The sequence below is a fragment of the Campylobacter concisus genome, from assembly GCF_050447485.1.
Lineage (GTDB): Bacteria > Campylobacterota > Campylobacteria > Campylobacterales > Campylobacteraceae > Campylobacter_A > Campylobacter_A concisus_BQ.
On record NZ_JALMFY010000001.1, the window covers coordinates 1,263,468 to 1,321,138 of the forward strand.

The 57,671-nt window shown below is 40.7% G+C and carries 50 protein-coding genes and 1 pseudogene (2 of these 51 cut by a window edge); 9 read left to right on the forward strand and 42 right to left on the reverse strand.

What is annotated here, in order from left to right:
* From MTT29_RS06415 to MTT29_RS06455, 9 genes are all read right to left on the reverse strand, one after another.
* On the reverse strand, nucleotides 1-218 hold the 5' portion of the coding sequence (locus tag MTT29_RS06415; protein WP_429800095.1) for a hydroxymethylpyrimidine/phosphomethylpyrimidine kinase. 517 nt of this gene lie to the left of the window's left edge; the window shows 218 of its 735 coding nt (coding positions 1-218); the start codon lies at nucleotides 216-218; its stop codon lies beyond the left edge, outside the window.
* An 85-nt stretch (nucleotides 219-303) separates the two neighbouring features.
* Nucleotides 304-840, reverse strand: a complete 537-nt coding sequence (locus tag MTT29_RS06420; protein ID WP_103557750.1) for a hypothetical protein — start codon at nucleotides 838-840, stop codon at nucleotides 304-306.
* Nucleotides 841-990: 150 nt separating this feature from the next.
* Nucleotides 991-5,148 (reverse strand): hypothetical protein, encoded by a 4,158-nt coding sequence (locus MTT29_RS06425; RefSeq protein WP_429800096.1) that lies wholly within the window; start codon nucleotides 5,146-5,148, stop codon nucleotides 991-993.
* Between the two features lie 130 nt (nucleotides 5,149-5,278).
* Nucleotides 5,279-8,188 carry a retention module-containing protein gene (locus MTT29_RS06430; RefSeq protein ID WP_429800097.1) on the reverse strand — a complete coding sequence of 970 codons (2,910 nt, stop codon included), beginning with the start codon at nucleotides 8,186-8,188 and terminating at the stop codon, nucleotides 5,279-5,281.
* 271 nt (nucleotides 8,189-8,459) lie between these two features.
* Nucleotides 8,460-8,642: a hypothetical protein gene (locus MTT29_RS06435; RefSeq protein WP_429800098.1), complete on the reverse strand. Its 183-nt coding sequence runs from the start codon at nucleotides 8,640-8,642 to the stop codon at nucleotides 8,460-8,462.
* A 60-nt stretch (nucleotides 8,643-8,702) separates the two neighbouring features.
* Entirely contained in the window at nucleotides 8,703-9,392 is a 690-nt protein-coding gene (locus tag MTT29_RS06440) for a response regulator transcription factor (protein WP_103575861.1), read from the reverse strand.
* 3 nt (nucleotides 9,393-9,395) lie between these two features.
* Nucleotides 9,396-11,045: an ATP-binding protein gene (locus MTT29_RS06445; RefSeq protein WP_429800099.1), complete on the reverse strand. Its 1,650-nt coding sequence runs from the start codon at nucleotides 11,043-11,045 to the stop codon at nucleotides 9,396-9,398.
* Between the two features lie 48 nt (nucleotides 11,046-11,093).
* Nucleotides 11,094-11,714, reverse strand: a complete 621-nt coding sequence (dsbI, locus tag MTT29_RS06450; protein WP_103617459.1) for a protein-disulfide oxidoreductase DsbI — start codon at nucleotides 11,712-11,714, stop codon at nucleotides 11,094-11,096.
* Between the two features lie 8 nt (nucleotides 11,715-11,722).
* Nucleotides 11,723-12,379: a thiol:disulfide interchange protein DsbA/DsbL gene (locus MTT29_RS06455; protein ID WP_103597744.1), complete on the reverse strand. Its 657-nt coding sequence runs from the start codon at nucleotides 12,377-12,379 to the stop codon at nucleotides 11,723-11,725.
* Between the two features lie 231 nt (nucleotides 12,380-12,610).
* On the opposite strand from MTT29_RS06455, the gene MTT29_RS06460 reads away from it, so the two are divergent.
* Nucleotides 12,611-13,255 (forward strand): ferritin family protein, encoded by a 645-nt coding sequence (locus tag MTT29_RS06460; protein WP_002940712.1) that lies wholly within the window; start codon nucleotides 12,611-12,613, stop codon nucleotides 13,253-13,255.
* A 111-nt stretch (nucleotides 13,256-13,366) separates the two neighbouring features.
* Nucleotides 13,367-13,657, forward strand: a complete 291-nt coding sequence (locus MTT29_RS06465; protein WP_002940734.1) for a DUF5339 domain-containing protein — start codon at nucleotides 13,367-13,369, stop codon at nucleotides 13,655-13,657.
* A 38-nt stretch (nucleotides 13,658-13,695) separates the two neighbouring features.
* On the opposite strand, the gene MTT29_RS06470 is transcribed toward MTT29_RS06465, so the two are convergent.
* The 11 genes and pseudogenes from MTT29_RS06470 to MTT29_RS06520 form a co-directional block, all read right to left on the reverse strand.
* The gene (locus MTT29_RS06470; protein WP_103642132.1) at nucleotides 13,696-13,926 is read right to left on the reverse strand and encodes a DUF2798 domain-containing protein; all 231 of its coding nucleotides are present in this window, start codon (nucleotides 13,924-13,926) and stop codon (nucleotides 13,696-13,698) included.
* Nucleotides 13,923-14,483 carry an NAD(P)H-dependent oxidoreductase gene (locus MTT29_RS06475; protein WP_429800100.1) on the reverse strand — a complete coding sequence of 187 codons (561 nt, stop codon included), beginning with the start codon at nucleotides 14,481-14,483 and terminating at the stop codon, nucleotides 13,923-13,925. Before MTT29_RS06475 ends, MTT29_RS06470 begins: the two co-directional genes overlap by 4 nt.
* A gap of 199 nt (nucleotides 14,484-14,682) precedes the next feature.
* On the reverse strand, nucleotides 14,683-15,363 hold the full coding sequence (locus MTT29_RS06480) for a putative quinol monooxygenase (RefSeq protein WP_429800101.1): 681 nt from the start codon (nucleotides 15,361-15,363) through the stop codon (nucleotides 14,683-14,685).
* Nucleotides 15,364-15,375: 12 nt separating this feature from the next.
* Nucleotides 15,376-15,888, reverse strand: coding sequence for a hypothetical protein (locus tag MTT29_RS06485; RefSeq protein WP_429800102.1), 513 nt, complete (start codon nucleotides 15,886-15,888; stop codon nucleotides 15,376-15,378).
* A gap of 50 nt (nucleotides 15,889-15,938) precedes the next feature.
* On the reverse strand, nucleotides 15,939-17,375 hold the full coding sequence (locus tag MTT29_RS06490; protein ID WP_429800103.1) for a subtype B tannase: 1,437 nt from the start codon (nucleotides 17,373-17,375) through the stop codon (nucleotides 15,939-15,941).
* A gap of 21 nt (nucleotides 17,376-17,396) precedes the next feature.
* Nucleotides 17,397-18,155 (reverse strand): SDR family NAD(P)-dependent oxidoreductase, encoded by a 759-nt coding sequence (locus MTT29_RS06495; protein WP_429800104.1) that lies wholly within the window; start codon nucleotides 18,153-18,155, stop codon nucleotides 17,397-17,399.
* Nucleotides 18,152-18,793 (reverse strand): NAD(P)H-binding protein, encoded by a 642-nt coding sequence (locus MTT29_RS06500; RefSeq protein ID WP_429800105.1) that lies wholly within the window; start codon nucleotides 18,791-18,793, stop codon nucleotides 18,152-18,154. Before MTT29_RS06500 ends, MTT29_RS06495 begins: the two co-directional genes overlap by 4 nt.
* A gap of 29 nt (nucleotides 18,794-18,822) precedes the next feature.
* Nucleotides 18,823-19,968, reverse strand: a complete 1,146-nt coding sequence (locus MTT29_RS06505; protein WP_429800106.1) for an iron-containing alcohol dehydrogenase — start codon at nucleotides 19,966-19,968, stop codon at nucleotides 18,823-18,825.
* 84 nt (nucleotides 19,969-20,052) lie between these two features.
* Nucleotides 20,053-20,727 (reverse strand): anaerobic ribonucleoside-triphosphate reductase activating protein, encoded by a 675-nt coding sequence (locus MTT29_RS06510; RefSeq protein WP_103637937.1) that lies wholly within the window; start codon nucleotides 20,725-20,727, stop codon nucleotides 20,053-20,055.
* Nucleotides 20,728-20,827: 100 nt separating this feature from the next.
* Nucleotides 20,828-23,110, reverse strand: a pseudogene (locus MTT29_RS06515) (ribonucleoside triphosphate reductase).
* 325 nt (nucleotides 23,111-23,435) lie between these two features.
* Nucleotides 23,436-23,663: a hypothetical protein gene (locus MTT29_RS06520; RefSeq protein ID WP_148802255.1), complete on the reverse strand. Its 228-nt coding sequence runs from the start codon at nucleotides 23,661-23,663 to the stop codon at nucleotides 23,436-23,438.
* Nucleotides 23,664-23,934: 271 nt separating this feature from the next.
* Between MTT29_RS06520 and MTT29_RS06525 the strand changes: the two genes are divergently transcribed.
* Entirely contained in the window at nucleotides 23,935-24,186 is a 252-nt protein-coding gene (locus MTT29_RS06525; RefSeq protein ID WP_002940731.1) for a helix-turn-helix domain-containing protein, read from the forward strand.
* 29 nt (nucleotides 24,187-24,215) lie between these two features.
* Here MTT29_RS06525 and MTT29_RS06530 read toward each other — a convergent pair whose 3' ends face one another.
* Together MTT29_RS06530 and purB are read right to left on the reverse strand one after the other, a co-directional pair.
* A complete protein-coding gene (locus tag MTT29_RS06530; protein ID WP_107850048.1) occupies nucleotides 24,216-26,591 on the reverse strand; it encodes a ribonucleoside-diphosphate reductase subunit alpha in 2,376 nt (791 codons plus the stop codon).
* Between the two features lie 341 nt (nucleotides 26,592-26,932).
* Nucleotides 26,933-28,264: an adenylosuccinate lyase gene (gene purB / locus MTT29_RS06535; RefSeq protein WP_107850049.1), complete on the reverse strand. Its 1,332-nt coding sequence runs from the start codon at nucleotides 28,262-28,264 to the stop codon at nucleotides 26,933-26,935.
* Between the two features lie 187 nt (nucleotides 28,265-28,451).
* Here purB and MTT29_RS06540 point away from each other — a divergent pair, with 187 nt between their 5' ends.
* A complete protein-coding gene (locus MTT29_RS06540) occupies nucleotides 28,452-29,375 on the forward strand; it encodes a pseudouridine synthase family protein (protein WP_429800107.1) in 924 nt (307 codons plus the stop codon).
* 293 nt (nucleotides 29,376-29,668) lie between these two features.
* Here MTT29_RS06540 and rlmN read toward each other — a convergent pair whose 3' ends face one another.
* Genes rlmN through MTT29_RS06560 form a run of 4 tightly spaced genes read right to left on the reverse strand, consistent with a single transcriptional unit; the run spans nucleotide 29,669 to nucleotide 35,488 of the window.
* The gene (gene rlmN / locus MTT29_RS06545; RefSeq protein WP_429800108.1) at nucleotides 29,669-30,814 is read right to left on the reverse strand and encodes a 23S rRNA (adenine(2503)-C(2))-methyltransferase RlmN; all 1,146 of its coding nucleotides are present in this window, start codon (nucleotides 30,812-30,814) and stop codon (nucleotides 29,669-29,671) included.
* Nucleotides 30,811-31,452 (reverse strand): purine-nucleoside phosphorylase, encoded by a 642-nt coding sequence (locus MTT29_RS06550; RefSeq protein ID WP_429800109.1) that lies wholly within the window; start codon nucleotides 31,450-31,452, stop codon nucleotides 30,811-30,813. Before MTT29_RS06550 ends, rlmN begins: the two co-directional genes overlap by 4 nt.
* Nucleotides 31,452-32,207: an imidazole glycerol phosphate synthase subunit HisF gene (hisF, locus tag MTT29_RS06555; protein WP_429800110.1), complete on the reverse strand. Its 756-nt coding sequence runs from the start codon at nucleotides 32,205-32,207 to the stop codon at nucleotides 31,452-31,454. The genes MTT29_RS06550 and hisF overlap by 1 nt, the downstream gene beginning before the upstream one ends.
* A 2-nt stretch (nucleotides 32,208-32,209) precedes the next feature.
* Nucleotides 32,210-35,488 (reverse strand): DEAD/DEAH box helicase, encoded by a 3,279-nt coding sequence (locus tag MTT29_RS06560; protein ID WP_429800111.1) that lies wholly within the window; start codon nucleotides 35,486-35,488, stop codon nucleotides 32,210-32,212.
* Nucleotides 35,489-35,594: 106 nt separating this feature from the next.
* Here MTT29_RS06560 and rsmA point away from each other — a divergent pair, with 106 nt between their 5' ends.
* The 5 genes from rsmA to MTT29_RS06585 all read left to right on the forward strand — a co-directional run bounded on the left by rsmA (nucleotide 35,595) and on the right by MTT29_RS06585 (nucleotide 41,197).
* Entirely contained in the window at nucleotides 35,595-36,437 is an 843-nt protein-coding gene (gene rsmA, locus MTT29_RS06565) for a 16S rRNA (adenine(1518)-N(6)/adenine(1519)-N(6))-dimethyltransferase RsmA (RefSeq protein WP_429800465.1), read from the forward strand.
* Nucleotides 36,403-38,556, forward strand: coding sequence for a ribonuclease J (locus MTT29_RS06570; RefSeq protein ID WP_429800112.1), 2,154 nt, complete (start codon nucleotides 36,403-36,405; stop codon nucleotides 38,554-38,556). The genes rsmA and MTT29_RS06570 overlap by 35 nt, the downstream gene beginning before the upstream one ends.
* A 9-nt stretch (nucleotides 38,557-38,565) precedes the next feature.
* On the forward strand, nucleotides 38,566-39,519 hold the full coding sequence (locus MTT29_RS06575; RefSeq protein WP_103610425.1) for a KpsF/GutQ family sugar-phosphate isomerase: 954 nt from the start codon (nucleotides 38,566-38,568) through the stop codon (nucleotides 39,517-39,519).
* Between the two features lies 1 nt (nucleotide 39,520).
* On the forward strand, nucleotides 39,521-40,294 hold the full coding sequence (locus MTT29_RS06580; RefSeq protein WP_002940595.1) for a pseudouridine synthase: 774 nt from the start codon (nucleotides 39,521-39,523) through the stop codon (nucleotides 40,292-40,294).
* Nucleotides 40,295-40,366: 72 nt separating this feature from the next.
* Nucleotides 40,367-41,197, forward strand: coding sequence for a tetratricopeptide repeat protein (locus MTT29_RS06585; RefSeq protein ID WP_429800113.1), 831 nt, complete (start codon nucleotides 40,367-40,369; stop codon nucleotides 41,195-41,197).
* Nucleotides 41,198-41,254: 57 nt separating this feature from the next.
* On the opposite strand, the gene MTT29_RS06590 is transcribed toward MTT29_RS06585, so the two are convergent.
* The 16 genes from MTT29_RS06590 to MTT29_RS06665 all read right to left on the reverse strand — a co-directional run.
* The gene (locus MTT29_RS06590) at nucleotides 41,255-41,764 is read right to left on the reverse strand and encodes a hypothetical protein (RefSeq protein ID WP_103599235.1); all 510 of its coding nucleotides are present in this window, start codon (nucleotides 41,762-41,764) and stop codon (nucleotides 41,255-41,257) included.
* The gene (locus MTT29_RS06595) at nucleotides 41,761-42,714 is read right to left on the reverse strand and encodes a hypothetical protein (RefSeq protein ID WP_429800114.1); all 954 of its coding nucleotides are present in this window, start codon (nucleotides 42,712-42,714) and stop codon (nucleotides 41,761-41,763) included. Before MTT29_RS06595 ends, MTT29_RS06590 begins: the two co-directional genes overlap by 4 nt.
* Nucleotides 42,711-43,379, reverse strand: coding sequence for an ABC transporter ATP-binding protein (locus tag MTT29_RS06600; protein WP_429800115.1), 669 nt, complete (start codon nucleotides 43,377-43,379; stop codon nucleotides 42,711-42,713). Before MTT29_RS06600 ends, MTT29_RS06595 begins: the two co-directional genes overlap by 4 nt.
* The gene (locus MTT29_RS06605) at nucleotides 43,376-44,485 is read right to left on the reverse strand and encodes an ABC transporter permease (protein ID WP_429800116.1); all 1,110 of its coding nucleotides are present in this window, start codon (nucleotides 44,483-44,485) and stop codon (nucleotides 43,376-43,378) included. Before MTT29_RS06605 ends, MTT29_RS06600 begins: the two co-directional genes overlap by 4 nt.
* Nucleotides 44,475-44,660, reverse strand: a complete 186-nt coding sequence (locus MTT29_RS06610) for a hypothetical protein (protein ID WP_103570764.1) — start codon at nucleotides 44,658-44,660, stop codon at nucleotides 44,475-44,477. Before MTT29_RS06610 ends, MTT29_RS06605 begins: the two co-directional genes overlap by 11 nt.
* Before the next feature lies 1 nt (nucleotide 44,661).
* A complete protein-coding gene (locus MTT29_RS06615) occupies nucleotides 44,662-45,120 on the reverse strand; it encodes a nitrous oxide reductase accessory protein NosL (protein ID WP_429800117.1) in 459 nt (152 codons plus the stop codon).
* On the reverse strand, nucleotides 45,117-45,656 hold the full coding sequence (locus MTT29_RS06620) for a hypothetical protein (protein WP_429800118.1): 540 nt from the start codon (nucleotides 45,654-45,656) through the stop codon (nucleotides 45,117-45,119). The genes MTT29_RS06615 and MTT29_RS06620 overlap by 4 nt, the downstream gene beginning before the upstream one ends.
* A complete protein-coding gene (locus tag MTT29_RS06625) occupies nucleotides 45,656-46,477 on the reverse strand; it encodes an SEL1-like repeat protein (protein WP_429800119.1) in 822 nt (273 codons plus the stop codon). The genes MTT29_RS06620 and MTT29_RS06625 overlap by 1 nt, the downstream gene beginning before the upstream one ends.
* A gap of 8 nt (nucleotides 46,478-46,485) precedes the next feature.
* Nucleotides 46,486-49,104 (reverse strand): cytochrome c biogenesis protein CcsA, encoded by a 2,619-nt coding sequence (ccsA, locus tag MTT29_RS06630; RefSeq protein WP_429800120.1) that lies wholly within the window; start codon nucleotides 49,102-49,104, stop codon nucleotides 46,486-46,488.
* Between the two features lie 16 nt (nucleotides 49,105-49,120).
* Nucleotides 49,121-50,050, reverse strand: coding sequence for an NrfD/PsrC family molybdoenzyme membrane anchor subunit (gene nrfD, locus MTT29_RS06635; protein ID WP_429800121.1), 930 nt, complete (start codon nucleotides 50,048-50,050; stop codon nucleotides 49,121-49,123).
* A 1-nt stretch (nucleotide 50,051) separates the two neighbouring features.
* On the reverse strand, nucleotides 50,052-50,723 hold the full coding sequence (locus MTT29_RS06640; RefSeq protein ID WP_035143353.1) for a 4Fe-4S dicluster domain-containing protein: 672 nt from the start codon (nucleotides 50,721-50,723) through the stop codon (nucleotides 50,052-50,054).
* A gap of 19 nt (nucleotides 50,724-50,742) precedes the next feature.
* A complete protein-coding gene (locus MTT29_RS06645; protein ID WP_429800122.1) occupies nucleotides 50,743-51,501 on the reverse strand; it encodes an FKBP-type peptidyl-prolyl cis-trans isomerase in 759 nt (252 codons plus the stop codon).
* Nucleotides 51,502-51,545: 44 nt separating this feature from the next.
* The gene (locus MTT29_RS06650; RefSeq protein WP_107848016.1) at nucleotides 51,546-53,612 is read right to left on the reverse strand and encodes a cytochrome C; all 2,067 of its coding nucleotides are present in this window, start codon (nucleotides 53,610-53,612) and stop codon (nucleotides 51,546-51,548) included.
* Nucleotides 53,613-53,707: 95 nt separating this feature from the next.
* Nucleotides 53,708-55,135 (reverse strand): c-type heme family protein, encoded by a 1,428-nt coding sequence (locus tag MTT29_RS06655; RefSeq protein WP_429800123.1) that lies wholly within the window; start codon nucleotides 55,133-55,135, stop codon nucleotides 53,708-53,710.
* Nucleotides 55,125-55,814, reverse strand: a complete 690-nt coding sequence (locus MTT29_RS06660; RefSeq protein WP_429800124.1) for a response regulator transcription factor — start codon at nucleotides 55,812-55,814, stop codon at nucleotides 55,125-55,127. Before MTT29_RS06660 ends, MTT29_RS06655 begins: the two co-directional genes overlap by 11 nt.
* 168 nt (nucleotides 55,815-55,982) lie before the next feature.
* Nucleotides 55,983-57,671, reverse strand: partial view of a methyl-accepting chemotaxis protein gene (locus MTT29_RS06665; protein WP_429800125.1) — the 3' portion only. It continues 24 nt past the right edge of the window; the window shows 1,689 of its 1,713 coding nt (coding positions 25-1,713); its start codon lies off the right edge, out of view — the gene reads right to left on this strand; the stop codon is at nucleotides 55,983-55,985.

Below are 57,671 nucleotides of genomic sequence, written 5' to 3' on the forward strand. Positions count from 1 at the left end.
GCATCAAAGCTAAATTCCTCCGCAAGCGTGCAAAGTTCATCTTTAACAAAGCTAGATTCAAGACAAACTACGCTTTTTATCGCGTCTGTGGTCTCAGCAACAAGCGAAGTGACCGCCGTTGCGCTATAGCAGTTTAGCCTAGCGCATGTCTTTATATCAGCCTGAAGTCCCGCTGTGCCGCTATTGCATGAGCCTGCGATGATTAAAATTTTCTTCATCGTTTTCCTTTTGTAAATTTTGGCTTATTATAAGGGATATTAGTTAATTTTTAGGATAAGAAATTTGAGCCAAAAGGCTCAAATTTTATGAAAGTTTATTTAGATCGTTATCAATCTCGATATATATCGTAGTTGCGTCAAAATTTGCATGCTCGTAAGAGTTATCTACTTTTAGCTCATTTGAGTCAGATAAAATCTCATCATTTGCGCTATGTTTGTCTGCTAAATTTTCACTGCTCTCAAGGCTATTTGAGCTATTTTCAGCCTCATTTGGCTGCGTTTTTGCAAACATATCTTCTACTTTTTCATTCATCTGATCAAGTATCTCAGCGTAGTTTTCTCCAAGAAGCGCTCTAAAAAGTGCGTCAGTATCGATGCTATTTTCAGCGCTTGTATCAGCACTTACCACACTACTATCAAGCCATATCGTGTCATATCCATTTAGCGATATATCGCTGCCATCTGTTGCAGTGATAGTCACGCTCGCACTTTGGCTTTCGCCCTTTATACTCTCTCCGATATAAACCTCATCATCTACGTTTAGAACTCTTACACGGTCGTTTTTATCTATCGCTATAACATCAGATGTGACGCTTTTTACCTTGCCGGCTACAGCTGCCATCTTTATTCCTTACTTTTATTTTTTGATTTATTCTAGTGTTTTTTATTAAATTTGTATATTGTACTTTGGTACAAAGATGATTTTAAGAGCGTTTTTTAGGAGTAAAAAGAGAAATTTAAAAGAAGAAATTTGGGCTAAAAAGCCCAAATTTTATACAAGTTGTTTGTTTATATCGTTATCGACATCTATATAGATAGTTGTTGGAGTAGCTGAGCTTGTTTGACCCTCATATCTTGTATATCCAGCTTCGACACCATTTTGATTTGCAGCCTCAGTAAATCCTTTTAATGAAACGCTATCTTTGTTGTCGCCACTTATTTTTAAGATAGTATTTACATCATCAGTGATGCTAAATACATTATCCGCTTTTAAATTTAGTAGCTTAACATCTTGGTTGTCGTTGCCATGCTCATCCATGCCAAGTTGGATCTCTTCAAAACTCTTGATCGCATTAGTTAAAGATTTGTTGTCTATCTTATCAAAGTCGATAGTACCATCCTTTGCCACTGGACGCATGATAAGCGTATCTGTACCAGTGCCACCATCTAGGCTTTGAGATAGAGCTGCTCTTGGATTATCAAAGGTAAATACAACCTTATCATCGCCAGCGCCAGCATTTACTAGATCGCCTTTGTTTATGCCAGTATAACCACTTCTGCCAGCGTCTATGTAGTCGTTGCCACTTCCTGTGGTTATGACGTCATTGTTGTCGCCAGTGATGATTACATTGTTGCCATTGCCTGTGCGAATTTCATTTTCACCGCGTCCTGCGTTGATCGTGTTGTTTCCATCTCCAACGGTTATGATATCGTTGCCCTCAGTCGTTGTGATAACGTTATCGTTGTTGTTTTCTGCAACTACTCTTGTATTTTTAGCGATATCAGAAATTTGCAAGTAGACGTCGCTCTCTTTTACTTCGCCGTTAAATACCGCTTCGAAATTTCCATTTTCATGAAGCGTTACAGAATCTGCAACGATAGTGTTGCCAGCAGCGTCTTTTAAAGTGATGCTATCTTTTAAAGCTATGCCTTTTACCGCTTCTTCAAAGTGTTGTTTTAGCGTATAGCTTGCGCCAACTCCATTTTCACTTAAATTTCCACTCCATGTGGTTTTATTTGTAGCTGCATCGTAGCGTAAATTTGAGTCATTTATCGTTGCAGCTGTTGCGTCGATCGTAAATTTAATAGAGTTGTGAAGTAGCTCATCACCGCCTTGATACTTACCATCGATAGAAATTTTATAAACGCCATCAGCCATCTTGCCATAGCCGTCAAGTCTGTTGTTATAGCCTGTAAGTCTATTGTAGTGATCAGGCGTTACATTGCCTATTGGTTTTTCTATCGATTGAGATAATAGCTCTTTTGAAATACCTGTATCAACGTTAGTTGCTACAAATCTAACATCACCAGTGCCCCATGCTATGCCTCTGCCGCTATTTAAAAACTCACTTACAGTTTGATTGTCGCTAGCATTGCCTGCAGTTGCATCTTCTGGGATCACAGCTCTTAGGTATGGTACAGCGTCATTTGAAACGATCCTTGAGCCATCAGCTCTAAGGCCATCTTCGCTCATCTCCATAGTGCCCCACAACTTCTCAGCTGAGCGATTATTTGCATTTGTAGTTGTGTCGTTGCCGTTTTCAAACTGCGTCATAGTTGGAACTAAAATTTCATTTACGTGAGTATATTTTGTACCAGCCTTATCAGTCATCTCAACTTCGATCTTATCGCCTAGCTTTATCTTGTGATCGTAATAAAAGCTTAGCACGCCATTAGTTGGCTTAGTAGTGCCAACAGAGATTACGTTAGTAGTTCCGTCAGCAGTTACGATTTTTATACTCTCGATCTTATCGCCATCCTCATAGTTTTTGAGGTTAAATTTAAGCGTATGGTGTAGTCCCTCGCCATCATTTTCGATGATCTTGATGTTTTCTATAGTAACTGGAGTCTTATCAACTACAAATTCGCTAACTATCGTGCTCTTGTCGCCATTTGAAAAGACAGCAGTTGCTTTGATGTTATATTTGCCGTCATTTAGTTCATTAGATGTGACTTCAAATTTACCATTTGCAAATTCGCTTTGGCTAAGCTCTTTTGTAAAGACTTCATGTCTATTTTTATCAAGAACAGTGATGATAGCTTTAGTTGCGCTGCTATCTATGCTGCCCGTAAATGTCGGAGTCTTATCGCTTAGTACTGGTAGTGGTGCATTAGTTGAAAATTTATCAGTTTGAGCGATGTCGTCAGTTGTATATTTATAATATTTAGTTGCGTCGTTTATACCTGTATTTGTATTTGCACTTACACTGCTTGCATCATCATCGGTCGCATCTATTAGGTCTGTAGCGACATTATTTAGTTTAGTTGATTCTGCCTCTGCCTCGTTGCCTACAAGGTCGCTAACCTTAGCTGTGTATGTTGCTTTTGGATCGCTAGTTTTAAACTCAACTTCGTATTTACCGTCTTTTACAACTGCTGTATGGCTCTCGCCGGTGCTTGATGTGACAGTTACGATCTGTCCATCTTCTACATTATCCACAGTTCCTGTGATCTTTTGAGTTACTTTATAGACATTTCTTGTTACTGTATCTACGTAACTGTCAAAGTCGGTTGAATTTAATTTTATGCCACTTGCCTCTGAGCCAAGTATGCTCTCAGGTCCGCCATCTTTTGAAACTGTTAGTTTTAGCTTGCCCCAATAGATGTAGTTTGCATAGCTCATATCAAAGTCGTAGTATCCTGCTTTATCAACGTGTAAAGTTGTAACTGTGGCTCTATTTTCTGAGTGGATAGTGTCATAATCGACCATAGTAACGCCATCAACCTTAAATCTCACGCTATCGTCAGTGCCTTTTGCGTCAAATTTATAGTCCCCTGGCTCAAGATACATAGTGCCTTTTAAATTTACCATCGCACCAGCTGTTGTGTTTTTGCCCTTAGGAGCATCTCTTAGGGGATGAATATCGCTACCTTTTGCATTGTCGATAAAATACTCAAGTGCTTTTAAATTTGGAGCTACCCACTCGCCATTTGGAGTTACTTTGTTACCGTCAAGATCGATCTTGCCTATCATATTGTGAGCGCCGTCAAGTCCTGAGACTGTTCCTGCGTCGTTATCAGTGTTATCCCTATCTCCACCTTTACCTTGTTGGAAATTTAACTCTTTTGCTTTAAAGCTTGCCCAAGGTTTGGTGTTATTCATATAGTATTCGATAAAGTCATTTTGCTTCATACCTTTATGAGCATATTCTGTATTTTCAAAACCGCCAGGTATTTTATTTTTAAAGTCTCTTAGCTCAGTACCTCTTACGCCTTCTTCTTCATAGATGTGGTTAAACCAGAAATTTCCTTTTAGTCCGCTACTCATCTCAGACTCTTTTACAAGGCTCATCTCTGTTTCAACGTTTATAGTTATTTTTGCAAGTGTATCAAGTACAAAGCTACCACTATCAGTTGCAGTCTTGCCATCTCTTCCTGTAGCTGTTATCTCTACTTTATAATCGCCATCATGGCTACCATTTACACTTAACTCATTAGTTGTGAATTTAAATTTACCATCAGCATAATCGCTTGGATTTAGAGTTTTTGTAAAGACTTCGTGTCCGTTCTTATCAAGCACGCTAACAACAGCTCTTACAGCAGTAGGCTCAACTGTGCCACTTATGGTTGGAGTAGCGTCATTTGTGCGAGGTACGCTTGGCGCGTCTAAGCTATAATCACCAGTTATAGTGCCAAGATCATCAGTTAAAGTTTTGATATCAACGCTGATTGGAGGTATGACTGGTGCAACAGGAGTTACATCACCTGCGTCATTGCCGTCATTGTAGCCGCCAATTGAGTTTTCTGGAGTTTGAAAAGCCCTGCTTGAATCAGGTAAATTTCTATAATCATCAGTAATGTTTGAGTAGTGACCACCCTCTTCAAAGCTTGCAGCACCTAAGCTTACACCATCTCCACCAGCTCCAGCTGCTGCGTTACCACCAGCTGCTGTCTCTTCAAGATCAGTGATGTTTGCACCATCAAGAAGTGCTTTTTGTATAGCGCTTACATCAGCTACGCTATCGTCGCCAAAGCTATCGTTATGAGCTACGCTCTTGTCTAAATTTAGGGTATCTTTTCCGATGATCGCGATATCTTTACCATCGTTTGCAGTTATGACTACTTTTGAGTCAATATCAGTTGTTTGTATAGTCTCACCAAGAAAAATTTCATCGCCTACTTTTAACACTCTTTGTGTGCCATCCTTTGCAGTTGCGATTACATTTGCTCCTTGTGAGATGCTTTTGATTACGCCTATCCTTGTTGCCATTTTACTTCCTTATCTAAAAATTTTGAACGTATTTTAATATTTTGAGAAAGCTTTGTAAATTGTACTATGGTACTAAATTTTGAAATTTTGTAAGAATTTGCCCTAGTTTTGGGATACTAGGGCATGAAATTTAAGAGTGTAAGACTATTTCGTCTTTTATCTCGATGGTAAATGTCGTACCATTAGACGTAGCTGAGTACTCTGTATACCCTTCAGAATTTACCCCACCTTTGCTAAAGGCTGACATATCTACTTGATCACCCGCCTCGCCATCTATCCTTAGAGTGCGGTTAGTGCCGTTGCTATTTGTGATATTTAGCACATCATCTAGTGTTAAATTTAGCGTTACTTTGTTTGCGTTTCCACCAAGGGTAATTTTCTCAAAGCCAGCTACCTTGCTAAAGTCGATATTTCCAGCAATATCTAGCGTATCAGTGCCTGCTCCACCTTGAATGATAATGCCGCCATGCTCCAACTTGCCAAGGCCACCCTGAAAAGTCATAGCATCATCATTAACCACCGCATCTTTGCCGATATGTATGATGTCATCGCCACTACCTAGGTTAATAGCACTTACGCCAGGGCTATACATACCGCCCCCTGCTTTTTCTAGACCGCCATTTAAATTTACAACGTCATTACCATCACCCATTTCTATACCAGCATTTTTAAGCACAGCACCCTTGTCGATATTTAGCGTATCGTCTCCTGCGCCCATTCTTACACCAACATAGTGGCTAACTAGGTTATTATCGCTACTCGTATAAGTACCACCAAGTGTAGTGCCTGCACCAAATGTTATAGTATCGTTGCCATCAGCAGTATCTATGCTTAAGCCACCAGATTTGTTTTCGCCATTAAAATTTATAGTGTCATTGCCCTTTCCGGTATCTATATCGGCATAGCTTGAAGAGTCAGCCTTGCTTAGGTTGTTACCACCATTTAAATTTATCGTATCGTCGCCATCTCCATATCTTAGACCAACCCTATTTGTTGCAACTAAATTTGATATATTTGCGACCGATGAGACGTCGCTAAATGCACCTATGCTAGCTTGATCAACAGTGATATTGTCTATGATGAGATCTTTAGATGAAAAGTAGTTAGCCCCACCGGTGTATGATCCACCTTTTACTTCAAGATGATCTTGTGCTTTAGCTGTGACGTGATCTCCTATGATATTAGTAAGTTTGACATTTTGCACACCAAGATTGACGTCTGCGGCGGTATTTACACCAAAATTTATCTCTACATTTGTAAAGTTAGAATTTGAAAAATCAATATTGCTAGTTTCGCCAGCTTTTGTGTAGCTAGTTGCTGTATCTAAGCGAACGTTTTCTAGGGTTATGCCATTCCCTTTAGCGGTGTTTTCTCCAGCGTTCATATTGATAAATACATTTTCTACTTTGACACCATCTTTGAAATTTAGAGTATCTTCGCCATCGCCCATAGATACAGTGTTATCATTTCTCCAGTCGTTAGCATGACCGATAATATTTGCATTGATATTTAGCTCATTAGTACCTGAGGCATCATGTGCGTTGTAGTTTGGATCATTTGTTGTTGCTCCAAGATTAATTGAAGCTTTGTTCATGGTTAGATCAGCATTGATATTTACTACGTCATCGCCACTATAAAGATCTATACTTGTACTATTAGCATTTGAGCCGCTATTTGCTGTGCCGCTAATAGTAACCTCTTTATCAAAATTTACCACGTCGTTACCAGAGCCGGTATTTAAGTGTAAATTCTCTAAATTTGCCTTTATGCTGACCGTATCATCGCCATCATTTGTATTTAAATTGGTATGGTTTGCGATATTGCCTTTGATATCTTTATTTAGCTCGATGTTGTCGTCGTTGTCTATGATCTTGCCTTCAGCCATATTTGCATTAGTTGTTGGTAGCAGGTAGCTACTGCTTGGTGTGACACTTAATTTCACACCCTCTTTAAATACAGCAAAGTTATCAACCATATCAGTTTTTTGTACATTGTCGATAGTCATGCCTTGAGGGCCAGTATTGTCACCTTCGTTTTGATTGTGATGTAATGGGCCTTTTGTAGTATCTTGTCCGTCGTCGTCAAGTACTTTTATCCTTACCTGCACTTTTGAGATATCTTCTATATTTACGCCAGTTATCGTGTAGCCTGTTAGTGGCTGAAATGTCGCTCCATTGTCAGTTGAGTACTCAACTACGCTTGAATAATCCTCTCCTCTAGTGCCACCTATGAAATTTAGAGCAAGGTCTGTGGTCTCGCCACTTGGACTTACTGGAGTGCCTGATAGACCTAGTTTATAAACAAGATAGTGTCCGCCCTCGCCGTTTGCTCCAGCGCCACTCTCTCTTACCTCGCTAGTAGCAGGATCGATGCTAGTAGTGATCTCTACTGCACCAGGGCGAGGAGTGATGACTGGAGGATTAGCAGGTGAAGGGGTGCCTGGAGTTACGGTGACGCCAGGAGTGCTTGGCGTACTCGGAGTTGGTGGCGTTACTGGAGTGCTTGGTGTGCTTGGAGTGACAGGTGTAGCTGGTGAGATAGGAGTTGTCGTATTTGCATCTGTGCCTGCATCGTTATAGCCACCTATTGAGTTTTCTGGAGTTTGAAAAGCTCTATTTGCGTCGGTTAAATTTCTATAGTTTTCATTGATATTTGAGTAGTGGCCGCCCTCAGCAAAGCTAGCAGCTCCCAAACTCACGCCATCTCCAGTAGCATTGCCACCGCCTTGGTTGCCACCAGCTGCAGTCTCTTCAAGGTCTGTGATGTTTGCACCGTTTAGCAAGGCTTTTTGGATAGAGGCTATCTCTGGGTTGTCACTAAGTGCGTTTGCCTCTTTATCTAGGCTCAGGCTTTCGCCATTTTGCAAGCTAACCTCTTTACCGTCATTTGCTGCGATCACTGCTTTTGCAGAGCCATTAGCCTTTATAGTTTCGCCTTCAAAAATGCTATCGCCCACCTTTAGGACTCTTTCGTTGCCACTTTTATCAACAGCTACGATTTCACCGCCTAGGATATTTTTGATAACGCCTAACTTTTGCATCTTAGTGCCTCCCTTTTGATTTTATTGATCTATATCAAGATTTTAGCTAAGAAAAAAATTTAGTTATATTGTACTTTGGTACAATACCCTTAAGAAAAGCCTAAGTTTAGGGGTTAATAATGTGTAATTTTTTTATAAATATATGAAATTTTTTATGTTTATCTATTATAAATTTTAAATTTTTAAGCTTTTGTTCATCAAAATAGCATAGTAGTTGATAAAATAACCCAAAAATGTCACATAACAATTTTCATTTTAAGCGTATAAATTCTTAACCAAAAAAGCCTTTATCTAGCCTTATTACCACTAAATTTAGCCTTTTTATATCAAAATGTTTTTTATTTATAACTATCATAAATTTATACCCACTTGTGACATAAATTTTCTTAAGTTTATCTATCAAATTTTGCAAATTTTTATCTCTTTTTCTATAAATTTTAGCCCATAGTAACATAAATTTATCACTACTTTTAAGATATTCTTAGATAAATATATTAATTTTGCTATTTTGAATTTATGCTTTTTCGCTCTTGGCGACTAAGATATACCCACTCTCGCTGATGTTTTTAAATTTCACGCCAAGCTCGCGTTTTAGGCGCAAAACGACATTTTGTATAGCAGCCTTGCTCACCTCGGTGCTCTCATAGACAAATTCCTCTATCATCTCGTAGGTGACAAGCTTGTTTAGGTTGTAGGCAAATAGCCAAAATATCTTATTTTGCAAAAAGCTAAGGTATAGCTCGTTGCCATTTTTATAAATTTTCTCTCTTTTTAAATTTATACTCACCTCATCACTTAGGCGCACTAGCTTCTCATCTCGCTCGAAGCTTAGGCTTATTAACATCGATCTAAGGTCTTTTATATCGATAGGCTTTTTCAAAAACAAGGTCGCGCCCTGCTCATAGCTCTTGATCAAATTTTCATCGCTGTCGTATGAAGTAAAGACGATAAATTTCTGATGAGGCTTTAGCTTTTTTATCTCGTTCATCATCTCAAAGCCATTTAACACTGGCATGTGAATGTCGCTCATCACGATGTCAAAGCCCTGTTTTTTAAATTTCTCCAGCCCATCTTGCCCATCTTTTGCGCCAACTACCTGACCACAGTATGGCTTAAGCCCAGTGATGATGAGCTCCCTTGCCATCTCGTCATCTTCGGCTACTAAGATAGATACTTTTTTTAAAATTTCTAACGCCTCTTGCATCTTTTAACCCTTTAAATTCTTATCAAAGCTTAGCTCAAAAATCGTTGGCTTTAGGTTGTGCGCAAGCGTGATATCGCCATTTAGCTTCTCGCGCGCGAGCTTTTTAGCGAAGTAAAGTCCTATGCCATTTCCTTGCTTTTTAGTCGTGTTTAGCCAGGTAAAAATTTTCTTACTCATCTCGTAGCTCACGCCGCCACCATTATCATAAACGCCGATGTAGCACTTATCTTCAAAGCTTCTAAATTTAAGCTCTATCACGCGTTTTAGCGGCTCATCTTTGTAGCTTTCAACGAGTGAGTCCTTTGCGTTGTGGATTAGGATTAGTAAAATTTGCTGGATGATGTTTTCTATCTGGCGAACCTTCATCTCTTCAAATCCGCTAAATTTCACGCTCACATTTGCACGGCTAAGCTCTGTGTGCATAAGTGTTATTAAATTTCTAACACTTGTTTGGATGTCAAATTCGCTAACATTTTCAGCGCTTTTGTAAAAATTTCTAAAAATTTCGATTGTTTTTGAAAGTAGCTCGATCGAGCTTTGCCCTTTTTTTAATAAATTTAAAAGCTCCTCATCACTTAGCTTGCCCTCTTTTTTTAGCATTATTGCCGAGCTTAGCATCAGTTTTAGCGAATTTACTGGCTGGATGAACTGATGACTTATGCCACTTATGAGCTCTCCAGCCTCGCTCATCTTGGCTCTGTGCGCTAGCAAGGTCTCGTACTCATCTTGCACTTTTTTTATCTTGTTATACATGAAGTTGTGCAGGCTGTTTGCCAAAAATGCAAGTGCGACGAAGGCAAAGAGTAAATTTAGGGCGTTTTTTAGCGCCTCTCTTGTCATGGCTAAAATTTCTTCTTCGTTGTTTGTGCCAGCTCCGATAAACCAGTTCATTGTCGGTATCTCGGCTACTTGGATCAAATTTTGCCCTATCTTTAGGCTGGTGATGTCCTCATCTTTTAAAAATATCTCTTTAAATTTCTCCTCGATCTCTCTTTTAAGCGTCGCATCAGCCATCGATGTGAGGATCTCGCCGCTGTGAGTTACCAAAAATGAGTAAGAATTTGGCGCAAGACTAAAGTTTTTGATGCTATCAAAGATAGTGCCTATTCGCACGACGCCACAAAGTGCCGCCTCAAATTTATCATCCTTTTCAACTGGCACGCATAAATTTAAAGTTGAGTCTTTTAAAATTTTGTGATTTTGCATGAAATTTACGCTTGGGGCATTTGTGTTTTTTGTCTCGACATACCAGATAAGCCCTGCTCGCTCGCGCTTTGACATCACCTCTTCTGAGATCTTTTGCCCATCTACAAAGATCTCGCCATCCTCTCTTAGAAGCTGCATGAGATCAAATTCTTTCGCATTTTCTTTAAAGAGCTTTATGAAATTTGCCACCCTAGTATCGTCATCAATGATGCCAGAGTTTTGGATAAATTTTGACGCACGGATGAGTGAATTTAAGCGCTCATCAAGCCAAATTTGAAAGTTGCTAACGATGTTTTTACTAACTGCGATGTTGTTTTTATCAGATAGCTCGATGATCTTTTCTTTTGCTTTGTTGTAGCTGTTTAGCCCAAGAAGCACGACAAAGAGGCTCGCTAGCAAGATGATCGCATAAATTTTAATATTTTGTGATTTTAAATTAATACCCATGCGCGCAGTATATCCTAAGTTAGCCCAAAAATAGGGCTAACTAAAAATTTATTTCGTAAAAGATAAGAGCTTTGAAACAAGCATAAGTGCAAGCACAACAAAGCAAATACCAAATCCAAGCAGCGTGCAATCCGCCATCGACATAAATTTAGACGACGGCACAAGATACCAGCCGTCTGCGTAAAGATCAACTATGCTCTTTTGAAGATCACTTAGCACCGCGCCATCAGGCACCATAGGACTATCATATCCGCAGTCGCCTGTTGGCATAAACCAGTCAGGCGCCCACTTCTCAAGTGGCAAGCCAAATGGATAGTGCGGCTCAGTCGAGCAGCCCTGCACGCCAAAAGGATCATCGCCATGCACCGCATCGTGGATTTTGGCTAGCTTCACGCTATACATTATGCCCTGCACCGCTCCCCAAAAGGCAAAGACGTAGCCAACTAGGGCAAATAGCAAATTTTTAGGATTTATGATAGCGATCACGCCGCCAAGCGCCATACATAAAAAGGCAAAACGTATATAGACGCACTGCTCGCAAGGCGGCATATAGGCGTAGTTTTGAAAGAGCGAGTGCGCGATAACGACAAGCGCGACGCTTACAAAGACTAAGATCGCCCAAGAGATGCGTGAGTCTTGAAATTTAGCCATTTTTTTAAAAAAGCTCATGTGGCGCCTTATTTTTTAAGAAGCTCTTCGATGAGTGCTGCCATGCCGTCAAGCGAGCTGATCGATTTTGTCATGATGAGATATTTGCCATTTACGACAAATGCTGGCACGCCTTGAATTTTAGCCACGTCATAGCTCTCATCCCACTTTTTAAGTAGCTCAGTCACTTTTGGATTAGCTAGCTCTTTTTCGTAGTCTGCTTTGCTAACGCCAGCTGCATCAAGCCCAGTCTTTAAAAAGCCTTCAGCGTCTTTGCCATCGCTCCAGCGCTCTTTTTTGTCATGATAAGCTTTGTAGTAGGCAAATTTAGCCTTTTTAAATAGCGAATTTTCATCAAACAAGCTAACACCCTTTGCCTCGTCCATAACGATAAGCACGGCAAAGACCTTGCTCGCAACCTCGCCGTAATCGCCCTTTGTCTTTAGGTGAAATGGCTCATATTTTAGGCCAGGAATTTTCTCAACTACCTTTGGAGTGACGCTCTTGTCGTATTTGTAGCAAAATGGGCAAGCGTAGCTAAAAATTTTAACTAGCGTATTTTGTCCCACACTTAGTGGCTTTTCAAGCTTGACGTAGTCCTCGCCCTCGCTAAATGCACTAGCACTGATCGCACCAGCTACCGCAACTGCAAAGATAGCCTTACTAAATTTAGATAGAAAACTCATGATGATCTCCTTTGGATGATTTATTTTGAGTTATTCTACAACCAAGCTCAACCGCACTTTTAACGCTAGAATAAATTTTGGCTGAAATTTATCTATTTTAAATTTATGATGATGGATTTTGTTTTTTGTTAAATTTATAAAAATAATATACGTTATCAATAAAAATTATTATTTACATATTTTAATTATTTGGTTATAATCCGCTCAAATTTTATCAAAATAGGAGTCAAAATGAGACAGTACGAAACATACAAATGCGAGAAATGCGGCAACGAGATCGAGGTTCAAAAAGTTGGAGGCGGCACACTAACCTGTTGCGGCGAAGAGATGAAATGCGTGACTGAGAATTTAACAGCAGTAAATTTGATGAAGGCATTTGCTGGCGAGTCACAAGCTAGAAACAAGTACGAGCTTTACGGCGACCTAGCTAAAGAAGCAGGCTATCACGCGATAGCTAGACACTTTTACGAGGCAGCTGAAAACGAGAAATGGCACGCAAGGGCTGAATTTAAGAAGTACCACGAGATGATGAACGATCCGATCGATAAGATGGATAAAAATTTACTTGACGCTGCAGCTGGCGAAAACTACGAGCATACAACGATGTATCCAGACTTTGCAAAGATCGCAAAAGAAGAAGAGCTAAGAGATGTTGAAAGGCTATTTAACGCGATTGGCAAGGTTGAAGTAGAGCATGAAAGAGAGTATCTAGAGCTTAAAAAAATGCTTGATGAAGAGGGCTTTTTTGAGAGCGACGAAGAGGATATCTGGGTTTGTGAGGTCTGCGGACACGTTCACAGAGGTAAAAAAGCTCCAGGCGCTTGCCCACTTTGCAAAGCTCCAAAAGAGTATTTTAAGCGCGAATTCTTAGGCTAAAAAGCCAAAAAATTTAGCCAAGGCGCCAGTCTTGGCTAAATTTAATAAATTTAAATCTATTTAAAATAAAAAAGTTATATAATCTCCTTAAATTTTCACAAGGAGAAAGAGATGAAAAAATCACTTTTAGTTTTAGCTACTCTTGGCTTTGCACTAAGCCTAAACGCTGCAGATCTTACAGATACTTGCAAGTCTTACTTCTCAGACATCGACAAAATGGTCGAAGCTTACAAACAAGCTGGTCAAGAGCAACAAGTAAAAATGTATGAAGATCAAAAGAAACAATCAATGGATCAACTAGCTTCTTTACCAAAAGAGCAACAAGACGCTACTTGCAAACAAGCTAAAGAGATGTTTGCTCAAGTAATGGACCAAATGAAAAAACAAGGTCTTTTAAAATAAAACTCCATGTGGCTAGGCTCTCTAGCCACACTTCAAATTTACCCCTCTTTTTTACATAAATTTTGCGCGATCTTTGCAACAGACGGCGAAACTAGCAAAAGCACAGGATACGCCACTACAAAGGCTTTTACATAAGCGATTAGCCAAATTTTCACAAAGCCATCAACAAAACCAAGGTTTAGATATGTCAGCACAAATGACATAAAAAACGCCATAAATGCTGACATTATAAACGCAAAAACATATCTATAAAATTTCGCTGGTATCATGAAATTTTACCTATCAGCTCCTCTAGCCTCTTTGCATGATCAAGCGCCTTTTGCCTCATCAAAGCAAGCTTTGCCTCATCGTGCCTACTCTGATACGATAGCCCTCCGCTATAAACATAGCCTGCAAACTCCATGCCACACATATTTGCTAACGCCTTAAGTGGCGGTAAAAACTCCTCTATCTCATAGCGCTGAAGCGCCTCTTTTTTATAAAGCTCCTCAGGCGCGCCAGAGGTAAATGAAAGCACCAGCTTTTTGCCATGTAGCTTATCTCCCTTGCTGCCGTGAGAGAAACCATGAACTAGCACATCTTCAAACCACTTTTGCAAAAGTGACGGCACGCCGTACCAGAAAAATGGATAAACAAGCACGATCACATCAGCTTTTACTAGCTTTTCTTGCTCTGCTTTTACATCGATAGTGTAGTTTTTATAAAGCTCGCTTAGTATGTCAAATTTAGCCTCTGGCAAGTGCTTTTTTAGCTCGCCCAAGATGATCTTATTCGCGAAAGAATTTTCAAGGTCGGTGTGACCTGATACGACTAAAATTTCACTCATTTTCGCCCCTTAAATTTACTTGCAAACAAAGCTACTTGCCTTGCTCGCGTTGCCACTCTCATTCCACACCGCATCTATCATCTCGTTGTTTAAAATTTTCACATCTTTTAAACTCTCGCATCCTGCCTTATCAAGGGCAAAAGCCGTGCTGCCAAAAAGCGCTAAGGCGCAAAAAAGTGAAATTTTTTCATAAATATCATTAGAATTTTACCTTGCTAAATGAGGTCTCGTTTTTGAGAGCAAAGCCGTCAAATTCATCTATTAGCCCCGCTCGCTCTTTGGCGTAAGCCTTGTAGTTTGCGCTGTGGCGGTAGCTCTCAAAGCTAGCTTCGTCTTTGTAAATTTCAACCAGCACCCACTTGTTAGGCGCGTCTTTTTGACTAAAGGCAAACTGCGCGTAAGCTCCCTCATCTACGCTTTTTTGCATATATTTTTTCACTAGCTTTTCAAATTTCGCATCGCTCTTTGCCAAAAGGCTTAAATTTGTGATGTGAAAGTAGGCATCTTTTAGGCGCTCTGGGGTTAAATTTTTAGAAAAAGTAGCCCTTTTTTTCAAGCTTATAGCCTTTTTGCTAGCCAAAATTTCAGCGCTCGCACTTGCAAATTTCTTATAGTGCGCCGAGCTTATATGCTTTTTATAAGCCGCCTCGTCCTTGTAAAACTCGATCAGATAAAATAGCTCTGGCTTGCTCTTTGCGCTCGCAAAAAAGATCGCCTGTGTGTCTGGCTCGCTCTTTGAGCTTAGTATATTTTCCCTACCAAGCTGCTTTAACAAACTCTTGTTATTTGGCGTTACAAGTAGCTCGTGCAAGCTCACTTTAGCCTCCGCCCCAAAGGCAAAAGCTGCCAAAACCGCTAGTAAAAATAGTTTTTTAAACATCAAATTTCCTTATCATTTTGCCTTTTTCATATCAGCCTTAGCTTTTATCTCTTCTGCAGCCTCTAGGTCAAGCTGTGCTTTTTTAAAGGCTTTGCGAGCTTTTTCTAAGCGGTTAGAGTTTTTGATACTTGGGTTATCAGCATAGGCTTTTTCTGCCTCTTCAAGTTCAAATTCCTTTTTGCCATAGTTCTTTTGTGCCTTTTCAAGGTTGTTTGTAGCTTTATTACCACCTAGTAGTTCAGCCTTTGATGTGACCTTACCAGTGACTGGGTTTCTACCTATAGTCAAGTCTAGATCACGTTTAGCTCTAGCAGCAGTTCCGCGATTAACATCACACTCTTCTTTGCCGCCGATCATAAAACCACCAGCATATCTAGGTAAATTTTTTGGATCATCACAATCAACCACTTCTTTTTTAGCTTCTCCTCTTAAATGTTTATTAAAAACATCAGATCCATCGGCATTTAAATTTATGCAACCAATAAATCCTACAACAACTGCTGTAATTAATGCTTTATTTCTCATCTTTACTCTCCTTGAAAATTTTAAAATTTCTCATACTTTCTCCTTTAAATTTATCTCTCAACCACTCTTTTTATCCAAGCAAAAAGCTCGTCTAGGTCGTAGTCGCCGCCATGTCCTTGTCCCCAGACCGCTTCGAAATCAACCTCTTTGCCAGCATTTTTAAGCGAGAGTGAGAGCATAGCAGGCACGGCAAGCGCTAAGTCGGTGTCGTTTGTGCCCTGTCTTATGCGGTAAAATTTCGCCGCCTCTTTGTTTTTAGCGTAGTTCATTGCATTCATCATCTTTATGATATTTTCATCAGCCATCTCGCCCACGCTTCGCTCTTTGGCAAATTTAGTAAAGTGCTTTGCAGGGGTTTTGCTATCGCCAAAAAGGTCGTTTTCAGCATTTTCAAGAGCTAGACCGTCAAAGGCAACTGGTGCTTTGGCACGTTTTAGCGAGGCGATAAAGTCTTCAAATTTAAATGTATATCCAAGCTCGCAGCCCTGCGTGTCAAGAGTTATAAATTTAGGCGTGAGCGTGCTTTTATCGCTGTTTTTTGTAGCGGTAAATGCCTTTGAGATGAGGGCGTTTATATACTCTTTGAAGCTGCCCTCGCCATTTTCATCAAGGCTTAGTGCGTGGCCTTTGGCGTCTTTTAAATTTAGCGAGTTTAGATAGGCTGGGAATTTACTCTTTAGCCCACGTGAGAGCTCTTTTTGTGTGGCGTTTAGCTCGCCTGTGATCATCTTTGGCTTTTTGCTCCTGTCGTTAAAAGTGCTCGCATCAAGACTTGAAAAATCAATCCTTTCAAATTTATCCAAATCCCCAAACATCCACTCATACGCCTCGTCCTCATGCTCTAAATTTGTAACAGGGCAGTAGGCTGAGACGGCATAAATTTGATCGTCCGCCTTTGCAGCGCCTAGCTCGCTAAGATATAGCTCATACTCTTTTGCGTTTGCGCTAGTGCCTAGAAGTGCTGACATCGCGCCGCCTGCGCTCGTGCCATTTGAGATGATTTTATTTGCGTCGCCTGGCATAAATTTATCGTTAAATTTAAGATATCTAACGGCCGCTTTTAGATCGACTATCGCAGCTGGGGCTTTGCCGATGAAGCGCTCGCCATCTTTTAGCGTCCTGCCTCTAGCGCCAACACTTGCCACGACATATCCTCTAAGAAGCGCTTCGAGAGTGGCATTTGGCTTTTCGTTTTTGGTTTCTGGCTTTTGAGGTTTGGCTGGCATGTAGCCACCGATAGCGTTTGGCATAAAGATAGCCCCTTTTTGGTCGCTAAATTTACCCTCTGGCACGTAGAAATTTAAGACCTCATAGTCGCTCGTTGGCTTTGCCACATAGACTATGCCCTCGTAGGCTCTAAATTTAAGCGTCCTCTCGCCAACTTGCACGCTTTTTAGCTCAAATTTACTCTCATCAAATTTAAGCTCACCACCAAAGCAAGCACCTACTAAACAAACCCCTAAAATAGCAACTCTAACGCCTTTCATGATCTGCCTTTTTATTTTGTCCTACTTTTGCTTTAGCGCATAGTCAAATTTTGGCTTACTTAGGCTAAACTCAAAGCTATCTCTATCGACCGAGCCAACGCAGCAGTGGCTATCATAAAGACGAAGCAAAAACTCCGCCATCTGCTCGCTCGTGTGGTACTTTTTAAACGCCTTGTCGTAGTCGTAGCTCTCTTTACTAGTTGCCACCATGCCAAATTCTGTCTTTGTGGCAGCTGGGGCCAGCACTTTTGCCTGCATCTTTGCCTGCTTGTCTTGTGCTAGCTCGTGGTAAAGCCCCTCGCTAAAGGCGCTGACGAAAAATTTGCTAGCGCAGTATGTGACGGCGTTTGGCACGATCTTGTAGCCTCCTATCGAAGAGATGTTTATAAGCTGTGTATCTTTGTCTTTATATTTTTTAGTAAAGAGCGTTGAGAGCGTCACAAGAGAGATGACGTTTAAATTTATCATCTGCGTGATTTTTTCTAAATTTTGCTCGCCGACCTTGTTATAGTCGCCAAAGCCAGCATTGTTTATAAGCGCTTTTAGCTCAAATTTTTCTAAATTTCGCCAAAGAGCTAGGACATTTTCTTGCTTTGAGAGATCGCAAAGCTCTATCACGACCTCTACGTCTGCAAATTTAGCTATCTCGCTTTTTAAATTTTCTAAAAGCTCCCTGCGTCTTGCAACAAGGATCAAATTCTCCCCACGCCTTGCAAATGCCTTTGCCGCTGCCGCTCCTATGCCTGAGCTTGCCCCAGTGATCACTATATATTTTTTCATTTTGTAAATTCCACCGGACTATAAATTTTGACACCTTCGCTGTGGTCATCTTGCGCTACTTGCACGATCACTTTAGCGATGTCAGCTGCCCTCATCGGACGATACTCATCAAAAAAGCCTTTTGGGATAAATTTAAACGCCTTTATCGCCAGATACTCGCCAAGTCTAAATTCCTTTCTCTCAGCCTCGATAAGTGGCAGCCTAGCGATATGAAATGAGCTATATCCAAGCTCTTTTATCTTTGCTTCTGCTTGACCTTTTGCCTTTAGGTAAAACGAGCCTGACTTTCTGTTTGCGCCTGCAGCCGAGAGCAAGACAAAGCGTTTTGCACCGCACTCCAAGCCAAATTTGGCGAAATTTATCGGATAGGTCACATCGACTTTATAAAACTGCTCTTTGTGCTTTGCCGCCTTCATCGTCGTGCCAAGCGCGCAAAATACGTCATCAGCGATAAATGGCACCTCATCTTTAAAATCATCAAAATTTACTATCTTTACTTCAAGCTTTTCATGAGTAAATTCTAGCTCATGCCTAACAAGGGCGACCACCTTGCTGTAGTGCTCACTCTGGCAAAGATCTTTTAAAATTTCACTTCCCACAGCGCCGCTGGCTCCTGCTATAAGGGCGACTTTTTTCATGTTTATCCTTTGTAAATTTTGGATAAATTCTATCTCGCTAAGGCAAAAATTTCGCTTATGGCCTCTTTTGTATAAATTTGCTCCAAGCCCCTGCCCTTGGCGTAGTCATAAACTAGCGCCATGATCTCGTCTAAATTTGACTCATCAACGCCGATTTCTATGAGGCTTGTTGGTGTGCCGATCTTACTAAACCACTCTTTTAGCTTCTCTATGCCTGCGTCTGCGTCATCTACGCCAAAAATTTCTTTGCTAAAGCGCTTAAACGCCTTTAAATTTCTACTCTTATACCACTTCATCCAAGCTGGCATAACCACACTTAGCCCAGCTCCATGCGCGCAATCAACCACCGCACCTATGGCGTGCTCGATCATGTGATTTGGATATGAGTAGCCAGCCGTGCCGACGTAAGTTAGGCCATTTAGCGCCATCGTAGCAGCCCAGGCAAACTCGCTTCTAGCATCGTAGTTTTCAGGCTCTTTTAGTAAAATTTCAGTCGTTTTCATGACCGTTTTGATGTTTGCTTCGATGTATAAATTTATGATCTCAGGCTGAATGCTCGCCGTAAAGTAGCCCTCGATGCTGTGAGCGATGATGTCTGAGGCTGAATAGACCAAGTACTCCTTGCTAACGCTTGCTTGAAGAAGTGGGTTTATCACCGACACTTTTGGGTAAAGACAAGCGCCGTGCATGGCAAATTTCTCTTTTGTGGCTTCGTTTGTGACGACTGCGCCGCCGTTCATCTCTGAGCCAGTTGCAGCTAGTGTTATGATGTCAAAGATCATAAGCGCTTCTTTTGGGCATTTGCCAGTAAAAAAGTCCCAAACATCGCCGTTATATCTAACTCCAGCAGCCACGGCTTTGGCACTATCAAGCACCGAGCCACCGCCTATGGCTAGCACGCTATCGACGCCCTCTTTTTTAGCTAAATTTATAGCCTCATTTACCTTGCTTAGCACTGGGTTTGACTTCACGCCACCTATCTTGCAAAACTCGATGCCATTTGCGACTAGGCTCTTTGTCGCCACGTCAAAAAGGCCATTTTGCTTGATCCTCTCGCTGCCGTAGACGATGAGTGTCTTTTTTACGCCAAATTCTTTCATATATTTGCCGATGTTTTGCTCTTTGTCTTTGCCAAATTCTATTTTAGTAGGGTTTAAAAAGCTGAAATTTTGCATATTTTTCTCCTTATTTGATTTTATGATTTGGGGTAAATTTTAGTTAAATTTTCTTATTTTTAGCTATTTTTATCAGCGCTAAATTTAGAAATTTCTTAGTCTTATAGGTAGTTTTGATGTGATCTTATCTGGATCGAAGCTATTTTTTGGATCGCCTAAGCCTCCAAAATTTTCGCCAGTGTTAAAGAATTTTTGTAAAAAGTAGTCGCCTCTGTATCCAAGTTCGTAAAGTAGCTCAGACATTTCGCTGATATCCTTTTCGCTTAGCAAGTCCGCATGCACGGTCGTTCTAACTTCAAATTTAAAATTTATCTCAAGCAAGTATCTAAGCGTGGCGGCAAATTTCTCATATAAATTTGAGCCAGTGATGCCGATAAATTTCTCTTTTGGAGCTTTAAAATCAAGCGCGATGTAATCAATCAGCCCCTCATCTATCGCCTCTTTTAAGACGTCACAATACGAGCCGTTAGTATCTACCTTTAAGCTAAAACCGCGCGCCTTTACCTCACGTGCTAGCCTTAAAAAAAGAGGGTTTGCTGTGCATTCGCCGCCGCTAAAGACTATGCCATTTAGCTTGCCGACCCTGCGGTCTAAAAAGTCGCAAACTTCACTAAAGCTTATAGTGCCATTTGACTTTACGACCTCGATGTTGTAGCAGTATCCACAGCGCATATTGCACCCAGCAAACCAAATGACAGCTGCCACTTTGTCTGGATAGTCAAGCGTCGTAAATGGCGTTATACTAAAGACTCTTTGCAAGTTTTTGACCCTTTTTTAAATTCAAAGGCACAAGGGGCGTGCCTTTGGCTTGCATTTTAGTTTATTTTTTTAAATTTATTCTTGTTTTTTGGCAAGAAATTTATCTCTTGCAACAACTTGCGTATTCGTCAAATTTTATTCGCTCTTTGTGTTCGCCTTTTTTGCCGAGGTTAAAGCTCTCAACTGGTCTGTGATAGCCCATAACACGAGTATAGACCACGCATCTTGTGCGTTTGTCTTGCACTTTTTCTAAGATTTCTTTTTCTGTCATCTTCTCTCCTTATTTGGATTTTTTCTTCTCATTTTCTATTAGCTCGGCATCACAAAGTGGGCAAAACTCATGCTCGCCAGCTATGTAGCCATGTTTTGCGCAGACGCTAAAGACCGGCGTTATCGTGATGTATGGGAGTTTGTAGTTTGAGATTATACTCTTTACAAGCTCTTTGCAAGCTTTAGCCGAGCTGATGCGCTCTTTCATATATAGGTGAAAGACGGTGCCGCCAGTGTAGGCGCTTTGTAGTTCATCTTGCAGATCAAGCGCTTCGTAAGCGTCGTCTGTGAAATTTGCAGGTAGCTGGGTTGAGTTTGTGTAGTAGATATTATCCCCCTCGCCTGCTTGGATGATGTCTGGGTAGCGCTTCTTATCCTCTTTGGCAAAGCGGTATGTAGTGCCCTCAGCTGGAGTTGCTTCGAGGTTATATAAATTTCCGCTCTCTTCTTGAAATGTCCTTATCTTATCACGTAAAAAGCCAACCATCTCAAGGGCAAATTCACGTCCAAATTTAGTTGAGATGTTCTCTTTGTCGCCAGTAAAATTTCTAAGTAGCTCATTCATGCCATTTATACCGATCGTGCTAAAGTGGTTGTTAAAGTGCTTTAGATATCTAGCCGTGTAAGGATAAAGCCCTCTGTCATACATCTCTTGGATAAATTTACGCTTCTTCTCTAGGGTTGATCTGGCTAGGTCTAAAAGGTAGCTTAGTCTGTTGTAAAGTGCGACCTTATCGCCTTTGAAGTTATAGCCAAGGCGGGCTAAATTTATAGTGACGACTCCGATCGAGCCAGTCATCTCAGCACTTCCAAAAAGACCGCCGCCACGCTTCAAAAGCTCTCTTAGATCAAGCTGCAAGCGGCAGCACATAGAGCGGACGTGGCCTGGTTTGTAGGCGTTTTCGTTTTCTATCTTGTTGCCATTTTCGTCGTAAGTGTATTGTGAGCCGATGAAATTTTGAAAGTAGCTTGAGCCCATTTTTGCGGTATTTTCAAAGAGCACGTCTGCTACTTCGCTATCCCAGTTAAAGTCCTCTGTGATATTTACAGTTGGTATAGGAAATGTAAAAGGCTGCGAGCACTTGTCGCCAGCTGTCAAAACCTCGTAAAAAGCCTTATCTATGCGTGCCATCTCAGGCTCGAAGTCCTTGTAGGTCATATCGACTAAATTTTTCCTGCCACGCTCGTTTGCTTTTTTCAAAATTTTCTCATCTTTTACATTTGTAAAAAGGTGTATATCATCGCTCGTTGGTATCTGATCCCTTAGGTCGCTTGGGCAAGTGATGTCTATGGTTACGTTTGTAAATGGGCTTTGTCCCCAGCGCGCGGGCACGTTTAGGTTGAAAATAAAGCTAGTTATCGCCTTTTTGATCTCGGCGTCGCTTAGATCGTCTTTGAAAACGTAAGGCGCAAGGTAGGTATCAAAGCTAGAAAACGCCTGAGCGCCCGCCCACTCGCTTTGCAAAATTCCTAAGAAATTTGCCATCTGATAAAGCGCCTCTCTAAAGTGCTTTGGCGCCTTGCTCTCGACCCTGCCACGAACGCCGTTAAAGCCCTCATTTAGCAAAGCTCGCAAACTCCAGCCAGCGCAGTATCCTGTAAGGCAGTCAAGGTCGTGGATGTGGTAGTCGCCATTTCTGTGAGCAAGACCCTCTTCTTTGCTATAAACAGCGTCTAGCCAGTAGTTTGCTATGACTTTGCCAGCGGTGTTGTTGATAAGGCCTGCGTTTGAGTAGCTCGTGTTTGAATTTGCAGAAATTCTCCAGTCAGTGCCGTTTATATATTCGTTTATTGTTTGGGTTGAGTTTATATAGGTCGTATCTTCGTTTAGGCCTAAAATTTGCTCGCGTTGGAGCTTGTGGGTGTGGCGGTAGAGCATGAAGCTCTTTAAAACTTCAAAATGTCCGCCGTCAAATAGCTCTTTTTCTATCGCATCTTGGATGTCCTCGACCGTTATCGCGCTTGATTTTTGAAAGATGTCTTGGACTACGTTTGTAAAAACTTGCTCGTCATAAGTCACATTTTCGCTTGCAAATGCCTTTTTTATCGCATCTACTATCTTATATGCTACAAATTCTTGCCTTGTGCCATCTCGTTTTAAAATTTCACGCATCGCTCGCTCTTTTCTGATTGTTTTTTGATATGGAGTTTAAAAGTATAGGACAAGAAAGCTTAAAAGATAGATAACTATTTTCTTTTGTTTAATAATATTTATCAAAAAATATAAAATTTTAAGATAAATTTTTAAGGATTATTTATCTATTTTTTCGTGATTTTAAATATAAATTTTATTATTTAGCTTAAATTTTTTTTTAATTTTTAATTTTTATTTTTTATTTTTTATTTAATGCATATAAAAATAGACTACGTAAAAATGTAAAATTTAAAACTGTATTTAAAAAAATAAAGTATTCAAGGCTACTTATATAGCCTTGAAATTAAGCATCTTGGTTTTCATCTCTCTTTCTTAAAATGGTTTTAGCCATATCTTTATCTATGCCGCTACCATATTTAGCAATTTTTTTTAATTCATCGTCATCAAGTTGTCTTAACTCAGCATGCCTATTTTTAACTTTTACCCCTTCGCTAAATGCAAATTTACCAATTTCAACTAATCCTTTTCCTATGCCTACAATAATATCTTTTGCAATTTCACCTACACCCATAACTATCCTTTTAGGACAATGGCGAAAGAGCAATCTTTACACTTCTGCATTTAGGACAATAATTAGGTGTTCCGCTCCCTGCCCTACTCGTCCATTCGTATTTACAATCTAGACACTTAGCTCTATACACAATTATTTTTGAAGATGCATTTTTATCAGCTGCGTTAGCCATAAAACCTCCTTTTTACTCTATTTATTATCCTATAGGATATAGATAAAGGAATGCTATCAATATATAGTTTAAAATTTTATTAATCCTATAGGATAAGGTATGTATGAAAGCATAAATTCTTTTAGCGAAGATGAAATTTTAAAATTTTACGAAAACATATCAAAAAGAGTAAGAGAGTTAAGAGAAAGTCATAAAATTTCTCAACTAGATATGGCGCTAAGTATAGACATTAAATCAGCTGCTTTTTACTCCAACTGCGAGAATAATAAATATGGAAAGCACTTTAATTTAGAGCATCTTTATAAAATTTCAAAGATCCTAAACATAAGTTTAAATGAATTTTTTATTTAAGAGAGAAAAATCTCTCTTAAATTTGATTATTACTGACATCCCTCGCATTCGATCGAGCGGTCTGCTACGTCGTTTAGCTTTTCGCTGTCTGGTGACTCAGAGCGTAGATAGTAGGTTGATTTTAGTCCAAGCTCCCATGCAAGCGTGTAAATTTCGCTTAGATATCCACCACTTGCTTTGTCTAAGCTCATAAAGATATTTAGACTTTGACCTTGATCGATCCATTTTTGGCGGATGGCGCCTGCTTTTATAAGAATTCTCTGATCAAGCTCATAAGCTGGCGTGTAAAACTGCCAAGTGTCAGGGCTTAAATTTGGCACGACATTTGGGATCATACCGCTTAGGTTGTGCTCGAACCACTTGCGTTTATAGACTGGCTCGATGGTCTGAGTAGTGCCAACAAGGATCGAGATCGAGCTAGTTGGAGCGATCGCCATTAGGTAGCCATTTCTCATGCCGTCGCGTTTAACCTTCTCTCTTAGCTTGTCCCAGTCGCAGACATTTTCGTCAAATAGCCCGCCTTTGTCATTTAAAAGCGCTTTTGCGTTTTCGTTTGCAGTGTCTATCGGCATGATACCTTTGCTCCATTTTGAGCCTTCAAATTTTGGATAAATGCCCTTTTCTACGGCTAAATTTGAGCTAGCGTAGATCGCGTTGAAGCTTATGTTTTCCATTATGGTATCAATTAGCGCCAAATGCTCATAGCTGCCCCATTTTACGTTTTTCTCAGCTAGCATTTGCGCTTCGCCCATGACGCCAAGGCCGATCGAGCGAGATGATAGGTTTGTGTGTTTTACCTTTTTGTGTGGGTAGAAATTTAGGTCTATAACGTTATCAAGCATCCTGATAGCTATCGGCACGACACGCTCGATGTCCTCTTTGCTGTTTATCTTGCTTAAATTTATACTAGCAAGGTTGCAAACTGCCGTTTTGCCCTCGATGCTCTCTTTTTCTACGATGAAAATTTGCTTGCCTTTTAGGCTATCAAGCGCGCTAAGCTTTTTGGCCTTTTTAGTTATGCCACTATCAACGGTGACGTCTTCTTCTTCGTCAAATAGCTCCTCACCGCCGTCTTCATAAGTGATCTTGATCTTATAGTAGTTTGGCGCTGTGTTTTGGAAAATTTCGGTGCATAAATTTGAGCTTCTGATGATGCCCTCATGGTCGTTTGGATTTGCCTTGTTGGCATTGTCTTTAAAGCATAAAAATGGCATGCCCGTTTCAAAATAGCTAGTTAAAATTTTCTTCCAAAGCTCTTTTGCAAGGATGGTGTTTTTCTGGATATTTTCGTCGTTTTCATACTCCAAATATCTCTTCTCAAACTCCTCGCCATAAAGGTCGCAAAGGTCGCTCACTTGAGCTGGGTCAAAGAGGCTCCAGCGGCCATTTTCTTTGACACGCTTCATAAATAGGTCGTTTATCCAAAGTGCAGGGAAAAGCTCGTGTGCACGGCGTCTCTCTTCACCTGAGTTTTTACGAAGATCGAGAAAATCGCTCACGTCCATGTGCCAAGGCTCGATATAAACAGCGATCGCGCCCTTTCTAGTGCCTAGCTGATCGACCGCTACTGCGATGTCGTTTGTCACTTTTAAAAATGGTATGATACCGCCGGCTGCGTTTTTGTGTCCGTCGATACTGCCGCCCATCGCACGTACCTTGCTCCAGTCCCAGCCGATACCGCCGCCAAATTTTGAAAGCAGCGCCATCTCTTTGTAGCTATCAAAAATGCCCTCGATATTATCAGGCGTGCTGCCTACGTAACAGCTGCTTAGCTGGTGGCGTGTAGTCCTTGCATTTGAGAGCGTTGGGGTGGCTAGCATCACTTCAAATTTAGAGATGAGGTCGTAAAATTTCTTAGCCCAACCTTGGCTGTCTAGCTCGTTTTGCGCAAGAAACATAGCAATCGCCATAAACATGTGCTGTGGTAGCTCGATCGGCATACCGCTCTTATCTTTTATAAGATAGCGGTCATAAAGCGTCTTGATACCAAGGTATGCAAACTGAAGGTCACGCTCAGGCTTTATGTAGGCGTTTAGATCCTCAAGATCGTACTTCTCTTTTAGTCCAGGGATGATGCGGCCTACCTTTTCGCCCTTTGCGAGGTAGTCTTTTAGGTGGTTGTAGCCGTTAAAACCAGTCACTTTGTGATAAAGGTCAAATAAAAATAACCTCGCAGCGACAAATGTCCAGTTTGGGCGGTCGATGTCGATCTTATCAACTGCTGTTTTTATAAGAGTTTGCTGAATTTCCTCAGTCGTTATCATATCTCTAAACTGAATTTTTGCATCTACCTCAAGCTCGCTAAGACTTACGTTGCTAAGCCCCAAAACCGCTTCGTTTGTATATTTTTTGATCTTGCTGATATCAAGCTCTTCTGTTCTGCCATTACGTTTTATAACTTTCAAAAATATCTCTCCGTTTTAAATTTTAATTTGAGATTTTATCTAAAAAGATATAAAAACTCTCTTTGCCAAATAAATAAAAAATAATAAAAATAGAGCTTATCAAGTGCTTTGGCCAAAGCTCTCGTGTGCAAAAACAAACAGTGCAAAAACGCCAAGTGTGATGAGTAGGTTAAACGGCCGCCATTGCTGATAAATTTGACAAATAAATTTAAAAAGGTAGCGGTTGATTTGTGGCTGGGGCAAAGTGGCTAAATTTACTCGTGACGGCTGCGATGGATACGCTAAAGCTGTTTGTGATTAAGGTAGTTACAAGGGGCTAAATTTACCCCTTGCGTTTAAATTTATTTGCCAAAAACTCTGGCGAAAATTCTATCAACGTTTTTGGTGTAGTAGTTGTAGTCAAAGCACTCTTTGATCTCATCTTTACTAAGGCTCTTAGTTAGGTCCTCGTCGGCTAGCAAATTTTGTAAAAATAGGCTGTGACCTTGCTCATCTATCGCTTTTTTGCCCTCTTGCAAGTCCGCCCAGACCTTCATGGCGTTGCGCTGAACGATCTTGTAGGCGTCCTCTCTAGAAATTCCACGTTGCGGCAGTTGCAAAAGCACACGTTGCGAAAAGACTAGACCGCCTGTTAAATTTAAATTTTTCATCATATTTTCTGGATAGACAACCAAATTTGCTATCAAATTTTTGATGCGAACCAGCATAAAATCAGCCGTGATAAACATATCTGGCAGGATAAATCTCTCAACCGAGCTGTGGCTGATGTCGCGCTCGTGCCAAAGGGCGACGTTTTCAAGAGAAGGCGTGATGTATGAGCGTAGCACCCTGCAAAGGCCAGTGATGTTTTCGCTAAGGACTGGGTTGCGCTTGTGCGGCATGGCGCTTGAGCCCTTTTGTCCTGGGCTAAAGTACTCCTCCGCCTCATAAACCTCGGTCCTTTGGTAGTGTCTAACGGCGACTGCGATCTTCTCGCAAGTAGAGGCAAGCACTGCGATAGCGCTCACCACATGGGCGTAGCGGTCGCGCTGGATCACTTGATTTGACGCTGGGGCTGCTTTTAGGCCGAGCTCCTCGCATGTCAGCTCTTCAAATTCCATCGGAGCGTGGGCTAAATTTCCCATAGCGCCTGAAAGCTTACCGTAGCTGATCGTATCTTTTGCGTCTTTGATGAGCTTTAGTGCTCTTGCGATCTCGTCGTACCAGATGGCAAGCACAAGGCCAAAAGTTATCGGCTCGCCGTGGATGCCGTGGCTTCTGCCGACCATAAGCGTGTGCTTGTGCTCGTTTGCTCTGTTTTTGACCGCCTGCATGAACTCCTCTACGTCGCTGATGATGAGCTCCAAGCTCTCTTTCATCTGAAGTGCGACGGCTGTGTCGATGCAGTCACTTGAGGTCATGCCGTAGTGCACGAACCTGCTCTCATCGCCAAGGCTCTCGCTGACGCTTGTTAAAAATGCGATGACGTCGTGCTTTGTCGTCTTTTCTATCTCGTCGATGCGAGCCACTTCAAATTTAGCATTTTTGCAAATTTTCTCGCAGTCGCTGTCGCTTATGAAGCCAAGCTTATTCCAAGCTTTAACAGCAGCTTTTTCTACCTTGAGCCAAGCGTCGTATTTTGCTTGTATGCTCCACTTTTCAGCCATCTCTTTGCGTGAGTATCTTTCGACCATTGTTGAACCTTTTATGTTAGTTTGCTTTTGTCCTGAAAGTATAAATTTGGCTTTTTGAGCCAGAAATCACGTCGTGCAATTTCTCTAAATTTAAGTTTTGATTATATAAAATCCGGGCTGAAATGTCGGTTATACGCTTATAAATTTGGGCTTAAGATAGCTCGCTCATTTTTCAAAAGGATCATTTTTGCCCTATGTAAATAAATTTATCATTACTGCAGATCACCAAAAAGCTTATGAAATTTTACTGCAAAACGGCTTTAGCATGAGCCAAACCCAGCGCCTCATCGATAAAGGCAGGCTGATATGCGAAGGCAGTGTCGTGAGCGAGAAAAATGCCATTTTGTCTGGCGACGTCTTTTTGATCGACTATGAGGCGGAGCCAAAGGGGCTTAAGCCGATCTTTGAGTGCGAGAGCTTTGCCGTCTTTGACAAGCCAAGTGGGGTGCTCAGCCACCCAAATGGCAGACACTGCGAGTACTCGCTAAATGATGAAATTTACACGCTTTTTGGGCGAGATGCGAGCGTGGCGCATAGGCTGGACTTTGAAACAAGCGGCGTGATAGTCGTGGGCAAAGATAGAAATTCTACGATTAACCTAAAGAAAATCTTTGAAAACAGAGAAGTTTCTAAAAGCTACGTCGCGATGGTGCAGGGTAAGATCGAGCGAGAATTTACGATCGACGTCAAAATGGATCTAGCGAACAACTACAACGATGTGAAGATGCGAATGCAAATTTGTGAAAATGGAAAAAGTGCGGTGACTAAAATTTTGCCGATAAGATATTTTGAAGATATCGATACAACTTTAATTCGGGCTATACCACTCACTGGCAGGCAACATCAAATTAGGTTGCATTTGTTTCATGTGAAACACAAGATCCTTGGCGAACCACTTTATGGTTTGTCACGTCCGCAGATCGAGAAAATTTTAGACAAAGAGATGAGCGAGCGTGAGCGGATAAATTTAACTGGAGCCAAAAGGCTCTTACTTCACTCGGACGAAATTTCATTTAAATTTGATGAAATTTTTTACAAGGTAAAGAGCAAATTTGACGCAGAAAATGAGTTTTATAAATTTGCGAAAGAAGTAAATAATCAAACTATTTAAATTTTAAAAAGTCTTTCTAGTAAAAATAATCTACAAAAATTTTTCATAATTTTGCTTTTAAATTTGAAATAGAATTTCTATTAAAAGATAGAATTAGATTTTTAGTGTCCTACATTGTGATTTAAATTTTGGCAATCGACTTTTTGTTTTAGTTTTTCATACAAAAATTTCATGCCAAATTTTTAGATTTTATTTTGAGGTTTTATTTTCATCTTTTAAAACTTTAATAATAAGTCCAAGCCCAACACCAGCAACTATTACTATAAAAACTATCTCAGCGATATCAAGAGCTGTCATTTTTTACTCACGTTAGTTTTATCGTTAGTTGGTTTTTCTTCTGCTTTAGCTGCACTCTTATCGCTAACGTTAGCTTTAAATTTAGGGTTTTCATTGCGCTGTTTTAGCTGTCCGCAAGCCGCACTTATATCAAGGCCTTTACTCTGTCTGATCGTGCAAGTGACGCCATGATCTCTTAGGTATTCTTGAAATCTTAGCATGCTAGAAAGCTCAGGTCGTCCAAATTCACTACCTTCATGCGGATTAAAGTAGATCAAATTTACCTTTGCCTTGATGCCGTGTAGTAGTTTTACCAGCTTTTTAGCATCACTGACACTATCATTTAGGTCTTTGATAACAAGGTATTCAAACATCACACGCTTTCGCATATCGATAGGAAATCCCCTAACAGCGTCCATAACAGCCTCGATATTATAGGCCTTATTTATCGGCATCAAGCGGCTTCTTAGCTCGTTAGTAACAGCGTGTAGCGATATAGCTAGCAAGACCCCAAGGTCCATCTCGCCAAGCTTTTTTATTTGGCTACCAAGCCCACTAGTTGAAACGGTTTGACGGCGTGGTGATATGGCTAGACCCTCATTAAGTGCTAAAATTTTGATCGCTTTACTAACGTTAGCAAGGTTATCGAGTGGTTCACCCATACCCATATAAACGACATTTATGCGCCTCTCATATGGTATGTTATTCTCTCTTTTTATCCACAAAATTTGCCCTACGATCTCGCCAGCGGTTAAATTTCTAACAAGTCCGCCCTTTGCTGTTAGGCAAAAAGCACAGCCCATTTTACAGCCGACTTGCGAACTAACACAAACAGTGTAACGAGCATGGCGACTAACCTTACCATCCTCGTCGCTGATCTCCTCTTTCATAGGCAGCAAAACGCTCTCTATCTTTAGCCCGTCTTTTAGCTCAAAAAGATACTTGATCGAGCCGTCGCTACTTTGCTCAAATTTCACACATTTTAAAGGATCGAGATAAAATTTCTCAGCCAGATCCTGACGCATATCTTTTGGTAAATTTAGCATTTGGCTAAATTCTGTAGCATTTTTTTTGTAGACCCACTCATAAATTTGCGTCGCTCTAAAAGAGGGAGAGACCAGCTCTTTTAACTCTTCAATGCTAAGATCAAGCAAATTTTTCACATATTTTCCTTTATATATTTTGTTAGTAGCTCTTTGGCCTTTACGTGATTTTTTATAAAATCAGCATGCGCATTTTCATCGCAAAAATTTGTCGCTACGAAAATTCCATAAGCTGGAATTTTAAAAATTTGAGCCACTTTTAAAACAGAAAAAAACTCCATATTTTCTAAAAAATAGCCCTTTTCAAACATTTTATGAGCTAAATTTTTATCTGTCGTTATGAAATTTGATGAATTTGTTTTGATAGTTCCACGTGAAACGATAGAAGAAATTTCACACTCGATAGGCGAATAAGATCTATTTTCTATGCTAGAAATTTCAACATTTGCCCCAACCGAGCTTTCATAAATTTGCAAAATTTCACCGTCTTTATAAAGACCTGCCGAGCCAACAAAAACTATCTTTTCTGGCATCTGATATAAATTTCGCTTTGGGTTTGATGAATTTGCAAATTTAGCCTCGATCTTTGCAAGATAATGTGGATCGATATTTTTTAAATTTACGCCCTTTTCATCTGCTCCAGTGCATGATCTTTTTTGCAAAAACTTTGTCAAATTTATCGCCATATCGACTAGCCCCACCCCCATCGGCAAGGCAAAGTCAAAAATTTCATTTTTTCCAGCGGAGATAACTAACATCAAAGTCTAACCTCAACACCATTTGCTTTGAGATACTCTTTTAGCTTTTTGATCTCGATCTCACCAAAGTGAAAGATCGAAGCAGCGAGACACGCATCAGCCCCGGCCTCAAAAGCATCTTTAAAATGCTCCATTTTCCCTGCACCACCGCTTGCGATAGTCGGTATAGAAAGCGCACTAAATATCCTTGTTAGCTCCAGACTAAAGCCCTGTTTGACGCCGTCATTATCCATAGACGTTAGCAAAATTTCCCCTGCTCCGCGCGACTCGACCTCTTTTGCCCAAGCAAAGGTATCTTTTTTGGTATCGATCCTGCCTCCATTTATAAAAACGCTATAACCATTTTCGATCTTTTTAGCATCGATCGCCACAACAACACATTGCGAGCCAAATTTCTTAGCCGCTTCGTCGATCAAATTTGGATCTTTTATCGCCGATGAGTTTAGGCTCACCTTGTCACAGCCCGCATTTAAAAGGCGCGAGATATCATCGATCGTGCGTATGCCTCCACCAACGGTTAAGGGTATAAAAAGCTTGCTTGCAACCTTTTTTACGACATCAACTATCGTATCACGGCCAAGGTGAGAGGCTGTGATATCCAAAAAGCAAAGCTCGTCAGCGCCTTCGTCGTTGTATCTTTTAGCTATCTCGACTGGGTCTCCAGCATCGACAAGTCCTACGAAATTTACACCTTTTACGACCCTGCCGTCTTTTACATCGAGGCATGGGATTATGCGTTTTGCAAAATGATTCAAATTTATCCTTTGTCTATCTTTCTAGCTGCCACCTCAAAGTAGGGCAAACTCGCCCAATTTTCTCGGTTTCCAACTATATAAATAACCTCTTTTGCCCTTGTTAGCGCCACGTTTAGCAGGTTTGGCTTACTAGCGGCCCACGCTCTAGCGCCCTTTGTCGCACCGCCTAACACAAATACAATAACATCAGCCTCTTTGCCCTGCATAGTGTGGATAGTGCCAGCACCTTTTAAATTTCTACAAACATCTTTAAATGGCGTTATTATCCTGATGTTATAATTCTGGCTAGCTAGCTCGCCTGCTAAGAGCTCTTTAACCACCTCGCCCTCGGCTTTGTTGTAGTTGCCTATCCACTCTTCACTTCTAACGTCTATCCACTTTGTTTGCACGTTAGTGTTTGCAAATTTACTAGTCCCATCTCGCCCAAGTATCATCATATCGTCATAAGTTGTCTCGTTTGAAATATCAAACATAGGGTTAGCACACCTTCTATGCACAATGAGTGGCGAGCCAACCCAAATACTCTCGCCGCTACCTTTTATATATGTGCCGATCTTTTGCGCTTTGTCGGCTCTTAGCTGTACTGATGACTTTAGCAGATTAAACTCATCTTTTGCCTCGCAGTAGCTAAGGATCGCGTTATTTAGACTAACAGGTAGTGTTACGACTGGCTCAAGCTGAAGCGGATCGCCTACTACCACGGCCATCTTTGAGCGAAGTAGTGCGCCTAACGCGTTAGTCAAATTTGCCTGCCCTGCTTCGTCTATCAAAAGCATGCCTATATCGCCATTTAAAAGGTCTTTAAAGGTGTTATTAAACGAGGCAAAAGTCGAGCTAACAACTGGCGTTAGCAAAAATAAACCCTTGATGATCTCACGTCTATGTTTTGCATCAAGGCCATTTTTCTCTGCCATCTTCTCATCGTTAAAGATAACACTAAGGGCACGCAAATTTGTCCTGACAGCCTCTTTGCAGGCAAAAATGGCAGCCTTATGCAAATTTAAAGCCTTTTTAAAAAGCTCTATCCTAGCCCTAAAAAGCTTTGTCTTGTGCCATTTTTGATCGATGCCAAATTCCATCATAAATGGCATACTCTTTTGCATTTCGTCATTACTCTCGCTAAAGCTGCCATTTAAAAAGATATCCAGCTCTTCGCTCCTACCAAGTATCTTTTGGCGTCTAGCAAAGTCGCTTTGCAGCCTTTTGTAAAGATTTATCTTAGTGCCAAGCGCTGCTGCCCTGCTCTCAAGCTCTGCTATCTCATCTTTTAATTCATTTAGCCTTGCCTCGTTTTTCTCTTTGCTCTCGCCATTTTGCTTGCTTGCTTTTAAATTTTCCTCGGCTATTTGGCGGTTTATCTCGCCAACCTTTAGCGCCTCGTCATTATACTTTTCAAAGGCCTCTGTCTTAAAAATTTGCTGAAAGGCAAAAAATGCTGGCTTTTGCGGTAAATTTAGATACTCCTGCAAGGCCTCATTTTGACTAACAAGCCTTGTTAGCTCGCTAAATTCAGCCTTTTTATCTTCAAGCTCGTCACTAATACTGACAAGCTCACTCTCAAGCGGAGATAAAAGCTCCTCTATCTGCTTAGCCGAGTAGTAGCTCTCTAGCCTTCTATCGACGTCAGCTAGCTCACTTTTTAGGCTCTTTAACTCCTCTTCTTTGATCCTGATCTCACTAAAAAGTAAATTTACCTCGTGAAGTGCAAGATTAAATTTCTCCTTCGCCACGTCAAAATCATCGACGCCTTCGCCAACTGCAAGGTACTTACCAAGCCCCATCAAAAAGCCATCTTGCTCCAAAAACTCGCCGTATTCGCTTGCGATCTTGTCAAACTGGCTGTGAGTAGCCTCGATCTTTACGCCATTAATTGCATTAAAAACAAAATTTGACTTGTTTTGCTTTGAGCCAAGCGCCACGCAAAAAAGCCCCCAAGCTGGCTTTGAGATAAAGGACTTCTCGCCAAATTTGCTCTTTTCGTCAGCCGAGAGCAGCCTTGTAGCTATAAATTTAAAATAATCAATCTCGCCCGCATAATCCCCTATGCTCTTTAACTGGCTTAGCTCCTTGCTCAAAATCTCAACCGCGCCGTTATTACAAGAGCTAACGACCATCTCGTAGCCTTGAAGCTCGTCATTTAGCCTAAAATAAAGCGCCTTTTCGTCGCTGTCATAGACTGGCTTAAAGATATCGTGTCTGCTCATTTGCGCGAGCTTCATCGCCCTAAGCGTGACAACCTCAGCCATCACGTCCTTTAAAAGCGTCGTTTTCCCAGTGCCTGGAGCGCCATTTACACTATAAATCCCACCATTTCCCTCTTTAAATTTCTCTATTATATTGTTTAGAGCCATTTGCTGTGAGAAATTTAAGGCAAAGTCACTTGCAAAGGCCGATCTAGGGTAGTGCTCAGCCTTAAAAAAGTCCCTTACCACCCTTTGATTTAGCTCGTCTCTAACATCAAGCCTCTCAAATTTATTCTCACCGCCCTCGTCTAAAAACTGATCCGTTAGCTCGTGCGTCCTGCCTGATTCGTAAAATTTGATAAGTAAATTTATATCATCTATAAAAAAGCTATTTAAAAGGCCGTCCGTATCTTTAAAATTTGGGTCAGCTATCCTTACTTCAAGCCTGATCACATCCTTACAAAATGGCGTCTTTAGTGAGCTTTTTATCTCCTCATGGACCGCTTTTACATAGTCACTTAGACGCATTTTCTCTTTGTGGATAGAAATTTTATCCTTGATGTGCTCGCACTCTTTGTTAAAGTCGCTTTGGCTGATCTCTTTTAGGTGGTTTAGGCGCACCATCGCCCAAGGAGCCGTTGGGATAAAGAGCTCATTTGATGAGTTTGGCGTGAAAAATGGGCTTAGCTCATCATCTAAATTTGCATCTTTTAAAGCAAAACTTTGCTCATTTTTGCAAAAGACTAGATCGCCAGAGAGCTTAAGCTTATAACAAAATGCCTTTTCAAAGCTCGTTTGCTCAGAGCGCAACTCATCTAAAATTTGCTCTTTTTCAAATTTCACCTTTGCTAGCTTTGATATCGCAAGAGCGAGCAAGTCCGTCTCAAAAATGCCACCATAAATCGAAATTTCCACACCATTTTTTAAAAGTGACCTATCAAACGCTCTTAAAATTTGCATAAATTTCTCATCGAAATTTGTAATCTCAAGGTCCATTGATTTTTTAAATTTGCTATTTGTCTTTTTTGGCTCGTCTAAGGTTTTTGGCTCTAAATATTGTGACAATAAAAAGTATTTTAAGGTATTTGCCCTACTCAAATTTGCGCCTTATTTTGTTGTTTTTTAGCGATTATAGTCCATTTTATATATGATTAAACTAAACTTGTAATCATAGTATAAGTAATCTTTGGCTAATATCGCGGCTATGATAAAGGCAAAAAAGCACTTTGGACAGAATTTTTTACAAGACAAAGCGACACTAGATAAGATCATCCAAGCGATACCCAAGGACGTAGAAAACGTCGTTGAGATTGGGCCTGGCTTAGGTGATTTGACATTTAGACTTTTGCAAATTTACAAGACGACCTCTTTTGAGATAGATTGTGAGCTGTTTCAAATTTTAAAGGTCAAATTTGCAAATGAGATCCAAAATGGACAATTAAAACTTTTTTGTAAAGATGCTTTAGAGCAGTGGCAGCAAGAGGGCGGACTAAGTAGCGAGAACTACTTTTTGGTCGCAAATTTGCCCTATTACGTTGCTACGAAGATGATACTAAATGCGATAGATGACGAAAAATGCCTTGGGCTTATTGTGATGATACAAAAAGAGGTTGCTCTTAAATTTAGTGCAAAGAGCAAGGATAAAGAATTTAGCGCTTTATCGATCCTCGCATCGCTTCAGGGCAGGTGTGAGCTTTTGTTTGACGTGGATGCAAAGCTTTTTAATCCACCTCCAAAGGTCACATCTTCAGTCATCAAACTACAAAAAACAAAAAAGATTTTTGGCAAAGACGGGATATTCAAAGATGCAAAACAATACGAGGCTTTTAAAGCATTTTTAAGAGCTGCGTTTGCTTCGCCAAGAAAGACGCTTTTGAAAAATTTATCCACAAATTTTGACAAAAAGGCGTTAGAAGAAATTTTTGAAGACCTAGGCTTAGCTCAAAATTTACGTCCACACGAGCTAGATGTCGATTCTTATCTAAAAGTATTTGAAAGTTTAAAGGAAGATAATGAACGACAAAAACGAAGAGAAAGTTGTAACTAACCAAAGTAAAAACAACAAAAGACGAAGATTTAGACCAAAAAATAAGCCAAAACAAGAGGGCGAAACTACCGAGCAAACCTCACTAGCAAGCAAAAGCGTGATAGATAACTTCTTTGCAGCAGAGCAAGCTGAAAATGAAGCGCATGGCGAGCCAAAGAGTCAAAATCCTCGCCCAAAAAAGCAAAGAAACAATAAAAATCAAAACAAAAATGGCGAAAACAATAAGCCAAAAGAGCAAAAACAGCAAAAAGAAAAGCCAAAGCAAGAGCCAAAAGCTGAAGTTAAAAACGAGGCAAAAGAGCAAAAAGAAAAACCCAAAAAGGCTAAAAAACCAAAGAAAAATTTACCTGCAAAGCTAAATGGCAACGAGCAGTGGCAGCAAGATATCGCAAGCGCGATGGAGGCAAACAAAGCCACTCACGAGCTAAGACTTGAGCCACTAAAATATCTAAACTCAAGCGAGCACAAAATTCGCATAACTCCACTTGGCGGTCTTGGTGAGATCGGCGGCAATATGACGGTCTTTGAGACAGAAACTAGCGCCATCATCGTTGATATCGGCATGAGCTTTCCAAGCGAGAGCATGCACGGCGTGGATATCCTCATCCCAGACTTTGACTACGTTCGCAAGATAAAAGATAAGATAAAAGGCGTCATCATCACTCACGCACATGAGGATCACATCGGCGCGGTGCCTTACTTTTATAAAGAGTTTAAATTTCCTATCTACGCTACACCGCTTCCACTTGGCATGATAAATAATAAATTTGAAGAGCACGGGCTAAAACAAGAGCGCTCACTCTTTAGATCGGTCGAAAAGAGAAAGCCATATCTCATAGGCGACTTTGAGGTCGAGTGGATACACATCACGCACTCTATCATCGACGCTTCGGCACTTGCGATCACAACAAAGGCTGGCACGATCATCCACACAGGCGACTTTAAGATTGATCACACGCCGATAGATGGCTACCCAACAGACCTTGGCAGGCTAGCGTATTACGGCGAGCGTGGCGTGCTTTGTCTATTAAGCGATAGCACAAACAGCTACAAAGAGGGCTTTACAAAGAGCGAAAGCAGCGTTGGCAAAACCTTTGACGCGATATTTTCAAAGGCAAAAGGCCGCGTCATCATGAGCACATTTAGCTCAAATATCCACCGCGTCTATCAAGCGATCGAATGGGGGCTAAAATACAACCGCAAAGTCTGTGTCATCGGCAGATCAATGGAGCGAAATTTATACACTGCGATGGAGCTAGGCTACATCAAGCTCGATAAGAAAATTTTTATCGATGCAAACGAGGTTGGTAAATTTAAAGATGATGAAGTGCTTATCGTCACTACTGGCAGCCAGGGCGAGACCATGAGCGCGCTTTACCGCATGGCAACAGATGAGCACAAATATATAAAGATAAAGCCAAGCGATCAGATCATAATCAGCTCAAAAGCTATCCCAGGTAATGAAAATAGCGTCTCAACGGTGCTAAATTTCTTACTAAAATCAGGTGCGAGCGTCGCTTACCAAGACTTTAGCGAGATCCACGTCAGCGGTCACGCAGCGCAAGAAGAGCAAAAGCTGATGCTTCGCCTCATAAAGCCAAAATTTTTCTTGCCAGTGCATGGCGAGTACAACCACATCGCAAAGCACAAAGAGACGGCCATTAGCTGTGGTGTCGATGAGAGAAATATCTATCTAATGAGCGACGGCGATCAGATGGAGGTTTGTCAAAAATACCTAAAACGTGTAAAAACGGTAAAAACTGGCAAAGTTTTCATAGATAATCAAATAAATAAACAAATCGCAGACGACGTCGTCATCGACAGACAAAACCTCGCCGAAGCAGGCGTCGTCATGATAATCGCTCAAATTTCACGTCACGGCGCAAAACTCATCAACAAGCCTCGCGTTATCAGCTACGGCCTTGTGGGCGATAAGCAAGACGCCGAGTTTAGAAAAGAGATGGAGGGCGTGCTAGAGCAATATCTAAGCAACGTCAAAGAGGAGCTTTTGAAAGATAGCAGACTGCTTGAGTCACAAGTGCGCCAAGTGATCAGAAAGCACATATTTAGAAAGGTCAAAAAGTACCCAACTATCGTGCCGATCATCTATCTAATGTAAGGAAAATTTATGCAAAAAGCCAACCAAATCGCCGCTGAAGTCTTAGAGATAGAAGCAAATGAGCTTTTAAGACACGCTAAAAGCGTAGAGATAGAAGATGCTGTAAATTTGATATTTAACGCAAAGGGCAAGGTCATAGTCACAGGCGTGGGCAAGAGCGGTCACGTGGGCGCAAAGATCGCTGCTACGCTTGCAAGCACTGGCACGCCAAGCTTTTTCTTGCATCCGACAGAGGCCATGCATGGCGACCTTGGCATGATAGAAAAAGACGATGTTTTGTTAGCCATTAGTTTTAGTGGCGAGAGCGATGAGCTTATCAAAATTTTGCCTCATGTAAAGCGCTTTGGTGTGAAAATCGTCGCCATGGCAAGAAGCAAGACAAGCTCACTTGGTAAATTTAGCGACGCTTTTATAGATATAAATGTAGAAAAAGAGGCGTGCCCACTAAATGCTGCTCCAACGGCATCAACCACGCTAACGTTAGCTCTTGGCGATGCGTTAGCTGTTTGTTTGATGCAAAAGCGCGGCTTTAAAAAAGAGGACTTTGCAAATTTTCATCCAGGTGGCAGCCTTGGCAAGAGGCTATTTTTGAAGGTCAAAGATGTGATGAGAAGCGAAAATTTACCGATAGTCCGCTGGAATGCAAGCCTAAAAAGTGCGATCGATACTATGACACATGGCAAGCTTGGCACGGTTCTTATCGTCGATAAAGATGGTGTGCTAGACGCCCTTTTAAGTGATGGCGATCTTAGGCGCGCGCTTATGAGAGAGGACTTTGACTTAGACGAGCCAGCGATGAAATTTGCAACACTGCATCCAAAAGAGATAAATGACAAAGAGATGTTAGCCGTAGATGCGTTAGCTTTAATAGAAAAGTATAAAATTCAGCTTCTAGCTGTCGTAGAAAATGGCGTGCCTGTGGGTGTTTTACACATCCACGACCTTGCAAATTTAGGACTATAAAATGGAAAAAACAAGACTAAATAAATTTATCTCACATAACACAAACTACTCACGCCGTGAGGCAGATGAGCTGATAAAAGCTGGCAAGGTTAGCATAGCAGGGCGTGTGGTTAGCGACCTTGCTACAAGCGTGGACGAAGATGACAAAGTGCGTATAAATGGCCGTTTGATAAAGCTCAAAAAAGAATTTACTGTTATCGTTTATCACAAACAAAAGGGCGAGCTAGTTAGCAAAAAAGATGACCGCGGACGAAAGACGATCTACGACACGTTAGATAAGAAATTTGCAAAATTTGTTAGCGTGGGACGCTTAGACTACGCAAGCGAGGGACTACTTTTACTAACTGACGCTCCAGCGATCGCCACAGCGCTCATGAATAGCGACTTAGAGCGCGAATACTACCTAAAGGTAAAGGGCGAAATTTCAAAAGAGGTGATAGAGGCGATGACAAATGGCTTTTTCGCCAAGGACGCCACCAAAGGCGCACACGCAAAAACCACTATAAAATCAATGGAATTTAAGCCATTTCTAGCCTACAAGGTCTTTGGCTCAAGCGGTGGCTACACAAAACTAAAGGTCATCATCAACGAGGGTCAAAACAGAGAGCTTCGCCGCTTCTTTGGCTACTTTGACCTTGAAGTGATGGACCTAAAACGTGTTAGCTTTGGACGCGTTAGCCTTGATATGCTAAAGCCTGGCAAATGGCGCTACTTCGAAAATAGCGAATACGAAGACCTAAGAGACTTTTTAAAAGTTAATAACGTTAGATACTAACATTAGGCTTGTTTCTCTAATAAAGAGACAAGCCAAACCACAATAACTACGAATTTGCAAAATGGAGAAAAAATGAAAAAGGCTGTTCTTTTATCTGTGATATTGTTAACCACTGGCTTTTGCGAAGATCTTTTTGAGCTTGGGCTTGAAGCTTATAATAAAGGCGAGTTTGATAAAGCTGCCAAGCAATGGCAAAGAGGTTGTAATGGTGGGGATATTGATAGTTGCACTAATTTAGGGACTTTATATGAAAACGGTCAAGGTGTGGCGCAGGACTATAATAAAGCAGCCGACCTATATAAATACGCTTGTGATAGTGAAGATGCTACTGGTTGCTATAATCTAGGTGGTTTTTATGAAAGAGGACAAGGAGTAGAGCAAGACTATACCAAAGCTGTCAAACTATACAAAAAAGCTTGTGATGGCAATGTTGCCCAAGCCTACCATAATTTGGGAGTTTTATATATAAACGGTCATGGCGTAGAAAAAGACTATTATAAAGCAGCTCAATTATGGCAAAAAGCTTGCAGTGACAAATATAGCACTAGCTGTTACAATTTAGGGATTTTATACAATATTGGTCAAGGTGTAAAACAAGACTATTATAAAGCAGCCGATCTATACAAACAAGCTTGTGATGATGGAGTTAGTGATAGCTGTTCTAGTTTAGGAATTTTATATGAAAACGGTCAAGGTGTAAAACAAGACTACAGTAAATCAGTAGAATTGTATAAAAAAGCTTGCAATGGTGGATACAATCGCGGTTGCTTTAATTTAGGAGCTTTTTATCTAAAAGGCAAAGGCGCAAAACAAGACTATCACATAGCAAAAGAATATTTTGATAAGGCTTGCAAATTAGGGTTTCAATCAGGATGCGATTTTTACAAAAAATTAAACGAATAGCGCCTTGATACCAAAAACAACCTAGTAAGCTCTAACAAATTTAGAGCTTCTCTAAATTTATATCTTATTTTCTGAAAGTAGGATGTTTATATATGGATTTAGCAGCGTTTCGCCGCGTGCTGCATAGAGCAAGACCTCTTTAAAGTAGTTGTCGTTTATGCCGTAAGTGTGAAACTCATACGCCCCTATGCCGTATCCCATCGGCGTGATATCGACCCTCGAGTACCAGGCATTTTGCGCTGGGATGTAGCGGTTTGTATCTCTTGAATAGACATATAACTTGATCTTATCTTTGCTCTTTTGCGCCATATACCAGATGAAAGAATTTGTGATGTCGTTAAAGAAGTAGATGTCGCCATTTGGCATGATCGCTTGAGCTGTGTCGTTGTTATCAGCGATGAGCGTCCTGCTCTCATAACATATATATTTATTTGGCGTGAGCACCTCGATCGGCTCTGATTTGTCGCTATGTGAAACTAAAATTTTATCGTCGCTTATGTCGGCATTATAGGCGAGCACGGCTAAGACTAGAGCCAACAAACAAAGAGAAAAAATTTGCTTTATCAAAATAAAAATCCTCTTAATAAATAGTATTTGAGCACGTAAAGCGAGCAGATCAGTACGCAAACACTTAGCCAGATCGATGAAAATTTAAGCTTGTGCGAGTAGTTTGTCTTTGTGATGATCTCCACAAGGTATGGCATAAGGCCGTAAAAAATGCCCAAAAACAAACTGCCCCATATGAGGTAGCCAACGTAAAAATAGTCGCTTCTTAGCATGCAGTATGGGCACTTGTGATTTGGCTGCTCGTAAACATAAAGGCCAAAAAAGTAGGTGATGGCGTAGTAGCTAAGCACCAAAAATAGCAAATTTGCTACAAAGCTTGCCATACTTTGCTTTAAGAAATTTAGCACCAAAATGACAAAAAATAGCACGAAAAAGGCGCTTACTAAGCCAAAATTTGTATAGCCAAATGGCAGCTTCGGAGCTTGAAAAGTGACCGAGCAGCAAAAGACTGGCACTTTTAGTGGGATGTTATAAAAAAACGAAATTTCTATGCCAAGTTCAATCAATATCATCACAAAAAGGCAGATGAAAATGGCATATTTTTTCTTTAGATATGGGAAATTTAGAGCCTGTAAGTCGAGTTTATTTATAACTAGCCATATGCCAAGCCCAAATATCAGCAAAATTTTAGTGAGCATCAAGATGCCGCCAAATTTATTTGAGCCGATCACGCCAGCCGAGCACATAGCCCCTGGCACGATGTCAGAGAGCTCATTTAGACAAAGTGCAAAAAATATAAACAAAACGATCTTTGTGCAGACGCTAAAGAGCAAGATCGTATTTACAAGGTAGTTTTGCTTTTCAAGCGAGTATTGAAGCGATGTTAGCGCGTTATAGTCCCACGATCTCATGATCCTCACGACATAAAATAGCGAAATACTCATCAAAGCTAACAGCACAAACTCCGCTAACAAAAAGGCGATAACAGCGTTTGATAAAAATACGCTCATACTATCTCTCCGTTTTGCAAGCTAACTACTCTATCTGTGGCGCCCAGCTCGTCAAAAATGCTATCGTGAGTGGCAACTATAATGCTTTTTTTAAGCGCCTTAAATGACTCTAACAAACCCAAAAATGCACGTGCGTTATCCCTATCTAAATTTGCCGTTGGCTCATCAGCCAAAATGATATCAGCGTCCATTGACAAAGCCCTAGCTACCGCACATCTTTGGCGCTCGCCACCGCTTAAATTTGATACGTTTTCATCTCTTTTGTGAGAGATGTTTGCAAGTTCAAGAGCCCTTTTTATCATCTCTTCACGCACGTTTGCCTTAAAATTTGTTAGAGCAAACGGAGCTAACAAATTTTCATAGACGCTTAAACCCTCTATGAGATTAAAATTTTGAAAAACAAGCCCAAGCCTTTTATGTCTAAGCTCGGAGCAAAAGGCGTCAGGCAGCTTTGCGATGTTAGTGCCGTCTATCAAAATTTCCCCGCTAGTTGGCTTTTGGAGTAGGGCTATGAGCGAGAGCAGGGTGCTTTTACCACTTCCACTAACGCCTTTTAGTATGACTAACTCGCCGTTATTAACATCTAAATTTATATTTTTTAGAGCGCAAAACTCGTTTTGTTTGCCTTGGTTATAGACTAGGCTAACGCCTCTTATATTTATCATTTTAGCCCCTCATTTATGTCGCCACACGCCACACGCCACGACGGGATAAGTACAAATGCCAAAAATGGTATGACGCCAAAGACAAAGATCAAAAAGAGCTTATCAAACTCCAAAATAGGCGTGAAATTTGTAAAATTTAAAAGCTCATCGCCTAAAAATATCCCCTTTAAAAATGGAGCGTTAAAGACAAACACAAAAAGATAAGCTAACATAACGCCAAGCAAAAAGGCGCTAACGCTAACGATGAAATTTTGTATAAATTTTAAAAAAATGATCTCTTTTATACTAAAGCCGATACTTCGCAAAATGGCTATCTCGCGCTTTTTGTTGCCATAAGCAAGCGAAATTTGATTTTTAAGCAGCACGAAAAATATTAGCATAACGCTAACATAAATGCTCATAAAAATTCCGCCCTTATAGTAGTAAAGATGCCTAATGTTTGCCACCTCGTCTTCTATGCTAATGGCAAATGAGTTTGGATATAAATTTTCTATCTTCAAAGCCACTTGACTGATCTCTTCGCTATTTGGCACATCGACATAGAGCTTTGTGTATTCTTCATCTTTTAAATTTAAGATAGCCCTTAGTGTTTTTGGATGCAAAAATATAGCGTTATTTGTGATAAGAGCGCTTTGTTTTGGCATGGTTTTTAGAATTTTTACTGGTATCATGCGCTCTTCTGTTAAGAAGTTAAAGCTCTCATCGTAGTAAAGCTCGTTCATAGCGGCTTTTACGCCCTCGCCAACGATCATCTCGTCCTCTTTTAGGCTATCATCCTCATATAGATGAAACCAAACGCGCTTTTGCACAAAGTAGTACTCTCCATCAGCCACGCCTCTAACCTCAGCTACGCCATCGATCTTTGAGATATCATAGATGTAGCCAGGGTGCATGAGGTCGTTTTTACCAGCACGAAACGCACTAACAACGATGCTTGATCTATCTTTTACTAAGCTTATAAGATCATGCTGGATCGAGCCAGAGATGAAAAGCACCGAGCTTAGCACAAAGATAATGAGTGCAAAGAGGCAAAAGCTAAAGAGATGATCCTTTTTGTCTTTAAAGAGCAAGATTACAGCGTAGTTTATGAAATTTCTACTTATCATAGACAAAGCCTTTTTGCTCTTTTAGGCCAAAGCTAAAAGCGGCATTTGCCCTTGTTATCTTTGAAATTTCTCTTAGCTCATCTTGCTTTGCTTTGTGGTCAAAGCTAAGGTAGTGCGCTGCTAAAAGCGTGTAAGAAAGTCCAAAAAATAACGCCAAAAATGCTAGAAATTTCACTTTATTTACCGATAAATGTCTTTATCTCGTCAAATTTTATGACACCTTTGCCAGCGTGATCTTTCATAAAGCTATTTGCCTTTGCTTCGTCTTTAAATGGGATAAATTCCTCGCCCATCGGTCCAAAAACATTTGAGCCATAAACATAAAACGCATCTTTTGCCTCAAGCTTTTTAAGCGTGTAATAATCACTCACGTAAGCCTCTTTCGCCACCTCATCAGCAAAGTAAAAGTGCGCCATATCTTTTACGCCGTCAAAGTAATAGTCCTTGCCACCAGCCTTGATAAGCGTCGCCCACTGCTTGTTTTTTATAGGCATGCCACACACTGCACATCTTGCATCCTTTGGTAGCTCGATGCGCTCTTTTGCCCTTTTATAGGCGTTTATGTTTGCCTCACTCGTCAAATTTCCAGCCCATAAGGCAAAAACTGCACTAAGCAACAAAGCTATAAATTTCATCTTATCTCCTTTAGTTTCTCTTTTTCTAACTCGCCCTTTTCATAGAGCTTTTTTAACATCTCATCATCAAAGTCTATCTCGTAATAGCCCTTTACAAACTCGCTAAATTTAGCAAAGTCATCAAAGGCATACCCAAGCAGCCAGCGTCCGCCGTTATTGCCACCGACTAAATTTTGATGCTCCGCCCCGTCATACCAGATAAAAAAGGTCGTCTGCTCTATCTCATCTGGCAAGAAGTAAGAGCGAAATTTAGTAGCCTCGCCACTATAAATTTGCTCTACCACGCTTTTGTCTGCCATGCTAAGCGCATTTAGCTCATTTTCATGATCAAACCCTCTAACCAGCACCGCCTCACGCGTAAATATCACATCTAGCAGATCGCCCTGCCCGTTATCTACTACGTATCTTAGGCTATTTTCATCCTCTTTTTTAGAAATGAGCCTTAGATACTCTTCTCCTGGCTCTAAAAAGGCACTATCAAGTAGATAAAGTGCCTCTAGGCTTGCCTCTTTATTGCCCCAGTTTTTAAAACTCATCAATTCTTTCCTAAAATTTCTAAATTCTCGCACGCCTCTTTTAGGCCATTTTTACAGCTTTTAGTAAAAATTTCACGTGCTTTTTCAACGTCTTCTTTCACACCTTTGCCCTCAGCTAGCATGATAGCGTAGTTGTTGCAGCCTTTTTCATAGGCGTATATGCACGCTTGCTCGTAAAGCTTTGTCGCTTTTGTAAGGTTTTGATCAACCCCTTGCCCATAAACATATAAAAAGCCAAGGTTGTCACATCCTATGCCAGCTTCATTTGCGCAAGCCATCTCGTAGTTTGCTTTAGCTTTTGCGTAGTCTTTCTCGGCGCCCTCGCCTTGAGCGTATAGGTAGCCAAGGTTGCTACATCCCATGCCGTCACCTGCCTTACAAGCCTTTTCATAAAGCTCTTTTGCCTTTTTTAGATCTTTTTCCACGCCAATGCCATTTGTATAAAGCAAGCCAAGCTCGGTGCAGCCCTCGTTGTCGCTGCATGCTTTTTCATATAGTTTGACCGCTTTTGCTAGGTCTTTTTCTACGCCTTTGCCCTTTTCATATACATAGCCAAGGTTGCTGCAAGCCATAGAGAAATTTTGATCGCAAGCCTTTTCATAAAGCATAGCCGCCTTTGCCTCGTCCTTTTTGACGTTGCCATCACCCCTGCTGTAAAGCACAGCTAGGTTGTAGCAGCCTGATGCCTTTTTCTCTTTGTCGCAAGCATCTTCATAAATTTGCGCTAGTTTGTTGTGGTCATCTTTTGCGTTTAAAGCCTCTTTGATGTAGCCAGCATTTAAAACGCACAAACTAGCAGCCAGTAAAACCAAACTCTTCATCATATCTCCTAAACTACTTTTATATCTCTGCCACGATAAGCTAGGGCGATCAGCAAGGCAAGAGCCGCTAAGATCAAGTATATTAGCCCTGAGATGCCAAAGCTCTCACCATTTGCGTATGAGTGAAGCCCACTAAGGTAGAAATTTACTCCAAAATATGTAAAAAGTACCGAAGCAAATGATAGCACGCTAGCTGTTAAAAAGGCGAAAACGCCCTTTAGCTTTGGTATAAATCTTAAGTGAAGCACTATGGCATAGACGATGATCGTGATGTATGACCAGCTCTCTTTGCTGTCCCAGCCCCAGTATCTGCCCCAGCTCTCATTCGCCCAGACGCCGCCTAAGAAATTTCCGATAGTTAGCAAGCTAAGACCTATGATGAGGCTTAGCTCGTCGGTGGCGGCGAGGTATCTTATCTGCTCGCTAAGTTTTTGCTCATTTTTGTCATTTTTTAGAGCCATCAATATAAGTCCCACAAGCCCTAGCACAAAGCCAAAGCCCAAAAAGCCGTAGCTTGCTGTGATGACGCTTACATGCACGCTAAGCCAAAATGACTTTAAAACTGGGACTAAATTTGTTATCTGAGGGTTTATAAAATTTAGATGAGCAACCAGCAAGCTAACACTTGCAAAGAGCGAAGCAGCGCCTAGTGCGAAGCTTTGATGCTTGAAAAATAGCACTCCAGCTAGCACGCTTATAAGCGAGATATAGACCAAACTCTCATAAGCATCACTCCAAGGCACGTGACCTGAGATGTAGGCGCGTAGGGCTAAATTTAGAGCATGCACTATAAACGCAGTAAAAAACGCAAGGCTAATCGCTCTTTCAAATCTAAATTTCCTCCCAAAAAATAGCCTATAAAAGCCAAGAGCGAGCGAAGCAAGAGCTAGGATTATGTAAAAATAGATAAGAAATTTAAATATCTCCATTTGGTTATAAAGCACTTCAAGGCCGACCTTTGCCTCGCTTGGCGCAAGAGAGCCTAGAGTGCTTCTTTGATAGCTTGATATTTGCTCCAAACTCCTATCAGCCCCAGCGCACTCGCCACTTTTTACGCAAAGGCTTAAATTTTCTATGTAAGCACCTAAAACGATTTTAAACTCGTTTGAAATTTCATCTTTGCTAAAGGCTTCATTTACGCCTAGCCACTTGATCGCTTCACCTTTTTTAGTGGGGATAAATTTTAAAATTTCGCCCTTTAGAGCAAGGTATAAGACATTTAGCCTCTCATCAAATTTAATGACATCGCTATCAAATTTATCTCTTTTTGAAGCGGATTTTTCATTTGCAGCTTCTACAAATTTAGCCAGCTTATACTCGCCATTTTCGTTAAAAACGTCATTAAAGCTAGCAAATTTCTCACTAACGCCTAAAAGCTCGCCCACGCGCTCACTCGTGATCTTCACTATCCTTTTATCCATCCACTCTTGTGGCGAGATGGCAAAAGAGAGCATCAGCTCATCGCTACTAAGTCCAAAGAGCGTGGTTTTGGTTGAAATTTTGCTTATTACTGCCCTTGTATAAGAGCCAGCTGGGGCGATCCTGCTATCAGTTTGAACTAAAATTTTGGCAAATTTATCTGCGTGAGCTTTAAAATTTATAGCTTCATCGCTTGCGAAATTTGGCGTGGCGTTTAGCAAAATCATGGCTAAAAATGCAAACTGCGTGCCTTTTATGAAGTTACAAAGTCTAAAAAATCGGCTCTTTTTGCTAAATAAATTTCCCACAAAGCCAAGGCAAAGCAGAAAATATCCGATGTAAGTTGGCACTTTGCCAGGATCAAAGCTGATCTCAAAGGCGCTTCCAAGCTCGTCAGCGTCGTATGATGACTGAAAAATTTTATAGCCCATGATGCTTAGTGGGTGATTTAGCGAAATTTCATGCTGGGCACCTGCGATGCTTACTTTGCTCGTGTAAGATGATGGGCTATTTAGCCCTGCGTAGCGCTCTAGGATAAATTTATCAAGCCTTAGTGTAAATGGTAAATTTATGGCATCAGAGCTAAAGTAAAATTTCGCCTCTTGCCCATCAAAGCTTAAAATGCTTGGCTCAAGATCGTATCCAGCGCCACCTTTTAGCTTGGCGCTTTTGCTCTTTTCATTAGCAAAGCCAGCCTCTATGCTAAGCGTGGCTGGAGCGTTTTTCTCATCTTTTTTATAGCCAGTTATCTTTATCTCAAATTCTTTGCCATTTATATCTTTTTTGAAGCGAAAGTCGTTTTTGCCAAGCAGACTAAGTTTTAATGGATATTCAAAGCTTTCATTTGAAATTTGCACTCTCAAATATGGCTTTGTGCTTTGCATATAGTTGCCACTCTCGCCAACTCTTAAGTGCATAACGCCCTCTTCGCCAAAGTATCTTGTAAGCGCAGCACCGATGAAGATCAGAATAAAAGCAAGATGTATCAAAAATGCGCCAAATTTTTTATACATCTTGGTTTTTACGATGCTAATGGCTAAACAAATGGCGCAAGCTGCCATGACGCACTCGTACCAGAGCGCTTCATAAACAAGCACTCTAGCCGTCTGTGTGTCATAAAAATTTTCCAAAAAGGTCGCCACCCCTGCACCAAAAGCAAGGATAAATAATAATATTAAAGACAAGCGATAAATGTTTAAAATTTTCATCACCTGCCCTTAAGCCTTAAATGCTATAAGTCTGTCCTGCATAAAGTATAAAAACCCTAAGCAATAAAACGCCAACGACTGCTGCAAATGAGCCAAGGTAGAAGCTAAATTTCATCTTGCCAAGTGCGAAATTTAAAACAAGAGGCAAGACAAAGCCAACTAAAACAACCCCAAGCCAAAAGAATTTAGCCCAAACGCCACTATAAAATGCAACTGCCGCACCTTGTTGATAGCTTGAGCCAAGCAAAAGTGAGACAAAAAGCATTAAAATGAGTAAAATTTCAGCGCATAATACGTAAAACTCCACGCCATGAAGCGAGCCAAGGTCGCTTGAGTGTGGATCTTCTTTGAAAAATAGTGCCGCTATCAAGCTGCTACCACTTATGCCAGCACTTAGTCCTGAAGCTATGAAAAGCGCTGGTAAAACGGCGGTGTTTAAAAGTGGAAATCTAATGAGCACCGAGATCAAAAAGCCTGTATAAGCGCAAATGATAACCGCAAAAAGCAGGCAAAGCGCACTTAAGAGCGGATAAAGTGGCGATAAAATTTTCATCACGCCATCAAAAAAGCCACAAAATGACTTTAACTCCGCGCCAAAGGCGTATAGACACATCAAAAAGCTAAGCGGTATAAATACGCAAAGTCCAGCTACACCGATAGACATAACTGATGTGAAGTTGTAATTAATCAAAATTTTCCAAAACAAAAGTGGCTTTTCAAGGTCAGCTATCAAGCAAACCATACCAAGCATGATGCTAACAAATGCTAAAAGCGAAGCAGCCTTGAAAAATGGACTAAAGCTCTCTTGTCTTTTGTAGCGCTTTAGAAGTATGGCAGCTATTAGCGCTCCACCACTCATACCAGCTAGCAGAAGATAAACAGCGATCGGCCAGCCCCACTCAACTGCGTGCGAAAATGTCGCAGTGAAATTTAATGCACCATCCATCTTACACCCCCGCTTTTACTTTAGGAATATATCTAAGGCTTGGTTTTGTGCCAAGTTCTGCTCTTAGCCTTATGCTATCTTTGACAGCTAGTAATTGGCTAATATGCGAGCTCTCATCGTTTAAATCACCAAATACCAAAGCCTCATATCTGCACGCCTCAACGCAGGCTGGATCTTTTTTATCCTTTAAATTTGTATCTATGCAGAAGTTACAGCTTTGGGCTGAGTGACTAAACTTATCGATATATCTCACGTCGTAAGGACAGGCTACGATGCAGTATTTACAGGCGATACAGTCATCTATGTTTGTAGTTTGGATGCCAGTTTTTATGTCCTTATGACAGGCTTTTGTTGGGCAAACAGCCACGCAAGGCGCATCCTCACACTGCTGACAAGATACTCTTACATATCTTTTATCAAGCAAATTTTTTGGATCAGTCTTATCCTCTACAAAAAGTCTCATCTGTCCTTTTGGGACTAAATTTACTTTTCTACATGCCACTTCGCAGTCCGTGCAGCCAACGCATTTGTTTTGGTCAAATATCATGCCAAAATGTGGTTTTTTCGCACTCTCTTCACTCTTAAAAGCAAAACCACTACTTGCCACGCTAGCACCAGCAGCCACAACTGCCATGCGTTTAAAGAAGGCTCTTCTGCTATTTTGATTTTGCATTTTTAACTCCATTTATGCCTTAATGAGGCTTTTTAATGCCCTCATTTTGCTCTTTTTCATGAATTTTTCTTGCCGCCTCAGCTAGTTCACCAGGCTTTAAGACCTTAATAAGCTCTATCTCAAAAACGATAGTCTCGCCACCAGGTATCCCCTCCATGCCGCTATCGCCGTATGCAAGCTCAGGCGGGATGACAAATTTAAACTTCTCGCCCTCTTTCATAAGCAAGAGCCCCTCTTCAAGACCAGGGATCAAATTTAGCATCGAAAGATGAGCTGGAGCCTCTTTTGTCTCGTCAAAAACCTTGCCATCGACAAAGCTTGCTTTATAATTTACTATGATGATGCTCTCAGGCTTTGGAGTAGCCCCTTTTGAGCCACCTTTTATGATCTCATATTGTAAATTTGATTTTGTTGTTTTTACATTTTTGTTTTTTGCATTTTTTTCCATATAGGCTTTGCCTTGGGCTAAATTCTCTTTTAGCTTGGCAGCCTCTTTTTCTTTTACTATCTTCTCTAAGCTTTCAGCCCTTTTGTTTAGTAGCTTTGCTATCTCATCATCACTTAGTTTTAGCTCGCTCTTTAGCGCATCGCTAAAGCCTCTTATGACTGCATCAGCGTCATAGCCAACACCTAGTTGTTTTTGATCTAGCAGTCCTTTTAAAACATATCCACCACTTGTTGCGCCTATGGCATAAGAGTCGTTTGTATCGACATTTGCCAAGAGGCTAGCCACACTTAGGCTAAGAAGTAGCGAACATTTTAAAAACCCATTTTTCATTTCAAACCCTTAAGATTAAAGGGGCTAAAACTAGCCCCTAAATGCTATAAATTTTTGTTTAGAATTCTCTGAGCTTCTTTTATATACTCTTTAGATGCATCTAGTCTTTGTTTAGTAAATTTAAATCCGTGCATACCCCACGAACCATCTTTTTCAACCATATCGATGATCTCTTGAGCGTTTTGGACAAGCTCATAAACTCTTGCTTTATCACTTGGATCTAGCTTTTTAGTCTCTAGTAGTGAGTAAATTCCCTCGATGCCTATTTTGACCTCTGAGAATTCATTTTTAACTGGAGTTTGCCATCCCATAACCTCATCATAAACTTGTTTTTGGTTTTTGAAATGAAGTGTTGGTTTTAGCTCAGATAGCACTGGGCTATGGCAGCCTTTGTTATCTTTCATATCTTTATCAGCCCAAGATGTTCTAGCGCATGCCCACATCAAATCAACATAGTTGTGGCCATTTTTATCTCTCTCAAAGTGCCAATCTTTTCCGTCTCTTGCATCTTTAGAAGCAGCGCCTGGGACAAGAGATTTCTCTTTTGGATCGACCATGATCTTCCAGATGTGAGAGCGCCTTTGAGTATCAAAGCCAGCGTTGTCTTGGAACTGAACAGCGTAGAAATTCTCGCAGCTCATCATAAATGGCATGTGGCAAGATGCACAAGTGTTGTTTTTGTGTGTATCTGCTTTTGATGCGATATATGCTTGAGTCTCGTGACAATCTTTACAATCTTTTTTGATCTTTGGTTTAGTGTAGAATGCACTTAGATAGCCTTGATCTGGGTTGTAGTTCATGCCAGTTACGCTCTTATCGCCTACAACGTTACCTGTGTTGTCGTGTGGATCGTGGCAAGTGACGCATCTCATGCCTTTATCGTAGTGAGCGGTAAAGTATGATTGTGAGCCCTCAGAACCACATCCTGGTCCCATTGATTTAAATTTAGAGCTAAGTGAGAGATCAAGCTTGCCGTTGTTAAGCGGATTAGCTCGCATTAGATCTGGGCTAAAGTTAAATCTTTGGTGACAGCGTTCGCAGTTTGATGTTCTAAAATTTGTAGCTCCATCAAGGTGACCGCCAGCCCCGTGGCACTCCTCACAGCTTACGCCTTTTGAGATAGTGTGTTTTTGAAGCTCTTTGGCATTACCAAGTGCTGCGTAAAATTCTGCTTTTGACTTAAAGTCAAATTTAACTGGGTGGCAAACCTCACAATATGATGAATTTGCTTGGAAAAACATCGACTTTTTATGTTTTGCGGCGTATGAGGCAAGACCTCTAACATATCCACCATTATCGCCATACTCTTCAAGAGTGCCAGGAAATTCTGGAACGAGCTCTTTTATCTTTTTAACAGTTGCGTCATCTAAATTTAACGCCCATGTTCTTTGCCATTGGTTACCGCCAGCTACGATCTGACCTGTGCCATCTCTTAGCAAACCGCCCTCAACGTAGTAAGTACCACGAAGTAGCCATGCATCGACGTAGCCCATCTTAGTTCTTAAGTGACCAACGGTTGCGTAGATGACATCTGGAGTGATACCTTTTGGAAGGATAGAAGCGGTATCTTTGTCAAATACTGGCTCAGTTAGGTTGTTATTAACCTCTGGGTGCTCGCCAGGGAAGCGCATAGTAGTTGCGTGGCGAGATCTGCTCCAGACCTCATACTGAGCTGGGTGACACTCACCGCACTTTTCTGGTCCTACAAATTTATTAGGAAACTGAAGCGATGAAGTGGCTGGAATTCTATACATCATAGAGCTATAGCCCTTACCGCCATCTCTTTTACTAAGCTTTGACATATCAAAGCCATGTCCCTCGGCAAGCCACTCTAAGCCGCGGTCATGAACGACCATTTTGCCGACGGTTTTGCCACCATACTTTGTAAAAATAGGGTGGTTTTTAAATAGCCAGTTATACATCTCTTGCTCTTCTACGACGTAGTCTTGCAAGGAGACAACACCTCTACTTTGCAGTGTGCCTTTAGGATTTGCGATAACATCACGTGCTTTATCGGACATCTGCATATTATGCTCTTCGCAACAGGCTTGTGAAGCAAAGATACTAACACCCATGAGTAAGCCTGCTAAGGCTTTGTGTAAGTTTCTCACGTCTCCTCCTTTGAATTTTTATCCTAAAATCAAAATGATTTCATACTGATAATCTTAACACCAAAAAAGGGCAGAAAAGGGGGAAAATTAACAAATTATAAATTTTCGAAACTAATTGTAAATGCAACGTGGTTTTCATCCACATTTTTAGCAAAGATTAGGGCGTTGTTTTTGCGAGCGATAAGACGGCTCATATATAGTCCAAGCCCGCTACCGCTCTCTTTTGTGCTAAAGTGTGGCTCAAAGATAACCTTTAAAAATGAATTTTTTATCGCTCCTGCGTTATTTTGCACGCATAAATTCTTGCGATCATCTTTTAAAAAGGTGCTTATCTTTATCACTCTTGGCTTTGTGTAGCTTTGTTTAAATGCGTCTTTTGCGTTGTTTATGATGTTTATTAAAATTTGGATTATCTCATTAAAATTTGCAAATAGTTCAAAATTTTCTCTCACGTCAAGCTGCACTTCGATCTGATACTTTTTAAGCGTTGCGTTTAAAATTTTTATCGTTTGATTTATCACTTCAAGCACCTTAAATTCTTTTCTCAAGGTATTTGGACTAAAGAAATTTTTAAAGTCATCAACGGTTTCTGACATGAAATTTATCTGCTTGCTTGTCTCTTCTATAAATTCATAAATTTTCGCCTCATCAAGCTTCTTTCGCTCCTGATAAAGCTCTAAATTTATCAAAGCTGAGCTTATCTGAGCAAGCGGCTGCTTCCACTGGTGCGAGATATTGCCTATCATCTCGCCCATAGAGGCTAGGCGGCTTTGATGGATCATCAGCTGCTCAGTCTGCTTTTTGCTCTCCTCGCCTCGCCTATGCATCTTATAAACAAGTAGCAAAAATAGCCCAAAGATAAGCGTTATAGCGCTCATTATGACGATGACCTCTTGCAAATGGTATGTAAAAATAGCGCGGATTGGTATCTTAAAAGAGATCATCGCGACCGTTTCGTTCACATCTGGGATCTCTATGCCCTCCATGCCATATTTTTTTAGCATTTGTTGTGGGGCATTTGCGCTGCTATGACAGGCTAGACAGCTTGGGCTTTGGTTTTTTATAGGCAGACCTACAAAGAGCTGTGAGCCATTTTCATCTTTTATTATCTTTACAAATTCTTGAAATTTATTTTCTTTAAAGCCATGCAAGACGCCAGCTTCAAATTCATTTGGCTGGTGAGCCTTATTTAGCGGAGCGATGGCAACTAGCTTGTAGTCAAATTCAAGGTTGTATTTTTTCTTTTGGATGTTGTAAATTTCACGGCTTATATATGAAGATGACAGAAGTCTCTCGTCAAAAAAGTCCTCTTTTAAGATGCCCTGCTCTTTTAACTGCTCGATTAGCGGGCGCTGAACTCCAGCGATGTACTCTCTTACAGAATTTATGCCCTCTAAAACATAATACGCCTCTTTTTTGGCGTCTTTCATCGCAAGATCGTTGTAGAAATTTAAAACAAGTGCCGAAACTAGCAGATAGACAAAGATAAAAGCACCGACTATTAGCTGAAATTTATATCTCACAAAGGTAGCCCACGCCATATAAATTTTTGATCACGTCTTTGCCAAGCTTTCTTCTAAGCTCTTTTACGATCGTTTTTATAGCCTCTTTTGTAGGCTGCTCGTACTCCCAGATGTAGTCAAATATCTGTTCATAAGTGATGGTTTTATTTTTATTGTTTATAAAGTACTCAAAAAGGCGGCTCTCACTCTTGCTTAGATGAGAAATTTGACCACTTACATAAAGTGCCTTTTTGCTAAAGTCATACTCTATATCATCGGCGATCTTAACCCTCGGAGTGCGTCCCACAAGCTCCATAGCAACATCTTCAAGCGCTTTGATGAAAGATTTTTTATCGTATGGTTTTGCAAGGTATCTTGTGATCTTTAGCTCAACCGCGCGCCACAGATACTCTTGCTCGACGTGGCTTGAGAGTATTACGATAGGGATTTTTTGATTGATAGCTCTTACTTTTTTAGCGATCTCAAGGCCATCGATATTTGGCACGCTTATATCAAGCACCAAAACATCATAGGCGTCGCTTAGTGCAAGCTCCAGCGCCTCAGAGCCGTCTTGCACGCCTGTCACCTCAGCAAAAAATAGCTCAAGTGACGCGCAAATGTTTTTTAATATCGCCTCTTCGTCCTCAAGGCAAAGGACCTTTTTGTTTGATAAAACATCTAAAATATCATACTCTTGCATACGTCATCTCATCTCTTAAGCCAAAATGCCGACTTAAATAACACAAAATAAAAATTATTTCATAAATTTACATCATGATCGTAAGCTTAAAGTAAAAAATAGGCTTGCTACTTAAGCGATAAATTTAAAAGAGAAAGTTAAATTTAGCCAAAGATTTGGCTAAATTTATCAGGTTCTAAATTTTGAAAGGCTAGTGTTTAGATTATCAGTCATCTTTGAAAGATGAGCGGCTGCAAGTGAGATTTCATCCATACTTTTTGAGTTTTGTTTTGAAATTTCATCGATATTTACAATGCCTTTTATCAGCTCTTCTACCTTATGTCCAGTCTCTAAATAGTCCTTCGTAGAGGTCTCATTTAAGCTAACGCTCTCGTTCATTAGCTGGTTCATATTTTCTATTTTTTCATTTATTTGGGCTGATTTTTTGCAAAGTTCGCCAGCTTTTTTAGCATTATCGCCGATGGTTTGGCTTGAGTTTGAGATCGCTTCAACAATTAAATTTATAGTCGCATTTATCTCGCTTAGGCTATTTTGCGTGCGTTCAGCTAGCTGCCTAACCTCATCAGCCACGACTGCAAAGCCACGTCCATGCTCTCCTGCACGGGCTGCTTCTATGGCGGCATTTAGAGCAAGTAAATTTGTCTGATCAGCGATGTCGTCGATGATATTTAAGACATCTTTTACATTTTTAGCTTGATCAGCTAGGCTTTTCATCGAGCTAGCGAGTGAAATTTCGCTATTTGCAGCCTCATCTACATTTTTGCTAAGCCCCAAAACATCGTTTGAGACCTCATTTATGTATAGACAGGTTCTTTCAAGATTTTCTTTGCTCTTCTTAGCCTCTTCAAATGAGCTCTTTATCTCTTCTGACATATTTTTTGCCATATTTGTCGTATCTGTGACGATTAGCGAAGATTTGTTGGTTAAATTTGTAGTTTGAGCTGAGGTAGATGAGAGCTGCTCGGCGATAGAAGAGTTCTCATGCGCCAAGCCTTTAACACTCTCTATCACAGATCTTAGCTCGCTTGTTAGGTCATTTATAGAGCTTTTGATGTTTGAAATTTCATCTTTGCCACTAACTTCAAGCTTTTTAGTAAGATCGCCTCTGCCACTTTTTATCTCATCTGACATCGCGGTTAAATTTGCAACGATATTTTTTATAGGTCTGATGATCGCTCTACTTAAGATAAATAGCACGATAGCTATCAAAACAACCGTTATCAGGGCGCAAGCGATGATAAATGTTTTTGTATTTTGGCTATTTTGCTCATTTAGCACGGCCTTTGTCTTTTCTGTCTCGTCCGCTAAGTCATCGACATATACGCCACTTCCTAGCATCCATTTATATGGCTCAAAATTTGCAGCGTAGCCAAGCTTCTCCACTGGCTCCTGCCCCTCTTTTTTCACCCAGCCAAATGTGACAAATCCGCCACCTTGTTTAGCCTTTTCGATGAGCTCTTTTATAAGAAGTAGCCCTTTTGGATCTTTTAGTCCGATTAAATTTTTACCAACAAGTGATGGCTTTTCAGGGTGCATCAAAACAACGCCGTCATAGTCATAAATGAAGATATAGCCGGTCTTGTCGCTAAAGAATTTTAGCTTTGAGACGACTCTAAAAATTTCTTGTTTTATCTCATCGTCGCTTAGCCCTTTTTCTTTGCCGCCATTATAAATTTCACGCATCATTTGATTGATCGTCTCGACGTCATCTTTTAAATTTTCTTTTCTGGCATTTACCAGCTCGTCGTAGGACTTATGGGTGAAAAACTGAGTTAGATCGCTTGAAAATTTGCTATTTAAAAAGATGAGCAAACAGCTGACAAGCAAAACTGAGAAAACAAAAGTGAGAATTATCTT

Bases quoted from the DNA above. Each gene is read 5' to 3' on its own strand.
- MTT29_RS06420 (WP_103557750.1), bottom strand. From the start codon at position 840: ATGGCAGCTGTAGCCGGCAAGGTAAAAAGCGTCACATCTGATGTTATA.
- MTT29_RS06425 (WP_429800096.1), bottom strand. From the start codon at position 5,148: ATGGCAACAAGGATAGGCGTAATCAAAAGCATCTCACAAGGAGCAAAT.
- MTT29_RS06430 (WP_429800097.1), bottom strand. From the start codon at position 8,188: ATGCAAAAGTTAGGCGTTATCAAAAATATCCTAGGCGGTGAAATCGTA.
- MTT29_RS06435 (WP_429800098.1), bottom strand. From the start codon at position 8,642: ATGTTACTATGGGCTAAAATTTATAGAAAAAGAGATAAAAATTTGCAA.
- MTT29_RS06440 (WP_103575861.1), bottom strand. From the start codon at position 9,392: ATGCAAGAGGCGTTAGAAATTTTAAAAAAAGTATCTATCTTAGTAGCC.
- MTT29_RS06445 (WP_429800099.1), bottom strand. From the start codon at position 11,045: ATGGGTATTAATTTAAAATCACAAAATATTAAAATTTATGCGATCATC.
- dsbI (WP_103617459.1), bottom strand. From the start codon at position 11,714: ATGAGCTTTTTTAAAAAAATGGCTAAATTTCAAGACTCACGCATCTCT.
- MTT29_RS06455 (WP_103597744.1), bottom strand. From the start codon at position 12,379: ATGAGTTTTCTATCTAAATTTAGTAAGGCTATCTTTGCAGTTGCGGTA.
- MTT29_RS06460 (WP_002940712.1), top strand. From the start codon at position 12,611: ATGAGACAGTACGAAACATACAAATGCGAGAAATGCGGCAACGAGATC.
- MTT29_RS06465 (WP_002940734.1), top strand. From the start codon at position 13,367: ATGAAAAAATCACTTTTAGTTTTAGCTACTCTTGGCTTTGCACTAAGC.
- MTT29_RS06470 (WP_103642132.1), bottom strand. From the start codon at position 13,926: ATGATACCAGCGAAATTTTATAGATATGTTTTTGCGTTTATAATGTCA.
- MTT29_RS06475 (WP_429800100.1), bottom strand. From the start codon at position 14,483: ATGAGTGAAATTTTAGTCGTATCAGGTCACACCGACCTTGAAAATTCT.
- MTT29_RS06480 (WP_429800101.1), bottom strand. From the start codon at position 15,363: ATGTTTAAAAAACTATTTTTACTAGCGGTTTTGGCAGCTTTTGCCTTT.
- MTT29_RS06485 (WP_429800102.1), bottom strand. From the start codon at position 15,888: ATGAGAAATAAAGCATTAATTACAGCAGTTGTTGTAGGATTTATTGGT.
- MTT29_RS06490 (WP_429800103.1), bottom strand. From the start codon at position 17,375: ATGAAAGGCGTTAGAGTTGCTATTTTAGGGGTTTGTTTAGTAGGTGCT.
- MTT29_RS06495 (WP_429800104.1), bottom strand. From the start codon at position 18,155: ATGAAAAAATATATAGTGATCACTGGGGCAAGCTCAGGCATAGGAGCG.
- MTT29_RS06500 (WP_429800105.1), bottom strand. From the start codon at position 18,793: ATGAAAAAAGTCGCCCTTATAGCAGGAGCCAGCGGCGCTGTGGGAAGT.
- MTT29_RS06505 (WP_429800106.1), bottom strand. From the start codon at position 19,968: ATGCAAAATTTCAGCTTTTTAAACCCTACTAAAATAGAATTTGGCAAA.
- MTT29_RS06520 (WP_148802255.1), bottom strand. From the start codon at position 23,663: ATGGGTGTAGGTGAAATTGCAAAAGATATTATTGTAGGCATAGGAAAA.
- MTT29_RS06525 (WP_002940731.1), top strand. From the start codon at position 23,935: ATGTATGAAAGCATAAATTCTTTTAGCGAAGATGAAATTTTAAAATTT.
- purB (WP_107850049.1), bottom strand. From the start codon at position 28,264: ATGGTCGAAAGATACTCACGCAAAGAGATGGCTGAAAAGTGGAGCATA.
- MTT29_RS06550 (WP_429800109.1), bottom strand. From the start codon at position 31,452: ATGTTAGTTATCTCCGCTGGAAAAAATGAAATTTTTGACTTTGCCTTG.
- rsmA (WP_429800465.1), top strand. From the start codon at position 35,595: ATGATAAAGGCAAAAAAGCACTTTGGACAGAATTTTTTACAAGACAAA.
- MTT29_RS06570 (WP_429800112.1), top strand. From the start codon at position 36,403: ATGAACGACAAAAACGAAGAGAAAGTTGTAACTAACCAAAGTAAAAAC.
- MTT29_RS06575 (WP_103610425.1), top strand. From the start codon at position 38,566: ATGCAAAAAGCCAACCAAATCGCCGCTGAAGTCTTAGAGATAGAAGCA.
- MTT29_RS06580 (WP_002940595.1), top strand. From the start codon at position 39,521: ATGGAAAAAACAAGACTAAATAAATTTATCTCACATAACACAAACTAC.
- MTT29_RS06585 (WP_429800113.1), top strand. From the start codon at position 40,367: ATGAAAAAGGCTGTTCTTTTATCTGTGATATTGTTAACCACTGGCTTT.
- MTT29_RS06595 (WP_429800114.1), bottom strand. From the start codon at position 42,714: ATGAGCGTATTTTTATCAAACGCTGTTATCGCCTTTTTGTTAGCGGAG.
- MTT29_RS06600 (WP_429800115.1), bottom strand. From the start codon at position 43,379: ATGATAAATATAAGAGGCGTTAGCCTAGTCTATAACCAAGGCAAACAA.
- MTT29_RS06605 (WP_429800116.1), bottom strand. From the start codon at position 44,485: ATGATAAGTAGAAATTTCATAAACTACGCTGTAATCTTGCTCTTTAAA.
- MTT29_RS06615 (WP_429800117.1), bottom strand. From the start codon at position 45,120: ATGAAATTTATAGCTTTGTTGCTTAGTGCAGTTTTTGCCTTATGGGCT.
- MTT29_RS06620 (WP_429800118.1), bottom strand. From the start codon at position 45,656: ATGAGTTTTAAAAACTGGGGCAATAAAGAGGCAAGCCTAGAGGCACTT.
- MTT29_RS06625 (WP_429800119.1), bottom strand. From the start codon at position 46,477: ATGAAGAGTTTGGTTTTACTGGCTGCTAGTTTGTGCGTTTTAAATGCT.
- ccsA (WP_429800120.1), bottom strand. From the start codon at position 49,104: ATGAAAATTTTAAACATTTATCGCTTGTCTTTAATATTATTATTTATC.
- nrfD (WP_429800121.1), bottom strand. From the start codon at position 50,050: ATGGATGGTGCATTAAATTTCACTGCGACATTTTCGCACGCAGTTGAG.
- MTT29_RS06640 (WP_035143353.1), bottom strand. From the start codon at position 50,723: ATGCAAAATCAAAATAGCAGAAGAGCCTTCTTTAAACGCATGGCAGTT.
- MTT29_RS06645 (WP_429800122.1), bottom strand. From the start codon at position 51,501: ATGAAAAATGGGTTTTTAAAATGTTCGCTACTTCTTAGCCTAAGTGTG.
- MTT29_RS06660 (WP_429800124.1), bottom strand. From the start codon at position 55,814: ATGCAAGAGTATGATATTTTAGATGTTTTATCAAACAAAAAGGTCCTT.